The sequence below is a fragment of the Rothia nasimurium genome (assembly GCF_928381415.1).
GTDB lineage: Bacteria > Actinomycetota > Actinomycetes > Actinomycetales > Micrococcaceae > Rothia > Rothia nasimurium_H.
In genome coordinates this window covers 172,087-229,757 of record NZ_CAKMSF010000005.1, presented here as the reverse complement: position 1 = coordinate 229,757, position 57,671 = coordinate 172,087, and the positions used below count along the sequence as shown (strand labels likewise).

General features: G+C 61.7%; 47 protein-coding genes, 1 tRNA gene, 1 other RNA gene and 1 pseudogene (1 of these 50 running past the window's edge). 32 read left to right on the top strand and 18 right to left on the bottom strand.

What is annotated here, in order from left to right; all coding sequences use genetic code 11:
* Window positions 1–699, bottom strand: partial view of an MFS transporter gene (locus L7A20_RS07475; RefSeq protein WP_237222974.1) — the 5' portion only. The gene continues 573 nt to the left of window position 1, outside the view; only the first 699 of its 1,272 coding nucleotides appear in the window; the start codon lies at window positions 697–699; the stop codon falls past the left edge of the window.
* A 148-nt stretch (window positions 700–847) separates the two neighbouring features.
* On the opposite strand from L7A20_RS07475, the gene L7A20_RS07470 reads away from it, so the two are divergent.
* Window positions 848–1,390 (top strand): winged helix-turn-helix domain-containing protein, encoded by a 543-nt coding sequence (locus tag L7A20_RS07470; RefSeq protein WP_237222973.1) that lies wholly within the window; start codon window positions 848–850, stop codon window positions 1,388–1,390.
* 88 nt (window positions 1,391–1,478) lie between these two features.
* Here L7A20_RS07470 and L7A20_RS07465 read toward each other — a convergent pair whose 3' ends face one another.
* The gene (locus L7A20_RS07465; RefSeq protein WP_237222972.1) at window positions 1,479–2,798 is read right to left on the bottom strand and encodes an MFS transporter; all 1,320 of its coding nucleotides are present in this window, start codon (window positions 2,796–2,798) and stop codon (window positions 1,479–1,481) included.
* A gap of 183 nt (window positions 2,799–2,981) precedes the next feature.
* Here L7A20_RS07465 and L7A20_RS07460 point away from each other — a divergent pair, with 183 nt between their 5' ends.
* Complete coding sequence (locus L7A20_RS07460) at window positions 2,982–4,244, top strand: glycoside hydrolase family 76 protein (RefSeq protein WP_237222971.1); 1,263 nt, start codon at window positions 2,982–2,984, stop codon at window positions 4,242–4,244.
* Here L7A20_RS07460 and L7A20_RS07455 read toward each other — a convergent pair.
* Together L7A20_RS07455 and L7A20_RS07450 are read right to left on the bottom strand one after the other, a co-directional pair.
* Window positions 4,218–4,874, bottom strand: coding sequence for a hypothetical protein (locus tag L7A20_RS07455; protein WP_237222970.1), 657 nt, complete (start codon window positions 4,872–4,874; stop codon window positions 4,218–4,220). The genes L7A20_RS07460 and L7A20_RS07455 overlap by 27 nt on opposite strands.
* Window positions 4,875–4,883: 9 nt before the next feature.
* A complete protein-coding gene (locus L7A20_RS07450) occupies window positions 4,884–5,348 on the bottom strand; it encodes a MarR family winged helix-turn-helix transcriptional regulator (RefSeq protein WP_237222969.1) in 465 nt (154 codons plus the stop codon).
* 100 nt (window positions 5,349–5,448) lie between these two features.
* Between L7A20_RS07450 and L7A20_RS07445 the strand changes: the two genes are divergently transcribed.
* The 4 genes and pseudogenes from L7A20_RS07445 (at window position 5,449) to L7A20_RS07430 (ending at window position 8,636) form a co-directional block, all read left to right on the top strand.
* On the top strand, window positions 5,449–5,868 hold the full coding sequence (locus L7A20_RS07445; protein ID WP_237186960.1) for an organic hydroperoxide resistance protein: 420 nt from the start codon (window positions 5,449–5,451) through the stop codon (window positions 5,866–5,868).
* A gap of 66 nt (window positions 5,869–5,934) precedes the next feature.
* Window positions 5,935–7,302, top strand: a pseudogene (tgt, locus tag L7A20_RS07440) (tRNA guanosine(34) transglycosylase Tgt); the annotation flags it as partial.
* Between the two features lie 237 nt (window positions 7,303–7,539).
* Window positions 7,540–8,040 (top strand): SRPBCC family protein, encoded by a 501-nt coding sequence (locus tag L7A20_RS07435; RefSeq protein ID WP_237222968.1) that lies wholly within the window; start codon window positions 7,540–7,542, stop codon window positions 8,038–8,040.
* A 113-nt stretch (window positions 8,041–8,153) separates the two neighbouring features.
* Window positions 8,154–8,636, top strand: a complete 483-nt coding sequence (locus L7A20_RS07430; protein WP_237222967.1) for an SRPBCC family protein — start codon at window positions 8,154–8,156, stop codon at window positions 8,634–8,636.
* Window positions 8,637–8,716: 80 nt separating this feature from the next.
* Here the strand turns inward: L7A20_RS07430 and L7A20_RS07425 are convergent, their stop codons facing one another.
* From L7A20_RS07425 to L7A20_RS07410, 4 genes are all read right to left on the bottom strand, one after another.
* A complete protein-coding gene (locus L7A20_RS07425) occupies window positions 8,717–9,208 on the bottom strand; it encodes an acyl-CoA thioesterase (RefSeq protein ID WP_237222966.1) in 492 nt (163 codons plus the stop codon).
* Between the two features lie 2 nt (window positions 9,209–9,210).
* Window positions 9,211–10,656 carry an amino acid permease gene (locus L7A20_RS07420; protein WP_237222965.1) on the bottom strand — a complete coding sequence of 482 codons (1,446 nt, stop codon included), beginning with the start codon at window positions 10,654–10,656 and terminating at the stop codon, window positions 9,211–9,213.
* A 128-nt stretch (window positions 10,657–10,784) separates the two neighbouring features.
* On the bottom strand, window positions 10,785–12,242 hold the full coding sequence (locus tag L7A20_RS07415) for an amino acid permease (RefSeq protein WP_237222964.1): 1,458 nt from the start codon (window positions 12,240–12,242) through the stop codon (window positions 10,785–10,787).
* Window positions 12,243–12,510: 268 nt separating this feature from the next.
* Window positions 12,511–13,221 carry a queuosine precursor transporter gene (locus L7A20_RS07410; protein ID WP_237222963.1) on the bottom strand — a complete coding sequence of 237 codons (711 nt, stop codon included), beginning with the start codon at window positions 13,219–13,221 and terminating at the stop codon, window positions 12,511–12,513.
* A 219-nt stretch (window positions 13,222–13,440) separates the two neighbouring features.
* Here L7A20_RS07410 and L7A20_RS07405 point away from each other — a divergent pair, with 219 nt between their 5' ends.
* Window positions 13,441–14,109, top strand: a complete 669-nt coding sequence (locus L7A20_RS07405) for a TetR/AcrR family transcriptional regulator (RefSeq protein WP_237205834.1) — start codon at window positions 13,441–13,443, stop codon at window positions 14,107–14,109.
* On the opposite strand, the gene L7A20_RS07400 is transcribed toward L7A20_RS07405, so the two are convergent.
* The gene (locus tag L7A20_RS07400; protein ID WP_237222962.1) at window positions 14,106–14,432 is read right to left on the bottom strand and encodes a type II toxin-antitoxin system VapB family antitoxin; all 327 of its coding nucleotides are present in this window, start codon (window positions 14,430–14,432) and stop codon (window positions 14,106–14,108) included. The two genes, L7A20_RS07405 and L7A20_RS07400, sit on opposite strands and share 4 nt — an antisense overlap.
* Window positions 14,433–14,635: 203 nt before the next feature.
* Here L7A20_RS07400 and L7A20_RS07395 point away from each other — a divergent pair, with 203 nt between their 5' ends.
* Window positions 14,636–15,736, top strand: a complete 1,101-nt coding sequence (locus tag L7A20_RS07395; RefSeq protein ID WP_237222961.1) for an AAA family ATPase — start codon at window positions 14,636–14,638, stop codon at window positions 15,734–15,736.
* Window positions 15,737–15,766: 30 nt separating this feature from the next.
* Entirely contained in the window at window positions 15,767–16,627 is an 861-nt protein-coding gene (gene pnuC / locus L7A20_RS07390; RefSeq protein ID WP_237222960.1) for a nicotinamide riboside transporter PnuC, read from the top strand.
* Window positions 16,628–16,673: 46 nt separating this feature from the next.
* Here pnuC and L7A20_RS07385 read toward each other — a convergent pair.
* Window positions 16,674–16,758, bottom strand: a tRNA-Ser gene (locus L7A20_RS07385).
* Between the two features lie 200 nt (window positions 16,759–16,958).
* Here L7A20_RS07385 and ffs point away from each other — a divergent pair.
* From ffs to L7A20_RS07350, 7 genes are all read left to right on the top strand, one after another.
* An RNA gene (gene ffs, locus L7A20_RS07380) (signal recognition particle sRNA small type) lies at window positions 16,959–17,055 on the top strand.
* A 273-nt stretch (window positions 17,056–17,328) separates the two neighbouring features.
* A complete protein-coding gene (locus tag L7A20_RS07375; RefSeq protein ID WP_237222959.1) occupies window positions 17,329–20,424 on the top strand; it encodes a DNA polymerase III subunit gamma and tau in 3,096 nt (1,031 codons plus the stop codon).
* Between the two features lie 13 nt (window positions 20,425–20,437).
* On the top strand, window positions 20,438–21,547 hold the full coding sequence (recR, locus tag L7A20_RS07370; RefSeq protein ID WP_237222958.1) for a recombination mediator RecR: 1,110 nt from the start codon (window positions 20,438–20,440) through the stop codon (window positions 21,545–21,547).
* A 145-nt stretch (window positions 21,548–21,692) separates the two neighbouring features.
* A complete protein-coding gene (locus L7A20_RS07365) occupies window positions 21,693–22,982 on the top strand; it encodes an aspartate kinase (protein WP_237197563.1) in 1,290 nt (429 codons plus the stop codon).
* A gap of 420 nt (window positions 22,983–23,402) precedes the next feature.
* Window positions 23,403–23,756, top strand: coding sequence for a hypothetical protein (locus L7A20_RS07360; RefSeq protein ID WP_237222957.1), 354 nt, complete (start codon window positions 23,403–23,405; stop codon window positions 23,754–23,756).
* Window positions 23,757–24,258: 502 nt separating this feature from the next.
* Window positions 24,259–25,191, top strand: a complete 933-nt coding sequence (locus L7A20_RS07355; RefSeq protein WP_237222956.1) for a 3-methyladenine DNA glycosylase — start codon at window positions 24,259–24,261, stop codon at window positions 25,189–25,191.
* 16 nt (window positions 25,192–25,207) lie between these two features.
* Complete coding sequence (locus L7A20_RS07350; protein ID WP_237207038.1) at window positions 25,208–26,308, top strand: zinc-dependent metalloprotease family protein; 1,101 nt, start codon at window positions 25,208–25,210, stop codon at window positions 26,306–26,308.
* A 119-nt stretch (window positions 26,309–26,427) separates the two neighbouring features.
* Here the strand turns inward: L7A20_RS07350 and L7A20_RS07345 are convergent, their stop codons facing one another.
* Together L7A20_RS07345 and L7A20_RS07340 are read right to left on the bottom strand one after the other, a co-directional pair.
* Window positions 26,428–27,435 carry an NADP-dependent oxidoreductase gene (locus L7A20_RS07345; protein WP_237222955.1) on the bottom strand — a complete coding sequence of 336 codons (1,008 nt, stop codon included), beginning with the start codon at window positions 27,433–27,435 and terminating at the stop codon, window positions 26,428–26,430.
* A gap of 55 nt (window positions 27,436–27,490) precedes the next feature.
* On the bottom strand, window positions 27,491–27,874 hold the full coding sequence (locus tag L7A20_RS07340; RefSeq protein WP_237222954.1) for a DUF1304 domain-containing protein: 384 nt from the start codon (window positions 27,872–27,874) through the stop codon (window positions 27,491–27,493).
* Window positions 27,875–27,968: 94 nt separating this feature from the next.
* Here L7A20_RS07340 and L7A20_RS07335 point away from each other — a divergent pair, with 94 nt between their 5' ends.
* Window positions 27,969–28,544, top strand: coding sequence for a TetR/AcrR family transcriptional regulator (locus tag L7A20_RS07335; RefSeq protein WP_237222953.1), 576 nt, complete (start codon window positions 27,969–27,971; stop codon window positions 28,542–28,544).
* On the opposite strand, the gene L7A20_RS07330 is transcribed toward L7A20_RS07335, so the two are convergent.
* Window positions 28,541–29,527 (bottom strand): Fic family protein, encoded by a 987-nt coding sequence (locus tag L7A20_RS07330; RefSeq protein ID WP_237222952.1) that lies wholly within the window; start codon window positions 29,525–29,527, stop codon window positions 28,541–28,543. The two genes, L7A20_RS07335 and L7A20_RS07330, sit on opposite strands and share 4 nt — an antisense overlap.
* A gap of 482 nt (window positions 29,528–30,009) precedes the next feature.
* Here L7A20_RS07330 and purS point away from each other — a divergent pair, with 482 nt between their 5' ends.
* The 3 genes from purS to purL are packed head-to-tail and all read left to right on the top strand — an operon-like array spanning window position 30,010 to window position 33,420.
* Window positions 30,010–30,261, top strand: a complete 252-nt coding sequence (gene purS / locus L7A20_RS07325; protein ID WP_135013794.1) for a phosphoribosylformylglycinamidine synthase subunit PurS — start codon at window positions 30,010–30,012, stop codon at window positions 30,259–30,261.
* 5 nt (window positions 30,262–30,266) lie between these two features.
* Entirely contained in the window at window positions 30,267–31,076 is an 810-nt protein-coding gene (gene purQ / locus L7A20_RS07320) for a phosphoribosylformylglycinamidine synthase subunit PurQ (protein ID WP_237222951.1), read from the top strand.
* Between the two features lie 25 nt (window positions 31,077–31,101).
* Window positions 31,102–33,420, top strand: a complete 2,319-nt coding sequence (purL, locus tag L7A20_RS07315; protein WP_237222950.1) for a phosphoribosylformylglycinamidine synthase subunit PurL — start codon at window positions 31,102–31,104, stop codon at window positions 33,418–33,420.
* A 164-nt stretch (window positions 33,421–33,584) separates the two neighbouring features.
* Here purL and L7A20_RS07310 read toward each other — a convergent pair whose 3' ends face one another.
* On the bottom strand, window positions 33,585–34,481 hold the full coding sequence (locus L7A20_RS07310) for a hypothetical protein (protein ID WP_237222949.1): 897 nt from the start codon (window positions 34,479–34,481) through the stop codon (window positions 33,585–33,587).
* 248 nt (window positions 34,482–34,729) lie between these two features.
* A complete protein-coding gene (locus L7A20_RS07305; RefSeq protein ID WP_237205848.1) occupies window positions 34,730–35,386 on the bottom strand; it encodes a heme oxygenase (biliverdin-producing) in 657 nt (218 codons plus the stop codon).
* Between the two features lie 199 nt (window positions 35,387–35,585).
* Here L7A20_RS07305 and L7A20_RS07300 point away from each other — a divergent pair, with 199 nt between their 5' ends.
* The 10 genes from L7A20_RS07300 to L7A20_RS07255 all read left to right on the top strand — a co-directional run bounded on the left by L7A20_RS07300 (window position 35,586) and on the right by L7A20_RS07255 (window position 51,344).
* Window positions 35,586–37,763: an HtaA domain-containing protein gene (locus tag L7A20_RS07300; RefSeq protein WP_237222948.1), complete on the top strand. Its 2,178-nt coding sequence runs from the start codon at window positions 35,586–35,588 to the stop codon at window positions 37,761–37,763.
* A 71-nt stretch (window positions 37,764–37,834) separates the two neighbouring features.
* Window positions 37,835–39,049: a heme/hemin ABC transporter substrate-binding protein gene (locus L7A20_RS07295; protein ID WP_237198727.1), complete on the top strand. Its 1,215-nt coding sequence runs from the start codon at window positions 37,835–37,837 to the stop codon at window positions 39,047–39,049.
* A 48-nt stretch (window positions 39,050–39,097) separates the two neighbouring features.
* Window positions 39,098–40,090, top strand: a complete 993-nt coding sequence (locus tag L7A20_RS07290) for a FecCD family ABC transporter permease (protein WP_423817434.1) — start codon at window positions 39,098–39,100, stop codon at window positions 40,088–40,090.
* Window positions 40,087–40,863 carry a heme ABC transporter ATP-binding protein gene (locus L7A20_RS07285; protein WP_237198725.1) on the top strand — a complete coding sequence of 259 codons (777 nt, stop codon included), beginning with the start codon at window positions 40,087–40,089 and terminating at the stop codon, window positions 40,861–40,863. The genes L7A20_RS07290 and L7A20_RS07285 overlap by 4 nt, the downstream gene beginning before the upstream one ends.
* 92 nt (window positions 40,864–40,955) lie before the next feature.
* Window positions 40,956–43,475, top strand: a complete 2,520-nt coding sequence (locus tag L7A20_RS07280; protein WP_237222947.1) for an HAD-IC family P-type ATPase — start codon at window positions 40,956–40,958, stop codon at window positions 43,473–43,475.
* 250 nt (window positions 43,476–43,725) lie between these two features.
* The gene (locus L7A20_RS07275) at window positions 43,726–45,828 is read left to right on the top strand and encodes a glucose PTS transporter subunit IIA (RefSeq protein WP_237205854.1); all 2,103 of its coding nucleotides are present in this window, start codon (window positions 43,726–43,728) and stop codon (window positions 45,826–45,828) included.
* A gap of 134 nt (window positions 45,829–45,962) precedes the next feature.
* A complete protein-coding gene (locus tag L7A20_RS07270) occupies window positions 45,963–46,442 on the top strand; it encodes a GNAT family N-acetyltransferase (RefSeq protein ID WP_237222946.1) in 480 nt (159 codons plus the stop codon).
* Window positions 46,443–46,695: 253 nt separating this feature from the next.
* Window positions 46,696–48,450 (top strand): ABC transporter family substrate-binding protein, encoded by a 1,755-nt coding sequence (locus tag L7A20_RS07265; RefSeq protein ID WP_237222945.1) that lies wholly within the window; start codon window positions 46,696–46,698, stop codon window positions 48,448–48,450.
* A gap of 150 nt (window positions 48,451–48,600) precedes the next feature.
* Window positions 48,601–50,133, top strand: a complete 1,533-nt coding sequence (locus tag L7A20_RS07260; protein WP_237222944.1) for an ABC transporter permease — start codon at window positions 48,601–48,603, stop codon at window positions 50,131–50,133.
* A complete protein-coding gene (locus L7A20_RS07255; protein ID WP_237222943.1) occupies window positions 50,133–51,344 on the top strand; it encodes an ABC transporter permease in 1,212 nt (403 codons plus the stop codon). The genes L7A20_RS07260 and L7A20_RS07255 overlap by 1 nt, the downstream gene beginning before the upstream one ends.
* Window positions 51,345–51,435: 91 nt before the next feature.
* Here L7A20_RS07255 and L7A20_RS07250 read toward each other — a convergent pair whose 3' ends face one another.
* Window positions 51,436–52,014 (bottom strand): hypothetical protein, encoded by a 579-nt coding sequence (locus L7A20_RS07250; protein WP_237222942.1) that lies wholly within the window; start codon window positions 52,012–52,014, stop codon window positions 51,436–51,438.
* Between the two features lie 119 nt (window positions 52,015–52,133).
* Here L7A20_RS07250 and L7A20_RS07245 point away from each other — a divergent pair, with 119 nt between their 5' ends.
* Window positions 52,134–53,885 (top strand): ABC transporter ATP-binding protein, encoded by a 1,752-nt coding sequence (locus tag L7A20_RS07245; RefSeq protein WP_237222941.1) that lies wholly within the window; start codon window positions 52,134–52,136, stop codon window positions 53,883–53,885.
* Between the two features lie 332 nt (window positions 53,886–54,217).
* On the opposite strand, the gene L7A20_RS07240 is transcribed toward L7A20_RS07245, so the two are convergent.
* Both L7A20_RS07240 and L7A20_RS07235 read right to left on the bottom strand, forming a co-directional pair.
* Complete coding sequence (locus tag L7A20_RS07240; protein WP_237222940.1) at window positions 54,218–55,180, bottom strand: phosphoglycerate dehydrogenase; 963 nt, start codon at window positions 55,178–55,180, stop codon at window positions 54,218–54,220.
* Between the two features lie 111 nt (window positions 55,181–55,291).
* Window positions 55,292–55,948, bottom strand: coding sequence for a TetR/AcrR family transcriptional regulator (locus L7A20_RS07235; RefSeq protein ID WP_237186917.1), 657 nt, complete (start codon window positions 55,946–55,948; stop codon window positions 55,292–55,294).
* A 141-nt stretch (window positions 55,949–56,089) separates the two neighbouring features.
* Here L7A20_RS07235 and cls point away from each other — a divergent pair, with 141 nt between their 5' ends.
* On the top strand, window positions 56,090–57,589 hold the full coding sequence (gene cls / locus L7A20_RS07230; protein WP_237222939.1) for a cardiolipin synthase: 1,500 nt from the start codon (window positions 56,090–56,092) through the stop codon (window positions 57,587–57,589).
* Window positions 57,590–57,671: the final 82 nt, after the last annotated feature.

Here is a 57,671-nt window from a genome sequence, read left to right as displayed (position 1 = left end):
AATAGCGCAGGCCAAAACGACAAGTAAGCGACGTTGGAGTAGCCAGGCACCCCCTTCTAGGAAATCATTAAGGGCGCTACGGGCGGAGAATCGAGAAGGCTTAGCACCCTGCGGCGCGTAGCTACCTGTCATAGCCCAGGTGGTAGCTAGAGAGATGATCTGGCCTAGAAGCTGAGCTAAGGGCGGGTAGGCGAGACCGATGGCCAAGAGAGCGCCGCCGGCGGGACCACCGCCTAGACCGACAGCGGCATCCCTCCCCTGATTGATAGCGATTGCCCGAGGAAGGTCTGTTTCGGGCACCACCTCTTTAATCATGGCGTTAGAGGCTTCTGCCAGTAGAGATGAGCGGAGTCGATCTCCCAGAGCCAAGGCACTGAGGGTGCCGACGGTGGCGGTGCCGGTCAACAGGAGGGCAAGGAAAATGATCTGAGCCAAGATACCTAGGAAACAGGAAAGAAGTCTCAGCCTACGCCGGTCGTGTCGGTCTGCAAGGACACCACCGGGCAGGGTTCCCATAACCTGCCCCAGCCCCTGGAAAAGAGCAACCGTTCCGGCTGTCGTTGGTGAGCCGGTAACCGCCAGGGTAATCAGAGGAAAAGCGAAGGTGCCTATGCTGGTGCCCAGGTCAAGGAAGAGGTCGCCGCTGAACCAGAGGCGGTACTCGCGGTTGCGCCAGAGGGATGAGGTATGCGATGTCATAGCCACACCCTAACTTAAGCAAGAATTATTGCGCAATATATATTGCGCAATAATTTTTGAGGAAACACCCAATATTTCCTAGACTGACCCCATGACCACACCGGAGCAACCTCCCAAACCCACCACCGTCCGAACTCAAATGCGGACCTTGGCCCACCCCGTCCGCGTCCGCATCGTCACCACCCTAGCTAGGCTTACCTACGCCCGCGCCACAGACCTAGCCCGGGAATTAGACCTGCCCTCTAACGCCCTCAGCTACCACCTGCGAGCCCTTGCCAAAGGTGGCATTATCACCGAAGCCCCCGAGCAAGCCCGCGACAAGCGCGACAGAGTATGGCAGCTCACCACCCGCGAGGGCTTCACTCTCGACGCCCAAACAGCAACTACTGAGGACGCAGCCCTCTCCCTGGGGCTCATCAATGCCCAGCTTGACCACGCCAAAAGCACCTGGCAGCTGGCACTCAATTCCGCCAGCACAGACCAACCCCTACTGGTGCCGGCCAAAGGTTCAGCCCTACTCGTCTCCCAGCTACACCTCACCCCTGAGCAGGCCGAAGAACTCAGACAAAAAATCTCTAACCTCATCGACAGCTACGAGACCCAAGGGAAACAAACCGCCAACACTCAGAGCTACGACTTCTTACTCTCCCTGGCCTCAACCAGCGCTCCCCCACCAGCCTGGGAACAATGAGCTGCCGAATGTGACGCCTTTTCCCGAATGTCGGGAGTAAGCCCACCCGCTCGGGAATAAGAGGCACATTCGGCCCGGGACTTTGAAGCTACTCGACCACAGGCGCAGGGGCACCTTTTTCTACTGACTCAGCACTCCTGGCCGGCAGCAGCTGCAGGCCGCGCACCACCAGGTAGATAGCCACCAGTAGCCAAAGGCCAGCCAGCGCCCAGGCCACCTGATAAATCGTCACAAAGGCCAAAACCGCCGAGGTAGCCACCAGGCCAATCGGCGCGGCCACCTGGCTAATAGCCATAAAGATTGAGAACGACCGGCCGCGAATCTGCTCGGGTACACCCTCAGTCACCAGCAGGGTCTGCAGGGGGTTCATAATACCCCCGCCCAGGCCGGCAACACCCATACCCACGATGGCCAGCCAGGAAGTTTCGAGCAAGGCCATGCCAAAGAAGGCCAGGGTATTGAAGACCATACCCACCACCCAGGCCCGGCGCGGGAAGGGAATAATCTTCCCCGCCACCATACTGGTCACCATTATGCCCACGGCAAAGGCAGACATGGACGCCCCGTACAGCCCCGGCTGGTTAATTCCCTGAAAATGCGCGGGTAGAAGCACCATTAGATAGGGCATTACCAGGGCCATCGATAGCAAAGAATCCAGAGCCAGCAGACGAATCACCGGGTAGCCCAGGGCCTTCTTCCAGCCCGCCAGCCCCTTGAAAGGGTCTTCGGTAGGGGCTTCAGGGGAGGACGCTGGCACCTGCCCGTCCTCACCCAGCTGGGCAGCGGCGTCCTGCCCCTCAGCACGGACGTCCGCGCCCGCCTTCTGCAGGCGCAAGCAGGCGGTCAGGGCGGCGGCCACCAGGGAGCAACCGGCCGTAATCCAGAGAACCTGCTCGATGGGCAGGGCCGTCATCAGCACACCGGCTACAGCCGGGCCCACCAGGAAGCTGACCCCGCTCAAAGCCTGGTTCCAGCCAGAAATCTGGGCAACCTTCTTACGCGAGGTCGCAGCCACATCACCCACCAGGGCAGCGCGGGCACTCATACCCGGGATATCACCCACCGCACCCAAAATACCGATGATGATGAACCAGCTCAGCGTCAGCCCAAAAACCATATCAACCGCAATCACGGCCATCACCGACAGGCCCGAAATGATATCCGAAATCACCGACACCGGTTTCCGGCCCAGACTATCGACCAGATTGCCCCCAAAATAGGCAAAGACCAGCGACGGCACTGCAATCGCAGCCGCCACGATACCGGCAGCAGCCGGGTTACCGGTGCGCTCTAACACCAGCCAGGGCCAGACAATACCGGCAATAGAATTGCCCAGCATCGACAGGGCAGCAGACGATAAATAAACCCAGACGGCAGAAACCCGCCCAGCAGAAGAAGAGGTGTGCATTCACCATACTTTAGCAGAAGCACCCTGCCGCCGAATGTGACGCCTTTTCCCGAATGTCGGGAGTAAGCCCACCCGCTCGGGAATAAGAGGTACATTCGGCACAAGAGCACCGGCACCGCCCAGCCGGTAGACTAAAAACCGGCCCACACCACCGCCCACCGACGCGCCAAAGAAAGAAACGCCATGCACCCCAAGCACCTGCAGCACTCACCCGACCAGCTCGCAGCGCTCACCGCCGAGCACCGCCACACCCTGGGGCAGCGGGCAGGCACAGCAGCCCACTCCGTCACGCGGCTCTTCGGGCACCGGGTCGCAGGCGTCCCCGGTACCCTGCTAGGGCGCACCCTCCACCCCGACACCCGCCGCCGCAGCCAGCGGCGCGGTGAATGGCACTACTGGTGGCAGGCCCACCTGCTCGACAACCTCGTCGATGCAGGCTTCCGCCAGCTCACCACACCCGACGGGCAGGGCCAGGCACAAGCGTCCCTGCGCCAGGCCCGCGCGGTACTGCGCGGCATCCAGATGCGCAACCTCGGCTCCTACCCCAACTCCTTCTACGACGACATGGCCTGGCTGACCCTGGCCTGCGAGCGCCTCAACCGGCTGGCGCTCGCCGTGGAGGGCAACGGGGATTCTGCGGCCCAGGACGCCGCCACCCGGCTGTACCGGGAGCTGGCAGCTGCCTGCACCCCTGAGGTGGGTGGGGGTGCCTTCTGGTCGAAGGACCACGATTTTAAGAACACCCCGGCGACCGCCCCCATTGCCCTGGCTCTCGCGCGGGCCCACCGGTATGACGAGGCTGCTGCCCTCTTGAACTGGCTGCACGCCAACCTCTTTGATGCTGAGCGCGGCCTCTACCTGGACGGGGTCAAGGTGGCCGGGCGCGGGAGTCGCGCCGAGATTTCCTCGGTGGAGCGCGGTCTCTACACCTATAACCAGGGGCCGGTTCTCGCGGCCTATCTGGCGGTGCTTGATGCCGGCAAGTCTGAGATGCTGACGGTTGACCCGGCTAAGCATATCGCCGAGGTTCTAGCCGGTATTGACCGGGAGTTTGGCCGAGATTTTGAGGTGTCAGACGCAGAAACTCTGCGGGTTCTAGCGACCCAGGGCGGCGGGGACGGCGGACTCTTCACCGGTATTTTGGTACGCTACCTTGCCGAGGTTGCCGCACACACTGCCCTGCCGCAGGGCGTACGGGAGCAGGCGCGGGATTTCGTCCTTGCAACCGCCGAACTCTTCTGGGACGGACGCCGCGAGTTCGACCCCGACCTGCCCATGAACGAGCTCGGCATCGACCCCACCGAGATTCGCGGTGAGGCTGTTGCCCTCTTTTCACCCGATGTCACCCGGCATATTTCTGAGGTTCTCAAGCCCGCCCAGCCGGTTGATCTTTCGACCCAGCTCCAGGCCTGGATGGTGCTAGAAGCGGCGGCGCGGGTTTTCTAGGGTGGGGGCGGCCGCCTTATTCGCGCAGTAGACGGCCCAAAGTCCCAGCGCGCCTAGAAGCATCAGCAATAGGCCCACGGTATAGCTTGAGGCAATCTCAGACACCGGGAAACTGAACCCTGACGGATACCAGAACATGCCGGTGACGAGGGGCTCTGCTACAGCCCCCGCGGGAACCAGATAGCGCAGGAGCTTCCCTATGCGGTCGTCCTGCGCGGACCTAGCGCCCAACCAGCCCAGGGGCCCCGATATGATAACGGCTGCAATAAACCAGTGGTAGTTCTCAATCCAGATGCTGGCTTCCATGATGCCCAGCAGGTTCCCCAGGGCGTAGTGCCCGGCTAGGGCACCTAAGGACGCTGCTACCGCGGCTGCCACAGGCACCCAGAGCGGGGCGGGGCGCGCCTTACTACCAGACCACAGCCAGCCCGCGTAGAACCCCAGGGCTGCCCATAGGGTGCCCGAGTTGAGGAGCTTACTCACCACTTTACGCACATAGGTGATGGCCTCAGCTTGACCCGAGAGCTGGGCTTCTGTGGTGATATTGCTCAGCAGCGATGCAACCGCTATGCAGAGGACCAGAGCGACGCAGGTGAGCAAGGGTCGGGCTTTGAAACGCGCAAGAACCATACCCCTAACCTACTTGGTTCCATCTGCCCGTGGAGGTGTTTCGGCCAGGTGCTCGGCTAGGGCATCGAGTTCGGCCTTGAGGGCCAGGACGTCGAGGCCCTCAACCGCGCAGGTGGCGTAGATGGCCCCGGGGACGGACGCCGCGCGTCCTCTCAGCTCCTGCCCGGCAGGGGTGAGGCTGACGAGGGTGCGACGCTCGTCGCGGGCGTCGCGGGTCTTGGTCAGCAGGCCGTGGTCAATCAGGCGCTTGATGAGAGGGGTCAGGGTGCCGCTGTCGAGGTCGAGGCGGGCGGCAAGTTCTTTCATGCCCAGCCCGTTGGGGTTCTCCCACATGACCAGCATGACCAGGTACTGGGGGTAGGTCAGACCTAGCTCCCCCAGGTGCTGCTGGTAGGCGCGGGTGACGGCCCGGCTGGAGCGGTAGAGGGAGAAGCAGAGCTGGTTGTCGAGGGCGAGGCTGCTGTCTTGGTTCATTCCACCCAGTATAGGTTGTGGGCAAATTATCAGCCAACAATTTACTTGCACGCAATTAGATTGTGTACAATCTAATTAAAACCTCATGAAAGGAAACCCCATGGAACCCCTCTACACCACCGAAGCCCTAGCAACCGGCGAAGGCCGCAACGGCCACGTCCGCACCGTTGACGGCGCTTTTGATGCCGATCTCGCCATTCCCGTTGAGATGGGTGGCTCCGGCAAGGGCCTGAACCCCGAGCAGCTTTTTGCCTCCGGCTACGCTGCCTGCTTCCACTCTGCCCTGCAGATGGTTGCCCGCATGCAGAAGAAGAACATCGAGGGCTCCTCCGTAGGGGCTAAGGTCTCTATCGGCAAGCAGGGCGAGGGCTTTGGTCTGGCTGTTGAGCTTGAGGTCGTCATCCCTGAGCTGCCCCAGGACGAGGCCCAGGCGCTGGCCGACGCAGCCCACCAGGTCTGCCCCTACTCCAATGCCACCCGCGGCAACATCCCCGTGACCGTCACCGTCTCTGACGACTAAGATCGCACCCCACACTCGCACCGAATGTCGCCGAAAGCTTCATAGGTATGTGCTTCCTGCATACCTATGAAGCTTTCGTTTACCCTCAAGGAGCGGGGCCACAGCGTCCTTCCGCACTCACCCGGTAGACTTGTTCCCGTGCTCAATACCGAATTTTCTGATCCCACTTTTTCTTTTGAACTGGGCAACCGCCTGACCGATACTGCCCAGCCCACCGGCAAGCAGGTGGACGCCAACGGCGGCGCCTTCCAGGGGCGTACCGGCGTCATTCACACCCCGCACGGCGATATCGCCACCCCCGCCTTCACCCCGGTGGGTACCAAGGCAACCGTCAAGGCCGTGCTGCCCGAGGCTATGAAAGATCTGGGCGCCCAGGCCCTGCTGGCCAACGCCTACCACCTCTACCTGCAGCCGGGGCCGGACGTCCTCGACACCGCAGGCGGCCTGGGTAAGTTCATGAACTGGGACGGCCCCACCTTCACCGACTCCGGGGGCTTCCAGGTGATGAGCCTGGGTTCCGGCTTCAAGAAGGTTATCGACATGGGTACCGTGGCCGGGGCTACCGGCGCGGACGGCCGCCCCATCGGCGACGACGACGTGGCGGCGGGCAAGGAACGCATGGCCCATGTGGACGACGACGGGGTCAACTTTAAGTCCCACATCAACGGCGATATTCACCGTTTCACCCCCGAGGTATCTATGCAGGTGCAGCACCAGATTGGTGCTGACATCATGTTTGCCTTCGATGAGCTGACCACCCTTTACAACTCCCGGGCCTACCAGGAAGAAGCCCTGGAGCGCACCCGCCTGTGGGCCCTGCGCTGTATTGCTGAGCACCAGCGCCTGACCGCTGAGCGGGTGGGCAAACCCTACCAGGCCCTCTTCGGCGTGATTCAGGGGGCCCAGTACGAGGATTTGCGCCGCAAGGCCTGCCGCGATTTAGGAGCCATGCCCTTTGACGGCTTTGGCCTGGGCGGGGCGCTCGAAAAGGAAAACCTGGGCACTATCGTGCGCTGGTGCAACGAGGAACTACCCGAGAACAAGCCCCGCCACCTGCTGGGCATTTCGGAGCCCGATGACATCTTCACCGGCATTGAAAACGGCGTCGACACCTTCGACTGTGTCTCCCCCACCCGCGTGGCCCGCAACGCGGCCGTTTACACCCCCGATGGCCGCTTCAACCTGACCAACGCCCGCTACCGCACCGACTTCTCCCCCATCTTCGAGGGCTGCGACTGCTACACCTGCACCCACTACACCCGCGCCTACCTGCACCACCTCTTCAAGGCCGACGAGCGCCTCTCAGCGACCCTGGCCTCGATTCACAATGAGCGTTTTATTGTGAAGATGGTGGACGACGCCCGCGCGGCGATCGACTCCGGGGAATATTTCGACTACCGCGATGAGTTCTTGGGTAAGTACTACGCCAAGAAGGTTGCCCAGCAAAAGGCCCAGGAAGAAGCCGCCGCGCGTAAGGCCGCTAAGGACGCCGAGCGGGCAGCTGCCGCCCAGGCCCGCTGGGAGGCCAATATGAAGGCAAAGGCTGAGGCCGAGGCCCGCCGGGCAGCCGAGAAGGCGGCCCAGGGTCAGGACGCCGGGGCGGACGCGTCCGCGCAGCCTAAAACCGACCAGGCCGACACCACCAAGCCCACCAGCGATGAGAAGTAGAGCATGAACGACTTTAAGATTGACGACCTCAAGCCCGAGGAAACCATCACCTACCGCCACGAGTTCGCGGCGACCCCTCAGCAGGTCTTTGAGGCCTTTACCAACCCCACTCTCTTTATCAAGTGGTTTGGCCCTGCCGATTGGAAGATTATTCCCAACACCCTGACCCTGGAACCGGTGATTGGTGGACGCAAGCAGTTCGTCATGCGCCACAAGGATCAGGCTAAGTTCCAGGCCCCCATGTACATGCGCTTTGTGACTCTAGCCGAGCCCCACACCATCGAATACCGGGAGGCCCTGCCCACCCCGTCCGGCCAGCCCTCAGACACCCTGATTGGCCTGCGTCTTGAGTTCGAGGCAGGCACCGCGGTGACCGAGGACGGCGTCGGCGAAGGCACCATTCTGAAGCTCACCCAGGGCCCCCTGCCCTCCGGTGTGCACGAGCAGACCCTGGCCTCCTGGCAGGGCTCCTTCGGCAAGCTGGCCAAACTGCTCGCACGCTAAGCGCCCTCGCTCTCGTCCTCTACACCCCCGCAAAAGTGCACATGCCTGTCACTTTTCACAGGGCATATGCACTTTTTAAGCGGTATCTACTCAACAAGGAGAATCCATGAACTTTGATTTTGACACCATCGCCCCCCGAAGAAGTCCTGACCTTTACCCACGATTTTGAGGCAACCCCCGAGGCCCTCTACGAGGCTTTCACCTCAGCAGAACTGATACCCCAGTGGTTCGGCCCCGAGGGCTTCACCGTGCCCCTCAACACCGTTGAGATTGACGTGCGTGAGGGCGGCGCCCAGAAGTTCGTCATGGTCAGCGAAGAGAACCCCGAGTTCACCTCCCCCGTCAACGGTACCTTCCACAAGCTGGTGCCCGGTGAGCTGATTGAAGGCTACGAGGCTATTGGTGAGGAACTGGCTGAAGCCCATGGCATGGAGGCTGGTTCTTATTTCCTCAACCGCACCGCTTTCGAGAAGATTGACGAGTCTACCACCCGCGTCACCATCACCCAGGGTCCGCTCGACCCGGCTATGCACGAAATGTCGGTAGCTGGCTGGAAGTCCTCTTTCAACAAGCTCAACCGCGTCCTCGCAGCCTAAAGACTCAAGCGCCATATAAAAAGTGCACGTGTCCTGCCAAAAGTGGAGGGCACGTGCACTTTTTAAAGGGCATCTACAATCTAGGCTGCCAGCTGCTCCCGCTGTTCGGCGCTCAGGCGCACCAGGGAGCCGGTCTCAACATTGAAGAAGGCCAGGGTGGTGCTGGCTGAAACGCAGTGGACGCCGGTCACCGGGTCGTATAGTTCGTAGCCCACAACCAGCGAAGCTGCCGTCACTTTACTAACCTGCATCTGCACCCGCACCGGCACCCCGCGGTAGGCTAGGGGGCTGCGGTACTTAACGTGGTTTTCAGCGACCAGGGCCTGGGTGCCGGTAGGCAGGCTTTCAAAAAGGGGAAGCTGCGCGGACGCCCGCCCCGGCTGGCTCTCAGTCGGCTGGCTCCCGGCGCTCTCCCCCGCGACCGGCGCAGGTTCGCCGGACGAGGGAGGCGGCCCGAAGAGGGCAACGCGGGCTTCTTCGAGCACCTGCATCATGGTCACGTTGTTGACGTGGCCGTAGGCGTCCATGTCGCCCCAGCGCAGGGGAACCTCGACCTCATAGACTGCACCCATACCTAGCCCCTGCCACCGCTGTGGGCTGCCACGGCGGCGTCTGCCTCGGCGAAGGCGTCCTCGTGCCCGGTGTGCACGCGCTTGACCACGCCGAAGTAGATCATGGTCAGAATCAGGAAGTAGGCGATGCCCATGGTGGCCGGGGCAGCGTTGCCGGTGCGGGCGAAGAGAGCCGCCCAGATAGCCAGCAGCAGGAAGATACCCAGGCCAGCGGTAACCCGCCCGCCCCACATGCGGAAGGCCGAAGAGTTACCCTCAACCCCCTTGAAGGCGATGTAGGCCAGCAGAATCAGAACCCATACGGTGAGGGCGCAGACCATGGTCAGGGTCATCATCAGACCAAAGGCCTGGCCGGGCAGGAAGAGGGCCAGCAGAATCGCCAGCACCACGCCCGAGGTTGAAGCCCACATGGCCAGCACGGGAATGCCTCCACCGCTGACGCGGGCCAGGGGCGCAGGTGCCATCTTCTCACTCGCCAGGGAGTGCAGCAGGCGGGTGCCCGCGTAGAGATTGGCGTTGGCGGCGGACAGGGCGGCAACCAGAATAATGAAGTTGGTGATGGAGGCAATGGCCGGAACACCGACTTCTGAGAAGACCAGCACGAAGGGTGAGGCTTCAACGGAGCCGTCGAGCTGGGCGGCTGACTGCCAGGGAATAATCGATACCACGATGAAGAGGGCGACCACATAGATAGTAGCCAGGCGCCACATGTTCGCCTTGGTCGAGGCCCGTACCGAGCGCACCGGGTCCTTGGCCTCAGCCGCTGAAATGGAGAGCATTTCGATGCCGCCGAAGGAGAACATGACCACGGCCAGTGAGAGCCAGATGCCGTGGAAGCCGGTGGGCATGAAGCCGCCGTCGTTGGTCAGGTTGCCAGTGCCGGTGGCCTCGTGGCCGGGGAAGCCCACAAAGACCAGGGCCAGGCCCACCACCACGAAAAGCAGCAGGGCGATGACCTTGATGGAGGACAGGAAGAACTCCATGGTGCCAAAGTACTTGACCGAGCGAATGTTCAGCAGCACAATTACAGCACCAAAGAGCACGATGCCCACCCACAGGGGCAGGGAGGGCCACCAGTACTGCAGGTAGGTAGCAACCGCGACCAGCTCAATACCGGTGATAATGGCGGTGACGGTCCAGTAGGCCCAGCGGGTCAGGTAGCCGGCGTAGGGGCCCAGGTAGCGGCCAGCGATGGAGCCGAAGCCACCGCGCACCGGGTAGCGCACGGCCATTTCGCCGGTAGAGGCGGCAATAATGGCGGCGACCAGGGAGCCGATAGCGTAGGCCAGAATGACGGCCGGGCCCGCCAGGGCGATAGCGCCCGAGGAGCCCAAAAAGAGGCCGGTACCCAGGGCCGAGCCCAGCACAATCATGGTCATCTGCCCGTGCGTGAGTGAGCGTTTGAGGGTGGTCGCCTGGGCCTGCCCCTGCGGAGGTGTGTGTGCCACGGTAAGCCTTACTGTGAGAAAACGTCGTGTGCGGTAGCGGTGTTAATGCGCGGACGCCGGTGCGCTGCTCCCCTGCCGGGCGGCGGGGAGCGGGCTACCGGCGTCCTTGTGTAGACCTGCTACTGATTTTATCGCTGTTTTGTGCCGTCGACGACGGGCACCTGGGTGGTGACGGTGCGGACCTCTTCAAAGGCGTCGTCTGAGGTGCTGATGTTCTTGTTAACACCGGCGAAGTAGATGACGGTGATCAGGCCGAAGAAGCCCAGGCCCACGAAGATGGAGGGGAGCATGGAGCCGCCTGCGAAGAACATAGCGATGAAGGTGGCGATCACGCCGGTCAGGCCAACCGCTGCGGTGGCTGAGCCGCCGAAAACGCGGAAGGGGGAGGCGTCGCCTTCGACCTTCTTGTAGGCCATGTAGGACAGCAGAATCATGGACCAGACCACCAGCACGCTGACGGTGACCAGGGCCATCATGTAGCCGAAGATTCCGCCCACACCCGAGATGGCCATAATCATGGCGACCACAGCTCCCAGGGACGAAACGGTCAGGGCCAGGGCGGGGATGCCCGAGGAGCTAGTGCGGGAGAGAACCTTGGGTGCCATGCCCTCGTGTCCCAGGGCGTGCAGCAGGCGGGTGGCTGCATAGAGGGCGGCGTTTGCGCCGGAGAGGGCTGCGGTCAGCAGGATGAAGTTGGTGATACCGCCGATGTAGGGAATACCCAGTTCGGTGAAGACCATAACGAAGGGGGAACCTTCGATGTCCTTGCCCAGGGCGGCTGCGCTCGTCCAGGGGATGATGGCAACCACGATGAAGAGGGAGAGCACGTAGAAGGTTGCCAGGCGCCACATCATAGCCTTAGCTGAGGAGCGTACGGAGCGCACCGGGTCCTTAGCTTCTGCTGCGGAGATGGAGATCAGCTCGATACCGCCGAAGGAGAACATGACCACGGCCAGGGCGATCCAGATGGAGGACAGGCCGTTGGGCATAAAGCCGCCGTGGGCGGTGAGGTTGGAGACGCCGGTGGCGTCCTGGCCGGGCAGGCCGAAGAAGACCAGGGCCAGGCCAAAGATGATAAAGAGGACGACCGCGCTCACCTTAATGGAGGAGAGGAAGAATTCCACCACACCGAAGGACTTGACGCTGGTCAGGTTGAGCACGAAAATCGCACCGCCCGCGATGAGCACCCAGATCCAGAGAGGGACGTTGGGGTACCAGTAGGCCATGTAGGCGCCAACGGCTACGACCTCGGCACCGGCCAGGGTTACGGTGGTCATCCAGTAGGCCCAGCGGGTCAGGTAGCCCGCGTAGGGGCTGAGGAACTTACCGGCGATGGTGCCGAAGCCGCCGCGTACGGGGTAGCGCACGGCCATTTCACCGGCGCAAGCGCCGATAATAGCGGCAATCAGTGAGCCGATAGCGTAGGAGACGATGACGGCCGGGCCCGCGATAGAGATAGCTGCGCCGGAGCCCAAAAAGAGGCCGGTACCCACGGCGAGGCCGAGGGCAATCATGGTGAGCTGGCCGTGGGAGAGGGCGCGGCTGAGGTTGCCGCCCTCCTGCTGGCCGGTGGTGGTTGATGCCACGGGTGCCCTCCCTTTCAAGAGAGTGTGGTGTATGCAATGAACCGAAAGTTTACACAGGTTTTCTGAGGGAAAACCGGTCTTCAGTGCTCACCATTATGCAGTGAGAGACACATCACCCCCTTGGTGGCGGGTGCAGGGCACTTGGCAGGAGGTGCGCGACAGGCGGACGTCCGTGGCGGCGAGCGTCCGCCCCCACCTGAGTGCCCACGAGACTCTCGCAGCGCTTAGGCCGCGAGTGGACGCCGCGCGAGTCTGGTGGGCGCTCGCTTTAGCGGGCAGGGCTGTAGGTGGGTTCCTTGCGCTTGAACCAGCCGATGACGGGGTAGGTGATGGGCAGCAGGAGTAGCTCTACGGCGCACTTGTACACGTAGCCCACGATGACGTAGTTGAGGAAGTCGCCGAAACTTGTAATTCCAATAATGGGAGCGGCGATGGAGCAGAAGATGACGGTGTCGGCCAGTTCGCCGACCAGGGTTGAGCCCATGAGTCGGCCCCAGAGGTGGCGGCCGCCGGTTGCCGCTTTGAGCTTCACCAGCACCCAGGAGTTCAGTAGCTGGCCCGCCAGGAAGCCCAGCAGGGAGCCCGCAAGAATCTGGGGCACGGGGCCCAGTACGGTTTCAAGGGCGGCCTGCCCCTCGTAGAAGTCGGCGGCGGGTAGGGCGATGAGCACCCAGAAGCTAGCGGCGGCGGCAGCAGCGGCAACGAAGCTGGTGATAATGGCGCGGCGGGCGAGTTTAAAGCCGTAAATTTCGCTGATCACATCGCCCAGCACGTAGGCCAGGGGGAAGAGGAAGAAGCCGCCGTCGGTGATGATTGACCCGAAGGTGACGCCCTTGGTAGCCCCGATGTTAGAGAGAATAAAGACCACGCAGGTGGCTGCCAGAAGCAGGTCGTAGTAGGTGCGGGTGGGGCGGGCGAAGCCGGTATCAGCGCCCTGCTTGTGGGCGGACGCCGGTGAGCTGGTGGGAGGTGTAGACACAGTTATCCCCTGGGTTGAGTATCGGTTTGAAGAGTGCCCACCTGCCACCTGGGCGCCCACTAGCTTACCGATTTTTAGGCAACCCCGCACGATTTACCGGGTGTGGGGTGGGGCGCAGCGGCGTCCGCACCGGTGGACCAGCGGCAGGTTTTGCTGACAGTTTGCTGGGTTCTGTCGTGAAAAATAGGTTTTAGTGACAGATAGCGGTAAGGTGTCATTATGCCTCGAATTACCGCCGCCACCAACGCCGCCCAGCGCGAGAACACCAAGCGCGCTATTCTCGATTCCTTCGGCCGTCTGCTCTACGAGCGCGGCCTGCCCGGCCTCACCATGACCCACGTGGCCAAGACCGCCGGTATCGGCCGCACCGCGGTGTACAACTACTTTGCCGACATGGGCGAACTTCTCATTGCCTACGCCCTCGATGAGACCGAGCGCTTCCTCACCGAACTGCGTGAGGCCCTGGCCGGAGTGGAAAACCCCATCGACCAGCTGGCTGTCTACGTACGCCTACAGATTGAGGACCTTTCCCGCCGCCACATGCCCCCCGGCCCCGCCATGCGATCGGTCCTCTCCCCCGAGGCTTTTGCCAAGCTGGGTGACCATGTGCGCGAGCTCCAGATGGTCCTGGCAGGTATTCTGTCTGCTGCTATCGAGCGTGGCTACCTGCCCGAGAATGATATCCGCGAGCTGGCTCAGCTGGTGCATGGCTCCCTCTCATCGAGCGCCGACCGCACCGACGAGGCCAGCAGCATCGAAGCCCGCGAGCGCCACATTGAGAGCACCATTCGCTTTATTCAGATGGGCCTGGGAGCTCGTTTTGATGAGAGCGGACGCCCCGTACGCCTGGACGGCACCCCGGAGCTGCACCTGGTTGCAGCGTCCTAATGTCCCGGCTCCAGAAGTGAGGGGGCCAGGGCATCTAGGTCGAGCACGCGGGCGTACATGACGGCGCGGCGCTGTAGGGCGGTACGCAGGGCGCGGTGGACGCCGTCTTCAAGGTAGAGTTCGCCCCGGTAGCGGACGACATGAGGGAAGAGGTCCCCGTAGAAGGTGGAGTCTTCAGCCAGGAGGGTTTCGAGGTTGAGATTCTTCTGGGTGGTAATGAGGCGGTCTAGCCGGACTTGGGAGGGGGCGATGGAGCCCCAGGTGCGCTGGGTGAGCCCGTGGTCTGGGTAGGGGCGGGTGTCGCCGACTCCTTTGAAAATCATGCGCTCTATTGTACGCCGAGAAGCGGCTAGCGCCCGGCAGAGTCGCAGCGAGAAGCACCGCACCAGCACCCTAAAGTGCCGCCGGTCACATTCGTGACACTCTATTACTTAGAGTCATATTGACCTTATTTGCTTTGGTGGTGCTTCGGGTGTTTAATCATGGCTATGCGCGGGCCACCAGCCCGCCCCAGCCCAAGGACACCATGCTTTACAAAAAACAGCTCACCGGCTCCCACGTGGGACTCGTGGTGGGCAGCTTCGCTCCCCTGCACCGCGGCCATATCGACCAGATTCTGCGTGCCAAGAAAGAGAACCCCGGCGGCACCCTGGTAATTGTCGCCGGTTCCCAGCAGGACGCCGGTGAGCAGGCGGGCATGAAGCACACCAAGCGCTACCGCTATGTGTCTGAGCACTTTAAGAACGATCCCCTCGTCATTGTCGATTCCCTCGATGAAACCGATCTCACCAGCCCCGAAGCCTGGGATGACGCCCTGGACGGCTTCTGGGCTACCCACGTGGCGGCGGGCGCTGAGCGCCGCCTCTACCTGCTCGATGAAGAGCACATCTCCCGCTTTCGGGCAGGGTATCAGGACGCCGACGGGCAGCAGGCCGCGCGCCTGGCACCCTGCCAGCTACCGGCGTCCGAACCGGAAATCCGGGCCAACCCGCTGACCCACTGGGACCTCATCGCCCCGCCCTTCCGCCGTTTCTTTACCCGCAACGTCCTGGTGATGGGGGCTGCCTCGGGCGGCAAAACCACCCTGGTGGAGGACCTCGGCAAGCTCTACAACGCCCCCTACTCCTACGAGTACGCCCGGGTCTACCAGGTCGAGGCCAATATCCGCGATGAGGACTATGACCTGCTGGACTACCAGAACGTGCTCACCGGCCAGTTCAACCTCAACCGGGAGACCATCGACAACCCCGGCAACCGGGGCCTTACCCTCATGGACACCGACGCCATGGTCACCAAGGCCTATGCCGCCATGAGCGCCGCCGACCCCGCCAGCGAACTGAGCGAAAGCGACTACGCCAAGCTACTGCCCCTGGCTGACTCCCTGATTGCCAAGGCCCGCTGGGATTTAATTCTCTTTATCCCGCCGGTGGGGGCCTCCGGCTACACCCTCGACGGCTTCCGCTCCCAGACCAATAACTCCGATGACTACCTTGGCGAGATTTCCCGCATCATGCTGGCCGAGGTTGAGGCAGCCGGTCTACTCGACCGCCTGGTCCTGCTGGACGGCGCGGGCTACGCTGAGCGCTATGAGCAGGCCAAGGCCGCTATCGAACGTCTACTCCCCTAACTTCCTACCCCTGTCACCGAAAGAATCATCATGAGCGCACCCCTGACTAACCAGGCGCCGGCCAACCCCCTGGCCCGCCTTGCCAAGGCCACCTACACCGACCTCTTCACCGGCTACAGCCCCTTCGAGAAGGTCTTCTTCCCCGCCCTGATTCTGCTGCAGGTCGTGGTCAGCACCGTGGCCTTTGAGGGCTGGCTGAGCTTCATCACGGCTTTTGCAGGCATGGTCTGCGTGATTCTGGTGGGCAAGGGGCGCCTGTCGAACTACTTCTTCGGCATCGTGCAGAACGTGCCCTACCTGGTGCTGGCCTACCAGGCCTACTTCATCGGCGAAATTACTATCGCCGCCTTCTATGTGCTCACCCAGTTCTGGGGCCTCTACATGTGGCGCAAGAACATGCGAGCAGCCAAGACCCGGCCAGAGTTGGGCGGCGCCTCCTTTGACGGGGCAGGGCAGCTGGCCGGTAGCCGCGCGGCGAGCACGGGCGCGGACGCCGGTGGGCAGGGGGCGGCGTCCGCCCTGGCTAGTGCTGCCCAAGGCACCGCCCTGGATGTGCAGACCCGCCGCCTGACCCTGCCCGCTATCGCGGGCGTACTGGCACTACTGGCCGCAGCATCGTGGGGCTACGGGGTGCTACTGAACGGTTGGGGTTCTAACCAGCCCTACGTTGACGCCTTCACCACCGTCATCGCCCTGATTTCGCAGGTGCTGATGGTCTACCGCTTCCGCGAGCAGTGGGTCGGCTGGCTGGTACTGAACGCCGTGCAGATCTACCTGTGGTCAACCGTGGAGGGCGGCGGCAACATGGCCATCATGGCCATGTACCTGGGCTTTATCGCCAACTCGGTCTACGGCTGGTACAACTGGACCAAGCTGTCTCGCAAGAGCTAAAAAGAAAAAGCCGGTTTCATCAAGTGGGCGATGAAACCGGCTTCAGCGGAGGATGGGGGATTTGAACCCCCGAGGGCGTGAACCCAACACGCGTTCCAGGCGTGCGCCATAGGCCGCTAGGCGAATCCTCCAGGCTGTTGCTTAGCTATATGCATAGCTTCACGAAAGCGAACAGATACGAGCATACCCCATGCCCGGGCGTCCGCGCAAATTCATAGCTGCGGCGGGCGCGCCCGTCCTCCCCTCATCGCGCCAGGGAGCACCTCCGCGCTTACTTAAGAAGCTCTCTCTACCGCCCTTTGTTTTTCGTGGCGGCTTAGGGTACAGTTGTTGGAGCCCCTTACGTGGCGTCATCTTGGAAAACTCCCCCAGGGCCGGAAGGCAGCAAGGGTATCTGGGCTCTGACGGGTGCGTAGGGGGTCTTTATTTTGCCCAAATCTGCCAGCCTCCCCACTAGGGACCAGAAAAATCACAATAGTATGTGTGGGCGTTAGGGATTTCGGGAGGAATCTGGTCCCTACTGACGCACAGCGGGGCGGACGCCGGGAGCAGCTTAAGCCTTTCGCGCACGGTTCTTAAAACGTCAGCCACCCCCACTACACTGTTAACCAGCACACCCGGGGCGGCGAGCGCCTGATTCTTTCTCTTGCTTTTCTCCCTGGGCCGGGCTCAGTTTTTCTGCACTCAACCGAAGGTTTATTGTGAGCACTGCGCTGTATCGCCGTTATCGCCCTGAGTCGTTTGCCGACGTTATCGGGCAGGAGCATGTCACCGAACCTCTCATGACTGCCCTTGAGAAGAACAGGGTGAACCACGCCTACCTGTTCTCGGGGCCGCGTGGGTGTGGCAAGACCACTTCGGCGCGTATTTTGGCGCGCTGCCTCAACTGTGCCCAGGGACCCACTCCTACCCCGTGTGGTGTGTGTGAGTCCTGTAAGGAGCTTTCCCGCGACGGTGGCGGTTCCCTCGATGTGATTGAGATGGACGCCGCCAGCCACGGCGGTGTGGATCACGCCCGTGACCTGCGTGAACGCGCTACTTTTGCGCCGGTGCGTGACCGCTACAAGATTTTCATTATCGACGAGGCGCACATGGTCACCCGTGAGGGCTTCAACGCCCTGCTCAAGATCGTGGAAGAGCCCCCGGCGCACATTAAGTTTATTTTTGCGACCACCGAGCCTAACAAGGTGCTCGGCACTATTCGTTCGCGTACTCACCACTACCCCTTCCGCCTGGTGCCCCCGCAGATTCTGGGGGACTACCTGGCTAAGCTCTGCGCCGAAGAGGGTGTTAAGGTCGCCGATGGCGTGCTGCCGCTGGTTGTCCGCGCCGGTGGCGGTTCGGTGCGTGACTCGCTGTCGATCCTTGACCAGCTCATGGCGGGTGCCTCGGACGAGCAGGGCATCTCCTACGACCTGGCCGTTGCCCTGCTGGGCTTTACCCACGGCGAGTTGCTCGACGAGGTTGTCGATGCTTTTGCTTCTGGTTCTGCCGCCGAGGTGTTCGCCTCGGTCGATAGGGTGGTTCAGACCGGTCAGGATCCCCGCCGTTTTGTCGAGGACCTGCTCGAACGTTTCCGCGACTTGATTATTGTCAAAGCTGTACCCGATTCAGCGGGTTCAATTCTGCGAGGCCTGGCCGCTGACCAGCTTGATCGTATGCGGGCTCAGGCTGAGCAGCTGGGTTCGGCGGAGCTGTCGCGGGCTGCGGACGTCACCAATGAGGCTCTCAATGAGATGAGCGGGGCTATGAACCCCCAGCTTCACCTGGAACTTCTGTGCGCCCGTATTCTGCTGGCCGCCGGGGAGCAGGGGGTTGGCAACCTAGCGGCCCGCCTGGATCGGCTTGAGCGCAGGCTGGCCTCGGGTCAGTTCCCTGCACCCGCCGGTGGCGGTTCTGGGCAGGCGGGTTTCAGCAATACCGGTGCGGACGCCGCCAGCCCCCTGGCGCGCGCCCGGCAGCAGCTAGCCCAGCAGGGTGGCGTCGAAGGTCAAGCCCCTGCTCAGCAGGCTCAGTCTCAGCAGCAGGCCCAGTCTCAGCAGCAAGCTCAGCCCCAACCTCAAGACCAGCCCAGCCAGCAGGGCCAGCCCGTTCAGCAAACTCAGGCTCCTGCCCAGTCGGGCGGCGCGCCTCTAGCCGCTGCCCCCTTGGCTGGGGCTCCTTTAGCGGGCGCTCCCTTGAGCGGGGCCCCGTTAGCAGGCCGGGGTGTTCCGCCACTCGGTGGGCCCCAGCAGTCTGCCCAATCTCCTCAGAGCGCCCAGCCCGTCCAGGCCGGGCAGCAGGCGTCCGCGCCTCAGAGCCCAGCGCGTCCGGTGCCCGGTGAAAACACGGTCGACATGGTGGCGAACTCCTGGGCCGATGTAGTGGCCAAGGTGCCTGCCCCCTTTGCCCGGGCCCAGTTTGCCCTGTGTGAGCCGTCCAAGTTTGAAAACGGAGCCCTCTTCCTGCGGGCCGAGCTGCCCGTACTTAAGGCCGTCAAGGAGTACCTGCCCCAGCTTCAGCAGGCCCTCTTCCAGGTGCTGGGTCTGCAGGTACAGCTACGCGGTGAAATCAAGAAGCCCGGCGACGGCGGCGATAACCCCGGTGGTGGGCGCCCTGGCGGCGGACGTCCCGGCGGCCCCGGCGGGGCAGGCCCGTCAGGCGGAAGCCTGGCCCCCGCGCCCCAGGCTGTGAACAGGCAGCCCGCTGCCGATGTCGCTGAGGGCCCGCGCGGTGGCGACCAGGCCTGGGCAGCGCACGGCCAGCCCCGCTCACCGGAGCCTCCCTCGTGGAGCCCCGATGACTGGAACAACCCCGTCACCTCCTGGTCGGTAGCAGCTATCCCCAGCGGTGATGCGGCCGAGGCCCCCGAGGAACAGGCGCCATCAGCCCCGCGTCTGCGTGTGATTGAGGGTGAGGCCGACCCCGTCGAAATTGCCAAGGCCCAGCACCCCTCCCGCGGCCCCCAGGAACAGCAGAATATTGCCCTAGCGCGCGATACCGCCCAGGAGTCAGAGGACGCCGACCCCGCCTCCCAGGTGCCCCACGAGGATAGCCCGCACGCGGTTTCCCTTGAGCCCGTCCCCACCAGTGAGGGTCTGGCCGAGCAGGGGCACAAGGACGCCGATAATGCTGCCCTGCAAGAAGAGGCCAAGAGCGAAAATAGCCCTGCCCCCCAGGCATCAGGCCAGGCCCAGACCCCGCCCCAGGCACCAGCGCCAAGCCAAACACCAGCCCCGAACCAAGCCCCGGTAGCCTACGAGTACGCTGACTACGACGGCGGTTACTTTGACGATGCCCCCGAGGACGAACCCGAGTACGTCGCCGGGGTTGGCTACCTTAAGGCAGAGTCTTCGCAGGGAGCCCCGGCTCAACCAGCTGTTCAGTCAACCGCTCAGACACCGGCACCTGCTGCCGCTCGTGCCCCGCAGACAGCCCCCTCTTCGAGTGCTCCCCTGGCAGGCGCTTCTAGCGCCCCCGGTGCCCCCCTGGCGCAGGGCACGCAAGCCCCGGCGTCCGCACCGGACCAGAACGAGCGGCAGAAGGAACAGCAGAGCCAACAGGCACACCCCCAGCCCGCCCCCGAACAGCCCGGCGGTAAGAAGCTCTCCTTCCGAGAGCGCCACGCCGCCCAGATTGCGGCCGGCCAGCGGGCTGTTCAGCAGGCCCAGGCCCCGGAACCGGTGGACGCTCCCGAGGACTTCACCCCCAGCGATGACGATGCCGCCCTGGAGTCGTCCGTGCTGATTGGCCAGCGGGCCGTCGAAAAGATTTTGGGCGGCAAAGTAATTGACGAACAGCCCCTTCACCAGGGCTAACAAGGAGTTTTTTGTGTACGAGAGTGCCGTCCAGAACCTGATTGACGAGCTGGGCCGCCTACCCGGTGTGGGCCCCAAGTCAGCCCAGCGTATCGCCTTCTACATTTTGAATGCGGAAAGCTCTGAGATGGCCAAGCTCACCGACGCCATCGCGCGTGTGAAGAAGACCGTGAGCTTCTGCGAAATCTGCGGCAACGTCTCTGAAACCAAGCTCTGCGCTATCTGCCGCGATGAGCAGCGCGACCCGACTGTGCTGTGCGTGGTGGAGGAGTCCAAGGACGTGGTGGCCGTTGAGCGCACCCGCTCTTTTACCGGCCGCTACCATGTGCTGGGCGGGTCCATTAACCCTATGGCCGGTATCGGGCCGGAGCAGCTGCGCATCCGCGAGCTGGTGGCCCGTCTGTCGGACGAGCGCATCACCGAGCTGATTCTCGCCATGGACCCCAACCTTGAGGGTGAGGCTACCGCCACCTACCTCTCGCGCCTGCTGGTGCCCATCGGTATTCGCGTGTCGCGCCTGGCATCGGGTCTGCCGGTGGGCGGAGACCTAGAATACGCCGACGAAATCACCCTGGGTCGCGCCCTTGAGGGTCGCCGCATTATTAGCGAGGGCACCCGCGCTGAGGTCGCAAACCCCGCCGAAGATTTTGAGGCCGCCCTTGAGGCAGAAACCGAGGCCAAGGAGCAGCAGGCCGCAGCGGAGCAGGCAGCTAAGGGCCCGCGGGCCCGCTGGTCTGGTTCCATGTTCGATGATCTTGATAGCGAGGACGCCGCCACCCCATCCCCTGCCGAAGGGCAGGATGGCGGGGGGAAGCGTCCGGACGCTACCCCCGCAGCTCCCAGCGAACCGTCCCCGGCTGAGGGGCAGCAGGGGGACCTGAACGAAGAGCTGTTGGAACAGGAGCTGGCGGGCATTCCGGGTGAGCTATCTGCCGAAGAGAAGGCTGAACTCGCGGCGGCCGCCGCCTTTGAGGCTGAAGAAGCCGGTAAGGGCGTGCAGTCAGAAGAGCTACGCGATGCCTACGAAGCCAAGCTGGAAGAGCTCAAGAAGACCCCGCTACGCACGGTTGCCCCCGAAATCCCGCCGATTCCGGGTAAGACCTACGTGAACCCCTGGACCTAAACCCACGGGTCTGTAATTTAGCGTCACACACGTTATATTCCCGTCATTTGAGCAAAAATCGTTCAAGTGCGACACCCACCCCTACGATAGTTTTAGGCCGGAAAATGCCCGGCACCTTCAACACCTTTGCACTGGAGAAGTTTCAATGAGCCTGATTGTCCAAAAGTTCGGTGGGTCCTCGGTTTCTGACGCCGAGGGTATTAAGCGTGTAGCTCGCCGTATTGTGGACACGCAGAAGGCTGGCAACGAGGTCGTCGTGGTGGTCTCAGCAATGGGCGATACCACCGATGAACTGCTCGACCTTGCGGCTGAAGTAACCCCCAACGCCGGCCCCTCGCGTGAACTCGATATGCTGCTGAGCGCCGGCGAGCGAATTTCCATGGCCGTGCTGGCCCTGGCTATCAACAATATGGGCGGCCGCGCCCAGTCCTTCACCGGTTCCCAGGCCGGCATGATCACCGACGGCGTGCACGGTTCTGCCCGCCTGGTTGAGGTTAACCCCGAGCGTATTCGCACCGCCCTTGATGAAGGCTACGTCGCCGTTGTCGCAGGCTTCCAGGGCATGAACCGCCAGACCCGTGACATCACCACCCTGGGCCGTGGCGGCTCAGACACCACTGCGGTTGCCCTGGCGGCAGCCCTGAATGCTGACGTCTGTGAGATTTACTCAGACGTTGATGGTGTGTTCACCGCTGACCCGCGTATCGTGCCGTCCGCCCACAAGCTCGATACCGTCACGAGCGAAGAAATGCTTGAGATGGCTGCTAACGGCGCCAAGATTCTGCACCTGCGTTCGGTGGAGTACGCGCGCCGTTTCAACCTGAAGCTGCATGTTCGCTCTTCGTTCTCACAGCTTGAAGGCACTCTCGTTATCCCCGACAATGAGGGTATGGAAACTAATTTGAAGGAGATCCCCTTGGAACAGCCCCTCGTCTCGGGCGTCGCCCACGACCGTAGCCAGGCTAAGGTCACCGTTATTGGTGTGCCCGACGTGCCCGGTTCCGCGGCCAAGGTGTTCGGTATTCTCAATGAGACCAACGTGAACCTCGACATGATCGTTCAGAACGTCTCAACCGACCGCCCCGACGTCACCGATATCTCCTTCACTCTGCCCCAGGACCAGGGCGCTGCTGCTCTGGCTGCGCTTGAAGCTAAGAAGGCTGAGCTGGGCTTTGAAGAGGTCCAGTACAACGAGTCCATCGGTAAGCTGTCGCTGGTGGGTGCGGGTATGAAGTCTAACCCCGGCGTGTCCTTTAAGTTCTTTGATGCGCTGAGCACCGCCGGTGTGAATATCGAAATGATTTCTACCTCTGAGATTCGTATTTCGGTTATCACCGATATTGAGAAGCTTGATGAGGCTGTGCGCGCTGTGCACTCAGCTTTTGACCTTGATACCGAGGGTGAGGCTACCGTTTACGGTGGTACCGGCCGCTAGGTCGTGAACTAGATTTGTCCGCGAGGACGCTCGGGCCCCGGGCTGGCAGCACCACGCTGCTGGCCCGGGGCCCGGCTTTTGCCCATTTCAAGGGCTTATAAAAAATTTTCTATATTTTCCACCCAAAGACTTGTTGGGAATATATAGACCAATATAGTATTGCTGTACATCACATCTTCTTTACCCCCAAATTCAGCCAACCGGCTGGTCAAGCACTAAAGGAGTAGGCTATGAAAGCTACAACCACTCAGAAAACCCTGGCAACCACGCTGATCCTCGCGGGTCTACTATCCGGGGGGATTCACAAGCGCTAATGCGGTAGAATCCACCAGCACAATCGCAACAACGGCCGACACTCGCCTTACCGACATCTTAGACGAACAGATTAACCGCTACGACCGACATGTTACCACTGGGCTGATGGGAGATTTCTCAATCAGGAGCGATTCAAATCTTTCCCCCGCAGATAAGGCGATTTTGCAGCAGATTCTCACCAAATCCAATCAAGAACGCCGCGAAGCGCTATCCAATCTCCCCCAGCATGCGAAGGCTACTGGAAATGAAATTCAGTCAGCTGGCGGTGGCGTTATCTTCCACTGGTGGGGTCAGACGCTCTGGTTAAATAACATAAACTCATACAGGCTCTCAGCACTACTCGCTGGCGGTGCAGCAATTTCTACCGTAGCAGTATTCATTACCTCGGTAACTGGTGTAGGAGCAGTAGTGGCAGGTGGATTTGCAGCAGCTTTCGCGGTTGCTCGGCCGCATCTTTAATTTGCAACTGGAACCAGCTGAGGAATTAATATTCATCGGGCTCACAACTCAGCCATCTGGTGCACACCTCGGTAGATAAAATCTTACCAGTAGCCCATCAAGGAAAATATAAAATGAAAAATATACTACGCTGGATATCTTTATTATCTGCTCTTCCACTTTTGTTCTATGGGGTATGGTATTTTATTGATCCGACTGCCTTTAACAAGTACATCATCCTTATTCTCGTAACAATCACCGGAGTTTCTACAACTTTAGCAACAGTCCTTTCTGTGAAGCATGAAACTTAAAGATTATTATCTATAAGGTATGCCAGACCCACAGTCACTGTGGGTCTGGCATACCTACCCCTTATAAATAACCCTTCTTCTGAAGACTTGATGTTGCATATTGTTTTTGCTCCGTGCTCTCCCTTCTCTTTCGTCCTTGACTTATCTGAGGTGGCAGGGAAAGGAAGGGATGTTTTTCTAGCGCGGGATGAAGGGCCGTTAGAATAGACCCCATGCCCCTCACCCTCCTCGCCCCGGACGATTGGCGTGCACTCGCGCGCGCCCACGAAGAACGCTCCGGCCGCTACGCCCTCCCCTTCGCAGCCCGCCGCGAGCGCGGCCAAGCCCACCCCGTTGAAGACTTCCTCTTCACCTACTACACCCTAAAACCCGGGCAGTTTATGCGCTGGCACCCCGGTGCGGGGGTCATTCTGCAGGACGCCGGCGAGCGGGCAGACTGGAAGTTCTACCGGGCCGCTACCCAGCAGGAGCTAGAAGAGGCAGGCCTGCCACCTGCCGAAGCCGCCGCGGCGGCGCAGGCGGGCACCAGCGTCCTTGTCGATACCGAAAAGTTTGCTGAGGCCCGCGCCTCAGCCATTGATTTTGCGCGGATTATCCTGAGTAAAACCGCGGCCAAGCCCGGTTTCTTTGGCTGTTTTGGCCTGCACGAGTGGGCTATGGCCTATAAGTCGGTGGAGAATAACATCCGCCACGACTATCTAGAACTGCGCCTGGGGGCAGAGGGCACCGACCGGGTGGTTGAGAGCCATAAAATTAGGTGCTCCCATTTCGATGCCTTCCGGTTCTTCATGCCCCAGGCTGTGCCCATGAACGAGCTACAGCCCACGCGCGAGCAACAGCGCGACCTGGAGCAGCCAGCCTGCCTGCACGCCAACATGGATATCTACAAGTGGGCCTATAAGCTCCTACCCCTGGTGCCCTCGCACCTGGTTATGGACTGCTTCGAGCTGGCCTGGGACGTGCGCGAACTCGACATGAAAGCCGCCCCCTACGACCTAAAGGACTGGGGCTACGAGCCGGTTGCTATTGAAACCCCCGAGGGTAAGGCCGAGTACGTGCGCCAGCAAAGGCTCTTCGCTGAACGGTCAGTCGTCCTGCGGCAGAGGCTGCTCGATGCCCTAGAATCGTCCTTAAACCACACTTAGAGAACGGAAAACACACATGCGTTTCTCGCGCAAACTTGCCACCGCAGCAGTTGCGGCCATGGCTTTCACCGGGCTGAGCGCCCCGATTGCTTCAGCAGTCACCATCGATACCGACGGCGATAAGCTGCTCGATGTCTGGGAAACCGAGGGCTACGACTACAACAACGACGGCGTCATCGACATCGACTTCGCTGCCATGGGCGCAGACCCCTACCGCAAAGACCTCTTCGTTGAGATGGACTACATGCCCGGCCTACTCGCCAGCGAAGCTGAGCTGGGCACCATCGTCCAGACCTTCGCCGATATGCCTGTCTGGAACCCCAACGGCACCACCGGTATCACCATTCACTTGGACGCCGGTAGCATCTACCCCGCCTACGACCTGGGCGGCGGCAACGAGATCCCCCACCAGGGTTTTAATGGCCTGGGCGACGTGAATACTTTGCGGGGTACTAACTCCGACCCGGCACGTGCGGGCGTCTTCCACTACATGATTTGGGGCGACTACTACGGCACCGGCGGGTCTTCTGGATCAGGCTACTACCCTGGCCGCACCTTCATGGTGACCGTAGGCCCCACCCACTGGGGCAAGGCAAGTAGCGCTATCCGCGTGGGCACCTTCATTCACGAGCTCGGCCACAACCTGGGCCTGAACCACGGCGGCACCGACGGCACAAACTACAAGCCCAACTACACCAGCATCATGAACTACAAGTACCAGCTATCGGGTATTCGCCGTACCGACGGGTCGGTCTACTACGGTTACTCCACCCGCGCGGGTATGACCATTGATGAGACCGCAGTGGTTGAGTCTAAGGGCGCCGGTAACGCTGCCCGCGGCTTCTCAATTCACTACGGCACCCGCTACTGGAACGCCCACCAGGGTATCGACTTTGACCAGGACGGCGTCGTAGAGACTACCGCCCAGCAGATTGATGTGAACCGTGACGGCACTATCGGTAAGCTGACCGCACCGAACGATCTGATGACCATGAAGTTCCAGGCCCAGTCTTCTGCCCCCGGCATTTCGCCCTATGAGCAGCAGGAGCCCGAAATTGAGAACAACGAGATGACGGCCGACCTGGCCCGCCAGCTGGGCTACCTGCCTGCCGAGTAATCACGTTTTTTCTCCCCCACCACACCCAAGGGGACCGCAAAACTTAAAAGGGACCGCGTAGTATGCGGTCCCTTTTAGGTTTTCAGGTCCTCTTTCAGCTTATTCAGCTTGCCGGAGCGCTAGAGCTTGACCACCATCTTGCCGGTGTTAGCACCCTGCATCATGGCGATGAAGGCTTCGATCGTGGAGTCGAGCCCCTCGTAGACGGTCTCGTCATAGGCGATCTTGCCGTCGGCAAACCAGCGGCCCATCTTTTCGCGGAACTCGGGGACGACGTCCAGGTACTCCCCCAGGGTGAAGCCCTGCATGGTCAGACCCTGCTTGACCATGTTGGTCATGTTGTCGGGGCCGGGGGTGGTCTCACTGGTGTTGTAAGCAGAAATCGCGCCGCAGAGCGCCAGGCGGCCACCGCGGTTCATCACATCGAGAGCGGCTTCGAGGTGGTCGCCGCCGACGTTGTCGAAGTAGACGTCTACACCATCTGGAACCAGCTCGGGCAGGGCCTGCCGAACGAGGGCGTCCTTGTAATTGAGAGCGGCGTCGTAGCCGTATTTGCTGGTCAGCAGCTCAACCTTCTCAGCCGAGCCAGCGCTGCCGACAACACGGGAGGCGCCGAGCAGGCGAGCGATCTGCCCGACAGCGGTGCCCACGGCGCCCGCTGCGCCAGAGACGAACACGACGTCGCCTTCTTTCAGGTGGGCAATGCGGGTCAGCCCTGCGTAGGCGGTCATTGCCGTCATGCCCAGCATGCCCAGATAGAGCGAGGACGGCGCCCCGGCAGGTAGTTCCGGCAGGGCGGTAAACTCGCGAGCGGCGCCCTGGGCGTAGTCTGCCCAGCCCTGCTGGTGCGATACGAGGGTGCCTACGGGCAGGCTTTCATCGTGCGATTCAACAACGCGTCCGACGGCACCGCCGGTGATGCGTTCCCCCAGGCCGTAGGGGGCTACATAGCTCTTGGCGTCGTTCATGCGTCCGCGCATGTAGGGGTCAACCGAGATGAACTCGTTTTTAACGCGAACCTGGCCATCGGCGAGCTCAGGCAGGGTAACGGTGGCAAATTCAAAGTTGTCGGAGGTAGGCCAGCCGCTGGGGCGGGAAGCAAGGCGGATTTCACGTGCTTGTGTCATGATGTTTCCTTTCGAAAGCTGTTTAACCAGTTCTACGCCTGTCAAAGGGCGTTTGTTAAAGGGTTGCGCCCAGAGCGAGCAGAAGGACGGCGAGCAGCGGGAAGGCACCCTGCTTCATGGCGGCGGGGCGCTTGTCGGGTGAGGTGATGAAGAGGACGGCTGCGGCGGCCAGCATTGACCCGGTACCGGCGAGCATGAGGGCTAGGCCCACGGTGGGGGCACCGGCGAAGTGGGCCACGGCACCGGCGGCGGCGATGATTGCCAGGAAGAGGTTGTAGAAGCCCTGGTTGTAGGCCATTTCCTTGGTCTGTTCGGCTGATTCACGGCTCATGCCGAAGACGGGCAGGGCTCGGGTGGTCCAGGCGAAGGATTCGAGGTAGAAGATAAAAACGTGCAGGGCGACGGCGAGCAGTAGGGCGATGATACCGGCGATGGTCATGGGGATATCCTTTCATAGGTTTTTGTAACGCTTATTCCAATATATACTAGAATGGTCAGTACACAATTTTGTTAGCTATGAAACGAGGCACACCATGGGGCGCGCAGCAACCTTCGACCGAGCGGACGCCGTCAGGGCAGCCCGCGACGTCTTTTGGGATCGGGGCTACGAGGCAACCTCAATCCCCGACCTTGAACAGGCAACCGGCCTCAAGCGCTCCAGTCTCTACCACGCCTTCGAGTCGAAAAAGGGGCTTTTTGACGAAGCGGTAGAGAACTACCTGGCAGAAAGCGTCCGTCCGCTCCTTGCCCGCGTCACCAGCGAAGACGCGAAGCCCGATGCCCTCAACGACTACTTTGCAACCCTGACCAGCTCTATTAGCTCTGCCGATAGCCACCCCGGCTGCCTGCTCATAGCGGCAGCTAACGCCCCGGTGGGCACCGACCCAGTGGTCAGCGCAGCTATCAGCGGCTACTACAACGAACTCTTTGCCGCCTTCCGCGCGGGGCTGGGCAGGGCGCGTCCGCACCTCACCGAGGCCGAAGCGGACGGCCAAGCCCGCGCCCTGGTTGCCCTCACCATCTCAGCCCTGGCCCTTGCCCGAACCAACAAAACCCTCGCCCTAGCCAACCTGCAGGCGGCGCAGACGCTCCTGGCCGCTCAGGACTAAACAAAACGCCGATGGCCCGCCCGCTGGGCAAACGCGTCAAGCGCTTCCGTCAAGGCAGGGGCAGACCAGGCATTTTGCCCGCGCACTTTCTGCTCCCGCCGCAAGATACCGGTTTCAACCAGGGAGTCAATGATGCGATAGGTGGTAGATCTAGCCACTCCGGCATGTTCTTCTAGCATTCCAGCCGTGAAAGCTGGCTCTGAGCAACAGAACCTTGCCACCTTACGCACCGCTTCAGTCACCCTCGGACGCGAGGCAAGAATCTGCTCATAAAACTGTTCAATGTCCTGGGCAAGCAAACGAGTATTAGCCAGCGATGATTCAATGGCATCCACAAAACACAGGATGATGGGCTCTATATCCCCGCGCCTATACGCCTCCAGGGCAGACACATACCCCTCAAGGTCATAGAGCAAACCGCTCGACAGGGGAACCACCACATGCTGCGTCACTCCGCGCGCCTTTAACAGAGATGAGATGAGCGCTCTCCCCGTACGCCCATTCCCATCTATAAAAGGGTGAATAGTTTCAAACTGGGCATGAGCAAGAGCCGCTTGTACGGTAGGATCAAGGTCCCGGCGCTCCAAAAAGACAACGAGGTCTTCAAGCAACCCAGGTACATCCTCCCAGGCAGGTGCTACGTACCTGGCTGTGACAGGGGATTCTCCCCCAATCCATACCCATTCTTTTCTCAGCTCGCCGGCATCATCTTGAACACCCGCTGTAAGCTCCTCGTGCATGGTCAGCAAAGCATCGATGCTGAGTTCGTGGGCAACGTCGATTGCAGCTTTCATGGCGCGGACGTTGCGGGCGACAAGTTCGGCATTGCCTCCTACCGGCGCACCAAGTGCAGCAAGCGAGAGTTTTCGAGCATTTACCGTCAGATTTTCAATCTGCGAACTTGTGGCAGATTCTCCGCGCAAAAGCACCGTAGCGAATGGGAAATGAGCAAATGATGCCTGTTCGTGGTCGAACCTTGTCATAGCCACTGATGCCGCAGATGCGCTAGCCAGCACATCTGCACTGAGCCTCACAGGAGCCTCAGAAATATACGGAACGTGCGGCACCTGAAAAGTACCTCGATTTTTCCGCTGGCTCCGGCGAGAGGCCAAGGGGTCACGGTGCACCCACAAGCGCTCTGTATATGTAAGAGATGGCCAACTCTGCATGTTGCCTCCTGCGAGTCTCTCTTGAGAAAATGCACCTCAATTTTCCCATTAAGCTGTTTATATAGAAAATCATAGTTTGTTTTCCCAGTATCTTCTCGTCAGCACCGAGCGTGCGCCATATCGCCGAGCGTGCACCGGGCAGCCGCACGCTCAGCGATACAACGCACACTCGTCATGATCGGATGCCGCAGAAAAGCCCTGCGCCCCGCCGTCTCACTTTGGGGCACAAGCCCCCACAAACCGGTAAAATGAGACCCGGCTCTATATAGATTCCAGCACCCAAGGAGTGCCCATTCATGGCCCGTATTGTTGTTGACGTTATGCTCAAGCCCGAAATCCTCGACCCCCAGGGCAAGGCTATCGCTCACGAGCTTCCCCGTATCGGTCTGAACAACTTCACCGATGTTCGTCAGGGTAAGCGTTTTGAACTGACCGTTGATGGTGAAGTCACCGAAGAACTGCTCGCGCAGGCCCGCCAGGCAGCTGAAGAGTTGCTGTCTAACCCCGTGATTGAAGACGTCGTCAACGTCGAAGCTCTGGAGGACTAAAAGACGTGGCAGAATCCCTCGCAGCAACCGAAGTTCCCCTGGTGGGCGACTTCTCCCAGTCCACTCCCAACCCTGCCCTGGCTGATGTGCGCGTCGGCGTCATCACCTTCCCCGGCACCCTCGACGACCGTGATGCCTCCCGCGCCGTCCGCCTAGCCGGTGGCACCCCCGTACCGCTGTGGCACGATGAGGCAGCTCTACACGATGTAGATGCTGTGATTGTGCCCGGCGGTTTTTCGTATGGTGACTACCTGCGTGCAGGCGCTATCGCAGCGAAGGCCCCGGTCATGAGCAAGGTCGTTGAGGCAGCTAGCGCCGCTGGCACCTCGGGTTCCGCTCCCCTGCCGGTGCTCGGCATCTGCAACGGTTTCCAGATTCTGACCGAAACCCACCTGCTACCCGGCTCCATGATCAAGAACGATCACCGCAAGTTTATCTGCCGCGATCAGACCCTGCGCGTTGAGACCAACCAGACTGCCTGGACCGGCGACTTCGAAGCGGGCCAGAACATCGTGGTCCCCCTCAAGAACCAGGACGGCCAGTACGTCGCCGACACCAAGACCCTTGAGGCTCTTGAGGCTGAAGGACGCGTGGTGTTCCGCTACGTGGACGTTAACCCCAACGGCTCTCGCAACGACATTGCCGGCATCTCCAACGAGCGCGGCAACGTCGTGGGTCTCATGCCCCACCCCGAGCACGCCGTCGAGCCCGGCTTCGGCCCCTCGTCCTCCGGTTTTGGCACCGTGGGTCTGCGCGGTGGCGCGGACGGCCTGGGCGTCTTTACCTCCGTACTCAACCAGCTGGTTTCGGCCTAAACGCCTCGCATAAGGAATAAGAATTTTGAGCGAAAAGAAGTTTAACCTCGATACCGTTGAGCACGCCGCTGCCACCCCCGACACCGAGCTGCCCTGGGCTGAGCTGGGTCTGAAGGAAAACGAGTTCGAGGACATCAAGAAGATTCTCGGCCGCCGCCCCACCGCAGCCGAGCTGGCCATGTACTCGGTCATGTGGTCAGAGCACTGCTCCTACAAGTCTTCCAAGGTCCATCTCAAGCAGTTCGGTGCCAAGGTCACCGACGAGATGAAGAAGGACCTCATGGTTGGTATCGGCGAGAACGCCGGTGTGACCAACATTGGCAACGGCTGGGCTGTGACCTTCAAGATTGAGTCCCACAACCACCCCTCCTACGTTGAGCCCTACCAGGGTGCAGCAACCGGCGTGGGCGGTATCGTGCGTGACATCATCTCGATGGGTGCCCGCCCCGTGGCCGTCATGGACCCCCTGCGTTTCGGTGCCATCGACCACCCCGACACCGCCCGCGTCCTACCCGGCGTTGTGTCTGGTGTTGGCGGCTACGGCAACTCCCTGGGCCTGCCCAACATCGGCGGCGAGGTCGAGTTCGACGAGTGCTACCAGGCCAACCCCCTGGTCAACGCTCTGGCTGTGGGCATCATGCGCCACGAGGACATCCGCACCGCTAACGCCTCAGGTACCGGCAACAAGGTGATCCTCTTTGGCGCCCGCACCGGTGGTGACGGCATTGGTGGCGCTTCCGTTCTGGCGTCAGAGTCCTTCGACGACACCAAGCCCTCCAAGCGCCCCGCCGTGCAGGTGGGCGACCCCTTCGCTGAGAAGGTGCTGATTGAGTGCTGCCTGGAGCTCTTCAAGAACTCCATCGTTGAAGGTATTCAGGACCTGGGTGCTGCGGGTATCTCCTGCGCTACCTCCGAGCTGGCCTCTAACGGTGACGGCGGTATGCACGTTGACCTGACCAAGGTTCTGCTGCGCGACCCCACCCTGACCCCGGGCGAGATTCTCATGTCTGAGTCCCAGGAGCGCATGATGGCGGTTGTGACCCCCGAGAACCTGAGCCGCTTCGAAGACATCATGAAGAAGTGGGACGTCGAGTACTCCATTCTGGGTGAGGTCACCGGCTCCGGCCGCCTGACCATCGAATGGCAGGGCGAGATTATCGTCGATGTGGACCCCAAGACCGTCGCTCACGACGGCCCCACCTACGAGCGTCCTTACGCCCGCCCCGAGTGGCAGGACTCCCTGCAGGCCGACAAGTTCACCGGCTCGGAGGCGGACGACGCCCGCCCCACCGGCGCTGAGCTGGGCGAGGCCATCAAGGCCTTCATGGCCGCCCCCAACATGTGCTCCAAGTCCTGGATCACTAACCAGTACGACCGCTACGTCCAGGGCAACACCGCCCTGTCCATGCCCGATGATTCTGGCGTGATTCGCGTGGACGAAGAGACCGGTCTGGGCGTTGCCCTGGCCACCGACTCTAACCCCCGCTTCACCAAGCTCGACCCCTACGAGGGTGCGAAGGCGTCCCTGGCTGAGGCCTACCGCAACGTGGCTACCGTGGGCGCCCGTCCCGTGGCTGTCTCTGACTGCCTGAACTTCGGTTCCCCCGAGGACCCGGACATCATGTGGCAGTTCGCTGAGGCCGTACGCGGTATCGCCGATGGCTGTATGGAACTGGGCGTGCCTGTGACCGGCGGCAATGTCTCCCTCTACAACCAGACCGGCGGCAAGGCTATTAACCCCACCCCCGTGGTTGCCATGATGGGCGTGATGGACGACGTCACCCGCCGCACCCCCTCCGGTTGGGCTCCTGAGCACGATGGCCAGGCCCTCTACCTGCTGGGCACCACCCGCGATGAGCTAGACGGCTCCGAGTGGGCCCGCTTTAAGGGTCACCTGGGCGGCCTGCCCCCCAAGGTTGATCTGGCTGCCGAGAAGCTGCTGGGCGACATGCTGGTGAACATGAGCCGTGACGGCATGATTGATGCTGCCCACGACGTCTCTGCCGGCGGCCTGGCTGCTGCCCTGGTTGAGGGCTGCCTACGCTTTGGCGTCGGTGCCCGCGTTGGCCTGGGTGAGGTTGCTGAGCGTGACGGCGTTGACCTCTTCACCCTGCTCTTCTCAGAGTCCCTGGGTCGCGTGGTTGTGTCTGTGCCCCGCTCTGAGGAAGTTCGCTTCAAGGACATGTGCACCGCCCGCGATTACCCCTTCGCCCGTATCGGCGTGGTCGATGCAGCCTCTAAGGCCCTGGATATTCAGGGTGAGGTCGCTATCGACCTGGACGAGTTGCGTGAAGCCCACGAGGGCACCCTGGCCCGCCACTTCGGTGAGGTTGCCCCCAGCTAGTCGCTAGCTACTGTGCGTAAGGACGCCGCCGCGCCCCTACCCTGCCCCACGGCAGGTAAGGTGCGTGGTGGCGTCCTTCTGTCTTAGCCTGTGCAGGTTTCTTGGGCTGTGTGCAGAGAAAACCCTGCACACAGCCCAAGAAACCTGCACACCTCCAGCCTGGCTCACCGGACGCCTGCCCCCCACAGCCGTTGCCGGAGAGTAGCAGGGTGCGACATCAGCTCCTTCCAGCGCGTACGCACCACCTTCCAGCCAGCCATCTCTAATTCGCGATGCCGCCGATGTTCCGCCTGAACCACATCGTCAGCGCGGCCATAGACTCCCGAATACTTCACCTCACCGTCGACCTCAAGCATGACCCCCAACTCAGGCCAAGCGAAGTCAGCACGGTAGACACGGCCATAGTGGGTGAATACCTCGAACTGCTCCTGAGGTAGAGGCAGATTCCACTCATAGATAAGGTCACGCGTGATCGTCTCAGCCGGAGAGTCTGCTAAAGCACTCAGTCTCTGTCCCACGGCAAGCGCAATTCCACCCGCCTCAGCCAAAACAGTTCGTGCCGATGCTGCGGATATAACGCCCTGCCGCAGAAAATAATCACCAACCACCAGCGCCTCAACACGAGGTAAAGACAGAGCAACATCGCACAGAGTTTGCTCTGGTGCAGTGATACGGGCCCCTGCCACCAGCCGAGACTCGGGAACTACGTCCGTGCGTCCTCGATGTGCCGTTACTGAAGGGCGGTGCTGCACAGAAGCTGACGCAAAACTCATATGCACCTTATTAGGTAGGGTCAGGAGTGGAGCCCCTAACCAAAGCGCAGCCGACTGGTGGCTCAGCACCCCGCTCGGCACCGTTTTGATATGCGCAGCGTGGTGGGCCAAACACCTCTGACGAGTGCCCCACTGGTTCCATATAGAGGTCTCGACATAGATCCCCTGCTTAATTTTGGTGTAGTAACCAGACCTAAAACGGGTCGAAGCTAGGGAGGGGCTTACACCGATATCTTGTAAATCTTTAAGGCAGCGCACCTGCTGGTAAATCTCTGCAACATCATTCATAAGGGCAGTGTCACCGACCCCGTTCACCTCTTGCAAGGGGTGTGAACATCGCAGGCTCTTTTGGTTCACAAACAGGTCATATAGCAGCCAGGCCTGTGGATAAGTCGGGTGCGTTAGCGTGGCAGTTACCGACCCGGGGAGCATCCTTCTTTCTTAACCCTGTGCAGGGTTCTTGGGCTGTGTGCAGAGAAAACCCTGCACACAGCCCAAGAAACCTGCACACAGCATGGAGGCCCCTAGCTACACATCTATGGGGCTAGGCTCTCACCCAGCTGTGCAAACACACGGGTGTTGTAGTCGAACCCGACCAGGGCCTCATCAACCAGGGCGTCACGCTGGGCGTCCGTCAGCGGGGCATCGTCCAGAAGACCCCGGTAGGAGTCCTTGAATACCTTGGGCTTCGGGAGTGCCTCAAATCGGTACATGCTCAGAGCCTCAGCGGGCACGCCGTAGTGCCGGGCAACCAGGGCAGCTACGGCCTGCCCGCCCGACAGGTCGCCCAGGTAGCGCAGGTAGTGGTGGGCCAAGAAGCGTTCGGGGGCGGACGCCGTCGCCCGGATAGCTGCCGCATAGTCAGCGGTTGCCGGTAAGGGCTGGTCACTGGTGGGGCCGCCCAGTTCAGCTAGGTCAGCCTTGATAGAAGCAAGCCGGTCAAGGCCCTCGAGCACGAAGGGTTCGGTGATGGGGTTGGGGTGGGCGCGGAAGCCGGCTGCTACTTCTTCGAGGGCCTCATACATATAGACGTACTGGGTCAGCAGCATGCGGTAGGCCTTACGGTCGAGCTTGCCGCCCATCAGGTCGGCCATGAAGCTGGAGTGTTCTGCCTGCTCGTGGCGGGCAGCGGTTTCTGCCTTAAGGCGGGCTGAGAAGGTAGGACGCTCGGTGTCGGCGAGAGCGGTAGTCATGGAGTCCTCCTTGGTTGAGGGCTAGATTAACACTATTTATTGACAGACTGTCACCAAGAAAGAATTAAGTCAAGTACTTGTAACCTATTTTTATTAGGCTTGCCTTAATGCTAGTTTAGGCATGCCCTTAAATTTAATAAGGCGGGGCATGTTACGAAATGTGCCCACCCTACACCACATAGTTTTCACGAGGATGCCCATGTCTCCCCAGCACAGCGCCCGGCGCTCCTGCGCCCTCCTAGCCACCGCCGCACTCACCCTGTCAGGCATGACCCTAGCCACCGCGTCCGTAGCCGACGCAGCGGACGCCACCAGCAGCACCGTCGCTGCCGCGTCCGCAACTCACGTCGCCAGCAATGCCCAGCTGACCTGGTCGCTCAAGGACTCCTTCATCCGCTACGTCACCGGCGCTTTTGCCGGTGGTAGCGTCGAGGTAACCGGTGGCCCCAGCTTCAACGGCTCCGCCTTCTCCTGGCAGGGGGCCGAGGGTGAGTTCACCGGTGCAAACGGCACTATCTCTTACCCCGGCACCATCCACTTCACTGCCCATAAGGGTGAGCTTGATATCACCTACGCCAACCTCAAGCTGGTCATCAACGGCAACCAGGGCACCCTGGTAGCTGATGTGAAGTCCAAGGGCTACAACGGATCCCCCGATATCGATGCCACCAACGTCCACTTCGCTACCGTAGACCTTTCTGGCGTCACTTTCAGCAACGGCACCGTATCAGCCACTGCTGCTCCCGTTACTCTCACCGCCGACGGCGCAGCAGCCTTCGCCGGTTTCTACAAGGCAGGCGAGGTTTTGTCTCCGCTCACTTTCTCGGCTGACCTGGCTGAAAAGCCCGCAGAGACCCCGGCCCCCACGCCCACACCCGAGCCCACCGCTGACGGCGTCACCAACGCAGCGGGCACCGTCACCTGGGGTATCAAGGATTCCTTCCTCAACTACCTGATCGCCCAGAACGCCGTTACTCCTGGCGAACACACCAGCCTAGAAGGCAATAACTTTGTCTTTGCCGGTGCAACCGCCCAGAAGGCCGAGACCGGCTACTCCATTACCGTGCCAGGTAGCTTCTCTCTGGTCGCCCACGGTGGGGTACTGAATATCAACCTGCATAGCTTCCGCGTTGTTACCGACGGTGCAAACGGCTACATCTACGCCACTGGCACCTCGGCTAACACCGGCGAAATTACCGATCAGCCCATCGCCAGATTCGATGCGAGCGCCCTGACCACTGATGCCGAGGGTAATCTGCTCCTGAGCGGTGTGACCACCTACGCCACCGGGCACGCGGCGACCATTTTTGGGTCCCGGTACGCTGAAGGCCTGGAGTTTGACCCCCTCTACCTGCGTGTGGCTGCCCCCGTGGTTGAGGACGCACCGGCCCCGGCTCCCAGCGAAACCCCGGCTCCTGCCCCGAGTGAGTCCCCTGCGCCGAGCCCGTCCGCCGAGCCTACCACCCAGCCGACCGTGGCCCCCTCAGCTCAGCCTTCTGCGGAACCGACGGTAGCCCCCTCTACCCAGCCGACCGCTGAGCCGACCGTCGTGCCCTCAGCCCAGCCCTCTACCGACCCGGCTAAGGCCCCCCAGTGTGTTCCGGTGACCGTCACTGAGACTGTTGCCGGTGCAACCACTACTCAGGCTGACGGGACCGTCTCAGCTGCTACTTTCGACTGGGGCGTGCGCTCCTCCTTCCGTAACTACATTGGTGGCGGTATCGCTAAGGGTAGTTGGGAACTGAACGGCGTTACCTACGCTAACCAGGCCTTTGGCTGGTCCAAAGGTACAGGCACCTACGCTAACGGCAAGGGCTCTATGGCTTTCGAGGGCTCTGTCCGTTTCACCGGCCACGGCGGCACCTTGAACACTCTGATGGCTAACCCCCGCCTTGAGATCAACGGTTCTACCGGCACCCTCTACCTGACCGTAAGTTCTAATGACATGAAGGGGCAGACAACCCACCACGGTGAGGTGCCCTTCGCCAATGTCGATTTGGCTGGCCTGACTGTTAACGGATCCAGCATTAGCGTCAGCAGTGCTTCTGCCACCCTAACTGCTGAGGGCAAAGCTGCCTTCGCTGGCTTCTACCAGGCAGGTGAAGCCCTTGACCCCATTAGCTTCACCGGTACCCTGGGTTCAAAGACCGTCACCGGTGCTTCTCAGACCATTGAGAAGACCCAGTATGTCTCAGAGAACGGTGCTAACTGCGATGCCCTGAACGCTGAGGCAGAGCGGAAGGCTGAGGCTGCCCGCGCTGCCGCCCAGGGTGGCAAGCTGGCGAACACCGGCGCTTCGGTCGGTGCCCTGCTGGCTGTGGGTGCAGCCCTGCTGGCTGCCGGTGCTGTGGTGGTAGCCCGCCGTCGCGCGTCCTAATTCTCATCCGTCTCACGGTGGGAGCCGGGCTGTAACCGGCTCCCACCCTCTTGTTTCTCTCGGAGGTTCTGGTGCTCACACACTCCTTTTCTTCTCTGCCCCTGCGCCGGGGTTTTTCTGTTCTGAGTGCTGCCCTGGTTCTGGCGGTGACGGCCTGTACCGGGTCGGCGGAGAGCGGTGCGGACGCCGCCGCTACAGGCCCGCAGGCGGGGGCGGCTTCTACATCGGTTGAGGACGGGGCTCAGTCGTCGGCAACGGCCGGGGGCATTGAGGCTCCCGCCAGTGAAGAGGTGCACCGCACCGCCCTGCAGCAGGCCGAGGACTACCTCAAAGCCAATGCTGTAGAGAACCCCAAGAGCCTGACGGGTCTGGCGACGGCGGCGTCCGTCCCGGATGTGCTGCCGCTTGAGAACCCGCAGGCCCCGCAGCTGCCGGTGACCGTCACTGATTTTCAGGGCACCGAGGTGACCGTGACCAGTGCCGACCGCATTCTGGCCCTGGATATGTACGGCACCCTAGCCCAGACCGTCGTCGCTTTGGGGCTGGGGGACAACCTAGTAGGTCGGGTCACGTCTTCGACCGAAACGACCCTGGCAGACCTGCCCCTGGTAACCCAGAACGGCCACGACATTTCGGCTGAGGCGGTTCTTTCTCTCGCCCCGACCGTGGTGCTCATGGACACCACCAACGGCCCCCTCGAAATTACCGAGCAGCTGCGTTCGGCCGGGGTGACCGTGGTGCATTTTGACCCCTCGCGTTCCTTGAGCCAGGTAGTGCCGCAGATTGAGGCGGTTGCGCAGGCTTTGGGAGTTCCGGACGCCGGCGCCCAGCTGGGTGCCCGGGTGAAGGCTGAGATTGATTCGGCGCTAGCCACCATTGCCGAGGTTGCCCCGCGGGATTCGGCGCAGAAGGTGGGTATGGCTTTCCTCTACGTTCGGGGTACTGCCGGTGTCTTCTTTATCCTGGGTGACGGTTCAGGGGCCGATGAGCTGATTACCGCGCTGGGCGGTCGCGATGTGGCCAGTGAGGGCGGGGCTTCGGGTACCGTGCCCGCTAACGCTGAAGCGCTCTCGCGGGCTAACCCCGACCTGATCCTCACCATGACCGGCGGGGTGGAGTCCACCGGTGGTATCGAGGCCTTCTTCGCCCGCCCCGGTGTAGCTGAAACAACCGCCGGTGCTAACCAGCGCGTGGTCGACATGGCAGACGGCCAGGTTCTCTCGTTCGGGCCCAACAGTGCGGCGGTACTGCTGTCCTTAGCCACCGCTATCTACACCCAGCAGTAGGTTCTTGTGCAGGTACGTTCTTCTACCCTCACGGCGGTCTTTACCGCCCTGCCCCTCCTGTTGCTCGGCACGGTACTCATATCAGCCAGCCTGGGCCAGTTCGAGATTCCCCTCCCCCAGGTTGCCGGGGGTATCCTGCGCAACCTGGGGCTGGCGTCCGCCGACCCTGCCATGCAGCTGGCAGACGCCACCCTCTGGAATATCCGCCTACCCCGCATTCTGCTGGGGCTGCTGGTGGGTGCCGCCTTGGGGGCGTCCGGCGCCCTGATGCAGGCGGTCTTCGGCAACCCGCTGGCTGAGCCGGGCGTCATCGGCATTTCAGCCGGTGCTGCGGTGGGGGCCTGCGGGGCTATTGTGCTGGGGCTGAATGCCCTGGGTATGTTCACCGTGCCCCTCTGCGCTTTCGCCTGTGCGCTAGCCACCACCGCCCTGGTGTATCTCTTCTCCCGCTCCGGCGGGCGGGCAGAGGTGCTGTCGATGATTCTGACCGGCATTGCCGTAACCGCCGTGGCTAACGCCCTGATTGCCCTGATGGTCTTTATCGCCGACGACGCCAGCCGCGACCAGATTATCTTCTGGCAGATGGGCTCCCTGAACGGGGCGACCTGGGCGGCGGTAGCCACCAGTGCCCCGATTGTGGCTGCCGGTATTATCGGTAGCTTTCTCTTGGCCCGGCAGCTCAACCTGCTCGCCCTGGGCGAGCGGGCCGCTGCCCACTCGGGCGTTCATGTAGAGCGCCTACGCCTGGCAGCTATCGTCTGCACCGCCCTGCTCACCGGGGCCGCGGTCGCCTACGCGGGCATCATCGCTTTTGTAGGTCTGATCGTGCCGCATCTGCTCCGAATGGTAGTGGGGCCCTCCAACCGGGTACTGCTACCAGCCTCGGCCCTGGGCGGTGCCCTGCTCATTGCAGCCTCCGACCTCGCCGCCCGCACCCTGGTGAGCTTCGCCGACCTGCCCATCGGCATCTTCACCGCCCTGGTGGGCGGCCCCACCTTCTTTATCCTGCTCCGCCGAACCCTAACCAAGGGGGCCCTGTGACCGCACCTTTACTCGTCGCCGATTCGGTCAGCTACCGGGTGAACGGGCGGCAGATTCTGCACGACGTCTCGCTTGAGGTTGCCCCCGGTGAGGTTCTAGCTCTTATCGGCCCCAACGGGGCAGGTAAATCGACCCTGCTGTCCCTGCTGGCAGGGGATGCTGCCCCCAGCTCGGGGCAGGTTACCCTGGGCGGACGTCCGCTGGCAGACTACCGGCCGGTAGAGTTAGCCCGCACCCGAGCCATGCTGCTACAGCAGACCTCCGTAGCTTTTTCCTACACCGTACGGCAGGTGGTGCAAATGGGTAGGGCACCCTGGCGGGGCACTGCCCAGGCGGAACAGGATCATGAGATTGTTGCTGCTGCTCTTGCCGATACCGATACCGCCCACCTGGCTGACCGCGACGTGCGCACCCTCTCGGGTGGTGAAGCCGGGCGAGCTCATCTGGCCCGGGTCTTTGCCCAGCGCACTCCCCTGCTCCTGCTCGACGAGCCCACCGCTGCCCTCGATATTCTGCACCAGGAGCAGACCCTCACCCGCGCCCGCGCCTACGCCCGGCAGGGGGCTGCTGTGGTGGTAGTCCTTCACGACCTCGATGTTGCAGCCTCTTACTCTGACCGGCTGGTGCTTCTTGCTCAGGGGCAGGTGGTGGCGCAAGGACGCCCGCAGCAGGTCTGCACCGCCGAGCGGCTCAGCGCGGTCTACGGCCACCCCATTGAGGTGCTCACCCACCCGGTGACCGGGCGCCTGCTGGTACTTCCGGCCCGCGACTGAGGCTGTTTTCATCCTTGAGACGGACGTGCGCCCTCAGCTTCTCCCACTAGACTGGTTACTACCCTGACCAGCCCAATGCCCAAGGAGCCCCTATGTCTCACACCGCGCCTGCCCACCGCGTGAATGTGAGTACCCCTCCAGACAGCGTCCTTGAGGCCGGTGGGCTCACCAGCGAGCAGGTCGCTGAACGCACCTCTGCCGGGTTAGTGAATACGCAGAATAATGCGACCTCCCGCTCTACCGCCACCATTATCCGCACCCACCTGTTCACCATGTTTAACCTGGTGTTGGGGCTCTGCGGGCTGGCCGTGATTCTGGTGGGTTCCTGGCTCGATACCCTTTTCCTTTTGGCTGCTATTGCCAACGTGGTCATCGGCTTCACCCAGGAGTTCTCGGCGAAGCGCCAGCTCGACCGCATAGCCCTGCTACGCCGCGACCCGGCTACCGCCCTGCGCGATGGCAAGCTAGTGCCGGTTGCCCTCGATGAGCTGGTCCTCGATGATGTGGTTCTGCTCAAGCGCGGGGACCAGGTTCCTGCCGACGCCGTGGTGCTCACCAGCGACGGCCTGGACCTTGATGAATCCCTGCTCACCGGCGAAAACGACCCCGTTGGCAAGGTGCCGGGGGACGGCGTCCTATCGGCTTCATCCGTGATTGGTGGGTCGGGCAAGGTGCGGCTGACGGCGGTGGGGGCTACCTCCCGTGCCGCGAAAATTACGGCCGAGGCCCGCCAGTTCACCACCATCCATTCGGAGCTCCGGGCGGGTATGGAACGGGTGGTCACCTGGATCACCTGGGCCCTGGTTCCCATCATCGCGATTGTGCTCAACGGGCAGATGCAGGCCGCCGGCGGCTGGCAGCTGGCCCTTGATTCAGGGGCCTGGCGTGATGCCCTGATTACCTCTGTCTCGTCGGTGGCCTCCATGATTCCCCAGGGCCTGGCCCTGATGACCACGATTTCCTTTGCCGTGGCATCGGTTAAGCTGGCCCGCACCGAGGTGCTGATTCAGGAGCAGCCCGCCGTTGAGGTGCTGGCCCGCGTTGATACCGTCTGCTTCGATAAGACCGGCACCCTGACCGAGGGCGGGGTGCGCTTTGATTCGGTTCGCTCCCTGACCGGGCAGGTGCTCTGGGCAGAGGCCGGGTATCAGGACGCCGCCGCTTCCCGGGTTAAGGACGGCTGGGCTGCCGCCCTGGGTTGGTTGGGAGCCGACCAGAACGCTAACCCCACCGCGGCTGCCCTGAAAGAGCCCTTTGCTGAGGCAGCGGGCGCCGCAGCCCCTGCCGGTGCTAGCGTCCCGGCTGCCACCGGCGTCCTGCCCTTCTCATCTGCCCTGCGCTTTAGCGGTGTAGAGTTCACGGGCACCGGTGCCTGGCTACTCGGTGCCCCCGAGGCACTTTTGCCCGAAGGCTCTGCTACCCGCGACCTGGCCGGTGAGCTAGCCGAGAGCGGGCTGCGTGTGCTGGTGCTGGCCCACGCCCCCACCCTTCTGCGCGAGCCTTCCGGCAAGGTAGCCACCCGGGTTCCTACCGGCCTTGAGCCCCAGGTGCTCGTGATTTTCCGTGAGCAGGTACGCTCCGAGGCCCCCGAAACCCTGGCCTACTTCAGAAGCCAGGGCATCGACCTGAAGGTCTTCTCTGGCGATAACCCCCGCACGGTAGCGGCCGCAGCGGCAGCCGCCGGTATGGACGTCTCAGCCGGTGCAGTCGATGCCTCAACCCTGCCCGAATCTGGCCCTGAGCTGGTAGAGGCTGCCCGAACCCACGCCGTCTTTGGCCGGGTCTCTCCCGAACAGAAGAAGAACATGGTGCTGGGTCTGCGCGAGGCCGGGCACGTAGTAGCGATGACCGGCGACGGTATCAACGACGCCCTGGCCCTCAAGCACGCCGACCTGGGCATCGCCATGGGCAACGCAGCGCCCGCCACCAAGGCAGTATCGCGCCTAGTGCTTCTCGACGGACGCTTTGACCGCCTACCCGGTGTACTCGCCGAGGGGCGCAAGATTATCGCCAATATCGAGCGGGTCACCAACCTCTTCCTCACCAAGACTGCCTTCGCTATCCTGCTGGGTCTCACCCTGGGCGTGCTCTGCTGGCAGTTCCCCTTCCTGCCGCGTCAGTACTCCACCGCCGACCTGCTCATTGTAGGTGGCCCCGCCTTCTTCCTGACCATGCTGCCTAACACCCGCCGCTACGTCAGCGGCTTCTTGGGCAGGGCCCTGCACTATGCCCTACCGGCAGCCGTTATCATCACAGCGGTACTGGTCTTCGTCAACGGCTACGGGCACGCTCTCGCCGGGGTCGCTACAGCGGAAATTCAGACCGCCACCTTCATCGCCCTTGTACTCATGGGTATCTACAACATCACCACCGTAGTGCGGCCCGTGCGCGGCGTCCGCCTGGCTATCGTGGCGGCCATGTACGCCGGGCTGGCCCTGGTTCTCCTACTCCCGCCCTCGCTCTGGTACCACCAGTTCACCATTCCTACCGGGGCATACTTACTAGCCACCCTAGGCTCAGCCGCTCTGGGCTGCCTAGCTATCGAAATCAACCTGCGCCTGCACACCGCCTGGCTGCGAGCCAAACACCCCCAGGTACTTGCACAGGGCTAACCTCAGGGAGTACGCTTGACCACGAACGGGGTTCACACCCCACACTCTATGTAGTCAATCATCAGGATTGTTACTGGTTCAGCAGGCAAGACCTGAGTTGCTATCAGCTCATACGGCACCGGTGCACCCGCGCCCACGCCGCTTCCATGAGCACCCGTCTACCCGCATCAGGGCACACGGTCCGATAGGCAACTCGGGTCTTTTTCGTCTTAACAGCTAGCAATCCGCACACACCAGTAAGGTTCCACCCGTGAATAACTCACAGATGGGCGAGAAGATCCTCGAAGGCCTGGGCGGCCCCGAGAACATCTCGCACTTTACCCACTGCGCCACCCGCCTGCGCGTGACCCCCAAGTCCAACAGCGCCATCGACCGCACCAAGATCGAAAACATCCCCGGCGTGCTCTCCATCATCGAGCAGTCCGGCCAGACCCAGGTCGTCCTCGGCGACAAGGTCGAATCGGTCTACAACGAAATGGTCAAGCTGCCCGGCATGAGCTCCGTCGGCGAAAGCTCCTCCAAGGGCGCAGTAGCCACCGACGAGAAGAAGGCCGGCGCCCTGACCCGCGTCTTCGACGTGCTCTCAGACTCCTTCCGCCCCATCCTCTGGGCGCTGCTGGGCACCTCCATGATTCTGACCCTGATCGTCTTCCTGCAGCAGCTGGGCTACTTCGGTCAGTACACCGACCTCACCGGTCAGGTCGTTAACATCGACATCGTCAACGGCCCCCGCCTGGCCGACGCCGATGCCGCAGCCGCCATGCTCAACGAATGGCGCGCAGCCTTCCCCTTCTGGTTCATCATGCTGGCAGCCTCCCTGTCAGTCCTGCAGTTCATGCCCATCATGCTGGGCGCAACCGCAGCTAAGCGCCTGGGCGCCAACATGTGGGTCGGTGCGGCTATCCCCGCAGCCCTCATGACCGGCACCTTCCAGGGCTTTGCAGACATCGCAGTGGACGGCGTCGTCCGCGTCCCCTTCCTGGGTCTTGACCTGCCCCTGTACGTCATGAACTACACCGGCCAGATCTTCCCGCCCCTCTTCGCAGCAGCTCTGCTGGCTCCCCTGGAGCGCTTCCTGAAGAAGGTCATCCCCACCATGCTGCACATGGTCTTCGTGCCCATGCTCTCCGTCATGATTCTGGTGCCCCTGACCGCCTTCCTCATCGGCCCCATCGGCATCAAGTTCGCTCTGGCTATCTCTGACTTCATCGGCGGCGTCAACGAAATCGCCCCCTGGCTGGTCGGTGGCCTCATCGCCGGTCTCTACCTCTTCATGGTTCCCCTGGGTCTGCACTGGCCCCTGAACGCCGTCATGATTAACAACCTGCAGACCGACGGCGTGGACTTCATCCAGTCCCCCATGGGCGCCTACAACTTCGCCGTCTTCGGCGTTGTCACCGGTGTTGCTATTGTGGCTCGCCGCAACAAGGAACTGCGCCAGACCGCTGTCGGCGCGGCCGCCTCGGGTCTGCTCGGTGGTATCTCCGAGCCCTCCCTCTACGGCATCGTCCTGCGCTACAAGCGCGTCTTCCCCCTGATTCTGGTTCCCGCCATCATCGGTGGTGCCACCATCTCAGCCCTGGGTGTTAAGTCCTACGCCTTCGCCTTCACCTCCCTGATTTCTATCCCCGCAATGCAGCCCTGGTACCTCTACATGATTGGTCTGGCCATCGCCTTCTTCGGCGCTATGGCAGGTGTACTGATCTTCGGCTACGAGTCCAAGGACCAGAAGGCTGAAGCCGCCGCCAAGGCCGCAGCCGTTGCAGAAACCGGCATCGGCGAATCCGCTGCCGAGGCAGCTACCCCCGCAGCCACCGAGGTTCGCAACGAAGCGGACGCCGCCACCACCTCAGCTACCCCCTGGGCCGCTGAAGAGGCAGCAGCACCCGCAGCAGGCACCGTCCTGACCATGGCATCCCCCCTCGAAGGCCAGGCAGTTCCCCTGTCTGAGACCCCCGACCCCATCTTTGCCGCCGAAAAGCTCGGCAAGGGTGCAGCCATCGTCCCCACCGGCAACACCGTGGTAGCTCCCGCCGCCGGTAAGGTCTCCGTCACCATGCCTTCCGGCCACGCTATCGGCCTGAAGCTCGACAACGGTGTAGAACTGCTCATTCACGTAGGTATCGACACCGTCAACCTGAACGGCGAAGGCTTCGACGTGAAGGTTGAAAAGGGCCAGCGCGTCAATCCCGGCGACATCCTGCTGACCTTCGACCCCGAGATTATCAAGAACGCCGGCTACTCCCTGGTAACCCCCGTTCTGGTCACCAATACCAACCGCTTCGCTGAGGTTGAGGGCGCTACCGGCGCCGTCCAGCCCGGCTCTGAGCTGCTGAAGGTTACCACCAAGTAATCCTGTCACGCTCTTTGATGCGCCGCCCCGCATCGTCCTTCCGGACGGTGCGGGGCGGCTTTCTATGCCTTTAAGCAAATCTCATAGTTACTGCCCGGTAATAAGTGCAGTTCAACGGGTTTTAGAATGACTGTATGTTTACCCTGAAATCCTTTTATGACCTGACTCTTGATGAACTCAACGAGATTTACCTGCTGCGCGGGCTGGTCTTTGTGGTGGGCCAGAAGATTACCGAAGAGAACGAGGTCGACCGGGCAGACCGGCAGGCCCTGCACTTCTTCCACGCCAATGAGCGCGGTGAGGTTTTGGCCTATCTGCGGCTTTTTGATTTGGCGACGTTCTCGGACGAGTCCCACCCGGCTGATCCCGGTGCCTGGACGCTGGGTCGGGTGGCAGTACATCCGGACGCCCGCGGCACCGGCTTGGGCCGCCGCCTACTCAATGAGGCACTGACCTGGATTGAAGAAAACACTGAGGCCGAACGCATCTCTATTAGCGCCCAGGCCTACCTAGCAGAGAGCTACTACGGGGCGGCAGGCTTTGAAGTTGTGGGGGAGCCCTACCTGGAAGCGGGTATCGAGCACGTGCACATGGTGCGCCCCATCGAGCGATAGCAAAAGAAGAAAAGCTACGCCAAATTCATGAGCTAAAAAGACGCTGTAACGTATTTTTTACATTTTTTTGAAGAGTTTTACATATAAACAGGGGTTTTTGTGGCGCAGTTCCCCAAAAGTGACCTAGTATATACATTACACATCGTGTGATTCACCACACCCAAGAGTTGGGAAGGCTTGCGCCGCCCCGCACACACAGGGTGAAGATCGCGGACCACAACATACATTTCCCCTTTTCAGCAAGGAGACACTAATGCGCAAGACCCGCATTTCCTCAGCTCTCGGCCTCTCAGCTGTAGCTGCCCTGGCTCTCTCAGCCTGCGCCAGCTCCGACACCGGCGCCTCCAGCACCTCAGGCTCCGACGCAGCTGCATCAGACAAGTCAGTTTCAATTGCTATCACCAACGTTTTCTCCTCACTGAACGTAGGCACCGCTGAAGGTAACTCAGACACCAACGGCATCATCGCTCAGATGACCAACCGTGGCTTCTACACCATCACCAACACCTTCGACATCCGCCACAACGAGTGGTTCGGCACCTACTCCATGACTGAAGAGGGCGAAGGCATCAAGGTTGACTACAAGGTCAACGACGACCAGAAGTGGTCAGATGGCAACGACATCGACAAGGGCGACCTGCTCCTGGCATGGGCTGCTCAGTCAGGCCACTTCGACAGCGAAGACGGCGAACTCACCTACTTCGACTTCGCAGGTGAAACCGCTGGCCTCGGCGGCGCAGAGGTCCCCGTTGTGAGCGAAGACGGCCGCTCCATCTCCTTCACCTACCCCAAGGCTTTTGCTGACTGGGAAATCGCCTACGACATCGACAAGCCCGCCCACGTTGTTGCTGAGCTGGCCGGTATGACCGAAGACGAGCTCATCGAGGCCATCGAGACCGCTACCCCCGGTGAAGAGAACGAGAACCTGCGCAAGATCGCAGACGCTTGGAACACCGGCTACAACACCACCACCATGCCTGCCAACGAAGCTCTGACCGTGGGCAACGGCCCCTACCTGGTCACCGCTGTTGAAGAGAACCAGTCAGTTACCCTGACCGCCAACCCCAACTACCAGGGTGACAAGAAGCCCGCCATCAACGAGGTTGTGCTCAAGGTTCAGGGCGACGTTGCAACCCAGATTCAGGCTCTGCAGAACGGCGAAGTCAACGCCGTTGCCCCCCAGGCCTCCATCGACACCGTCTCCCAGCTTGAAGCTCTGAGCGGCGTTGTCACCGAAACCCAGCCCGACCAGGCTTACGACCACCTCGACCTGAACGTCAAGGAAGGCTCACCCTTCGCTGACGAGAACGTCCGTAAGGCCTTCCTGCTGACCGTTCCCCGCCAGGACATCGTCGACAAGCTCATCAAGCCCATGGACGCCGATGCTCAGGTTCTGAACTCCCAGCTCTACGTAGCTTCCGACGCTGAGAACTACGCCAAGACCGTTGAGTCCAACAACTCCTCTGATTACCCCTCAGACGACATGGACGCCAACATCGAGAAGGCTAAGGAACTGCTGGGCGGCCAGACCCCCACCATCCGCATCCTCTACAACAACAAGAACCCCAACCGCATCAACTCCTTCCAGATGATCAAGGAATCCGCTGAGAAGGCAGGCTTCGTGGTTGTTGATGCCGGTAGCGAGCAGTGGTCATCTCTGCTGGCCGGTGGCGACTACGAGGCATCCATCTTCGGCTGGGTTTCCTCAGGTGTAGGTAACTCCTCACTGGGCCAGATCTTCAAGACCGGTTCATCCTCCAACTTCACCGGCTACTCCAACGCAACCGTTGACGCAGCAGCCGATGAAATCATGACCACCACCGACACCGCCCGCATCGAAGAACTGAAGATGCAGGCAGACGGCGAACTGTTCAAGGACGGCTACGGTCTGCCCCTCTTCCAGTCCATCGCTGTTACCTCGGTTTCCGACACCATCACCGGTGTACAGCCCAAGCCCGGTCAGCAGCCCCTGACCTGGAACATCGAAGAGTGGGACATCGCAGAGTAAGTACAGTTACGCTCTAGTCACGCTACAGATGGCAACTAACAATCTGTAACTGCCCTACGGCGCGGACGCTCACGAGCGTCCGCGCCTCTGGCTGTTTTGAGAGCACCCTCCTATTCCCAGGGTGTGCTCCCCTACCCATCAGGATTCATCATGCTCATGTACTCCGTGAGGCGCCTGATCACCGCAGTGTTCATTCTCTTCGGTGCATCGTTCCTCATCTACAACCTCGTGGCTATCGCGGGCGATCCCCTCGAAGAACTACGCACCTCGACTTCCCCCAACAAAGAAGCACTGATTGCCCAGCGCATCGATGCCCTCGATCTCGATGTCCCTGCCCCCCTGCGCTACTTCAAGTGGCTTGGCGGCGTGCTTGGCTGCTTTGCAGGTAAGTGCGACTTTGGTCAGAACCTGGCAGGCACACCCGTCACCCAGCTTCTCTCTAACGCTGTCTACCAGACCCTTACCCTGGTCGTAGCAGCCACCGTGCTCTCCATCCTGATCGGTGTCAGCCTGGGTATCATCTCAGCCCTGCGCCAGTACTCAGGCCTGGACTACACCGTGACCTTCGCCAGCTTCCTCTTCTTCTCCCTGCCCTCCTTCTGGATCGCAGTTCTGCTCAAGGAATTCGTCGCCATCGGCTTCAACGACTTCCTCCGCAACCCGGTGGTCACCATACCCACGACCCTGCTCATATCGGTGCTGGCAGGCCTCTTCTGGTACTCCGCCTCCTTCGGCAAGCAGAAGACCCGCTACCTGATGGGCCTGCTGGGCTTCGTCATCACCGCGGGCGCTATCGTCTTCGTTTCCACCACCAAGTGGTTCCTCACCCCCTTCCTGGGCATCCCCTTCATGCTGCCCCTGGGCCTGGGCGCCGCCGTCATTTTCACCATCCTGGTCTCCGGCCTGCGTAACCGCCGTGCCCTGGGTGCAGGTCTAACCATGGTCGTCGTTGGCCTAGCTGCCTACTTCCCCCTGCAGAACCTGCTCGACCTGGCCACCATGCTTATGGTCGTCCTCATCACCCTGGCATTCATGGCTCTGGGCTGGATTGTCGGTCTCGGTTGGGGTGGCTACGACAAGGGCCAGGGTGCCCGCGTCGGTATGCTCACCGGCCTGGCCATGGCTCTGCTAATTATCGCCGACCGCTTCATGCAGGCCTGGCCCGCCTACATCAGCAACAGCCGTATCAAGGGCCGTCCTATCCCCACTGCCAACGCTTCTACCCCCAACCTGCAGGGTGACTTCTGGATTCTGAACACAGATACCCTCACCCACATCCTGCTCCCCACCATCGCCCTAACCCTGATTTCACTGGCGTCCTACTCACGCTACTCACGTGCGTCCATGCTCGAAATCATGAACCAGGACTACATCCGCACCGCCCGCGCCAAGGGTGTCTCAGAGCGCTCCGTCGTCATGAAGCACGCCTTCCGCAACGCCCTGATCCCCCTGGCAACCATCATCGCCATGGACATCGGCGGCATCATCGGTGGCGCAGCGATCACCGAGCGTATCTTCGCCTTCAAGGGCATGGGTACCCTCTTCCTCGACTCGCTGGCCCACACCGACCCCAACCCCGTTATGGGCGTCTTCCTGCTGACCGGCATCCTGGCGCTCGTCTTCAACCTTGTGGCTGACCTTCTCTACTCAGCCCTCGACCCGCGTGTGAGGGTGAAAGCATAATGAGCACCAACGACAAGAACCTCAGCTCAGGGCCCGCTAAGGAGCCCACCACCGAGACCACCGCCCTGCGCTCCGTCGAAACCAACGTCGATATCCGCGCTCAAGAGTCCGTGGGTAAGACCCAGGGCCAGATTGTGCGCAAGCGCTTCCGCCAGAACACCGGTGCGGTTATCTCCCTGGCGATTCTTATCGCCGTGCTCCTGCTGGCGATTACCTCCATCGGCGTGGGCCCCATCCCCGGCTGGTGGAAGTACAACTACACCGAGATGAACCCCATCGTCAACGGTGCAGCCCCCAACGCCCAGCACTGGTTTGGCCAGGACGCCACCGGTCGTGACCTCTTCGCCATGACCATGCGCGGCGTGCAGAACACCTTCCTGGTGGTCATCCTGATTACCAGCATCGCCGGCTTCCTCGGCGTGCTCTTCGGTGGTCTGGCAGGCTACTACCGCGGCTGGATTGAAGCCGTCATCATGCGCTTTACCGACATGGTTATCATCATCCCCCTGATGCTGCTGACCGCCGTGCTCGGTAAGCTGGCCGGTAGCTACTTCCACGGCATCTGGAACACCATCATGTTCGGTGTGGTCGTGGGTCTACTCTTCTGGTCATCCCTGGCCCGTCTGGTCCGCGCAGAGTTCCTCTCCCTGCGCGAACGCGAGTTCGTGGACGCCGCCCGCCTGGCAGGTGCCTCGGACCTGCGCATCATCTTCAAGCACATCCTTCCCAACGCCATCGGCGTGGTCACCGTGAACGTGTCACTGATGATGAGCTCCGCAATTCTGACCGAAACCGCGCTCTCCTACCTGGGCTTCGGCATCAAGGCCCCCGACTGGTCACTGGGTTCACTGATTTCAGCGAACCAGTCAGCCTTCTCTACCCGCCCCTGGCTCTTCTGGTTCCCCGGCCTCTTCATTCTGGTGATTTCACTGGCCGTCAACTTCGTTGGCGACGGCCTGCGTGACGCCTTTGACCCCCGCCAGAAGAAGTTCAACCCCAAGAAGGCAACCAAGCGTACCGCCCACTCAGCCGAAAACGGCGTGGGTATCGACGGCTCAGCAACCACCCCCGCAGCAGCTACTGCCGCGGCAGGCACCGCCACGGTACACACCTCCCTTGCCTCAGAGGTAGAGACCCCCGCCAGCAGCCGAACCTCAGACTCCCTTGACCAGGACCTGGACGGCCCGGCAGGCTCACCTCAGAACAAGTAGCTCTCATCGCACGAGGCGGTGAGCGCACCAGCACTCACCGCCTCGTTGATAACCGAATAGAGAAGGCAGAACCTCCCGGCCTACCGAAAGCTTAGAAGGCTAAGCCAGCCACAGCGGCCAGAAGCAAAAGGATGAAAATAGCCAGCCCACGGGCGTCCACCCGGCTTTCCTGCCGGGGCGGAACCGCCTCAAGGGCAGCGTCCTCAACCAGCTCCTGCCAGTAGCCGCGCAGCACCAGGGCAACCGCCCCCGCCGCCGAATTCGGAAGATCCGAAGCGCGCACTGACCGCTCTGCACCGTAGGTGATAGCGGGCAAACGCTCAAGATCCTGACGATGGGCAGAAAGGGACGCCACCATACCGCTTGACGGCAAACCAAAAGCCTGAAAACGCTTGGTGGGAGTCACCAGGGTCAGATGGTACTTGGTTGAAATATCAATCAGGGCAGCGTAATTGACCCGGTGGGTTACAAAGGGGTTATAGATGGTGATGTCGTCGGCACCAGCAACCAGGCGGGATCGGCCCAGCACGTACCAGACGGTATAGGCCATCCACAGCACGCCCCAGCCACCGGTCAGCAGGGCTGATAAGCCACCGCTAACTGCCAAGGCCACCAGCACGCTCGCTGCAACCAGCACAGCGCACCAGGTGTAAAAAGGGGCGGTCTTCACGCGAAAGGTAACCGGAGGGTTCTGCAAATACTGAGACTTCATAGTCTCTCGATTCTCTCAGATGAGACAGCTCCACCACACCAATCTTCTACAGAAACAACCAAGAGTTGGGAAAACCAGTGAATACACCAACCACTCAGCCAACCGGCGCCCAGCCGGTCCTCGAAGTCCGCGACCTCAGCGTTGACTTCGGCGTCGAACGTACCTGGGTTCCCGCCGCCATGAACCTCAACTACGAGGTGCATGCCGGTGAGGTCCTCGCCATTGTGGGTGAATCCGGCTCAGGTAAGTCCGTTTCGTCCATGGGTATGATCGGGCTGCTGCCCAAGAACGCCCGCGTCACCGGCTCCGTCAAGCTCAACGGCCGCGAACTCATCGGCCTGACCAACACCGAGCTTCTCAGCGTGCGCGGTGAAGAAGTCGCCGTGATCTTCCAGGAACCCATGACCGCCATGAACCCGGTCATGACCGTGGGCGACCAGATCGTTGAAACCCTGCGCCTGCACAAGAACATCTCACCGGCAGAGGCTAAAGAAGAAGCCATCAAGATGCTTGAGATGGTCGAAATGCCCGACCCCATCAAGGCCTTCAACTCCTACCCCCACCAGATGTCCGGTGGCCAGCGCCAGCGCGCCATGATCGCCCAGTCGCTCTCCACCAACCCCAAACTGCTCATTGCAGATGAGCCCACCACGGCACTCGACGTGACCGTGCAGGCAGAAATTCTTGAGCTCATGCGCAACCTGCAGAAGAAGCTCAACTCAGCCATCATCCTGATCACCCACGATATGGGCGTGGTCGCCGACCTGGCCGACCGTGTTGCCGTCATGCGCCGCGGCCAGATCGTTGAGACCGGCGAGATTCACGAGGTCTTCAACAACCCCCAGCACGAGTACACCCAGGCCCTACTCGGTGCCGTGCTCCACCTGGGTGGCGACGAAATCGACGTGAACGCCGCCATCGACGACGCCGCCGAAAACCAGCGTCCGGCCACCGCCCTGCTAGAGCAGGTAGCCCCCCAGCGCACCGGCGACGTCATCCTCTCCCTCAAGGACGTCGCCCTCGAGTACCCCAAGCAGGGGCGGGTTGGCCCCTTCCGCGCCGTCACCGGCGCCAACCTCGAAATCCGTGCCGGTGAGGTACTGGGGCTCGTGGGTGAATCGGGCTCCGGTAAGTCCACCATCGGCCGCGCAACCGTCGGCTTCCTGCAGGTTGCCGAAGGTGAGCTAAACGTCTGTGGCGTCGACATGCGCAAGCCCAGCCGCAAGGACCTGGCCGAGGTACGCAAGCACGTGGGTATGGTCTTCCAGGACCCCTCATCCTCCCTCAACCCCCGCCTGCCCATCGGCGAATCCATCGGTGAGCCCATGATGCTTGCTGGCGTAGCTAAGGGAGCCGAGCTGCAGAAGCGTATCGAGGAGCTCCTGGACCGTGTAGAGCTGCCCCGCTCCTACCGCAACCGCTACCCGCACGAGCTCTCCGGCGGCCAGAAGCAGCGCGTCGGCATCGCCCGCGCCCTCTCCCTCAAGCCCAAGCTCCTCATTGCGGACGAGCCCACCTCAGCCCTCGACGTATCGGTCCAGGCCCGTGTGCTCGAGCTTTTCCAGGAGCTCCAGGAAGAAATGGGCTTCGCCTGCCTCTTCGTCACCCACGACCTGGCCGTCATCGACGCCCTGGCAGACCGCATCGCGGTGATGCGCCGCGGTGAAATCGTGGAGCAGGGCCCGCGTGAGCAGATCCTGCGCCACCCCCGTGAGGTCTACACCCAGCGTCTGCTGGCCGCTGTGCCGCTGCCCGACCCGGACGCCCAGGCTGAGCGCCGCGAACTGCGCGCCAAGCTGCTGGACGAGACCGGCCACGTCGTCAGCTAACCACAAGACAAAAGGAGCTCCACCAGATTCTGGTGGAGCTCCTTTTGTGTACCTATACGTGTATTTCGGTGGCAGAGAATGCAAAGGACGTGCTAGCGCCAGCTGACCCTCTCGGGCTCGCGCTGGGGCGCTCGCCCGATTCACGCCAGACCCAGCCAGCTGGCTTCTAGCACGTCCTTTGCATTCCCCACGCTTAGCCGGTTCAGGTCAGGGGTGGGGTAGGGCGCTACGTCCGCTGGCTCGGGGCTGGCGTGAATCACGACGAGCCGCCAGGCGAGGAGTGAGAGGGTCGGCGGACGTTGCGCCCTAACCTACCCCTTAACTCCACTCCCCTAATTCATCTTGTTGCGCCAGTCGGCGTCCTTACCCGCGCGGGCATCGCGCAGGGCCTGCAGGTTCTGCTTGATGAGGGCTTCGGGCTCGACGGGGCGGCCGCCCGCTGAGTGGGGGGTGATGATGATGTTCTTGGCATCCCACAGGGGGTCGCTGGAGGGCAGGGGTTCTTCGACCACCACGTCGATGGCGGCACCGGCGATGCTCCCTGAGTTGAGGGCTTCAATCAGGTCAGCTTCGTTGACGGTGGGGCCGCGGCCGACGTTAATGACGTAAGCCCGCTGAGGCAGCTTGGCCAGACGGGCTGCGTCAAGGGAGTTCTTGGTTTCCTCGGAGTTGGGCAGAATCATGACCAGGATGTCGGTGGTTTCTAGGACCGAGTCGATGTCGTCGGTGGCGACCACGGGGAAGCCCGCGCGCTCGCCTGCTGAGCGGGCGATACCGGTGACGTCGGCGCCGAAGGCGTCGAAGAGGCGGGCGGTTGCCTGGCCGATAGAGCCAAAGCCCCAGATGGTGACCTTGGCGCCGAGCAGGGTGGTGACCTGGTCGGCGGGGTGGAGTTCCTGGGGGCCGCCGAGTTCGGTGGCCCAGTTCTTCTGTGCCTGGTGCTCGGCCAGGGTGGGCAGGAAGCGTACAAAGTTCAGGGCCAGGGCCAGGGTGTGTTCGGCAACGGTCTTTGAGTGCAGGCCGCTGCCGGAGGCGATGACGGCCTCGGGGCGGAAGCCCGCGGCGCGGGCCTGGTCGGGGCCTGCCAGCAGCGCCTGGACCAGCTCTACCTGCTGAAGGTGGGCGGCGGCGTCCTTGAGCTGGTCGTTGGTGTTGCCCCATGCCACCAGCACATCGGCGTCGTGATGTTCGGGGTCGATGTTGACGGTGGGGTCGTAGCTGACCAGCTCATCGCCGGCTTCAGCGCCCAGGGCGCTCTGGTCAAGGGTGATTGATGTGGGCAGAAGAATCTTCATGGTGTACTCCTTTGTTCCAAGTGTCAGGCGCGGGGGCACCCACTAGCCACTTTACCCCCGCAGGGCCCTGCCAGGCCTACCCGTGACGCAGCATGACGGACGGGGTCGCGGCTAGTCCTCGCGCAGCAGGTGGCGGAAGGTCTGCACGGCCTCGCGGATTATCTCATCACGTTCAGTGCTCTCGGGCACACCGCGAGTGTAGTCCATATAGCGGAGCAGGGCCGAAGTGATACAGAGGGCTGCACGCAGGCGGGGTTCTGAGGCCCCTTCTCCGGCTTCACTTTCAGGCAGGTAGGGCCAGGGGCCGCGGCGTCCGCTCGCGCTGAACTCCACCCAGTTGACGGTGCGCAGCAGGTCAGCCAGGGTCTTTTCACACTCGATATGGTGAGTTTTCAGGCGGTAGCGCAGCTCCGGGTATTCCTGCACCAGGGGGCGCACCTGCGGGTAGGTGGGGCTGTCGACCGATGCGACCATGATGTCGAGCATCAGGTGGGCGACGCGCTCAAAAATATAGAGGTCCTGGCGGGCAGCATCGCGCTGCAGAATGTCATCGGTAATGACGGGGGCGCGCAGGCCCAGCACAGCGTCCTCTTTACTGGCGAAATAGTTGAAGAGGGTGCGGGGGCTCACCCCGGCAGCTTCAGCGATTTCGTCGGTAGTGGTGGCTTTGAGGCCCTTCTCAAGCACAAGCTTGAGTGCGGCCTCGTGAATCGCGGTGTGGGTTCGCTCCCGGCGCTGCTGGCGCACGGACTTCTCGGGTTTCTTCACACCACCAGTCTATTGCAGAGGTGCGGAGAACCTAAGCTAGGTGAGATATTACGGGCAGGGTACGAGCATCGCGCGTAGAGAGCTTTCTGACTATGTGGACAAGCCCCACCCCGCACTCGGACCCCGGGTAGACTTAGAAAGGTGAACTTCAGCCTACCTTTTCTCGATATCACGAACCTGCCGGATTGGCTCTCGATAACCCTGGTCGTTATCGATATCCTCATCCGCATCACCGTTATTTTCTGGCTGCCCTACAACCGCAAACCCGTGGTTGCGCTGGGCTGGCTGATGGCGATTTTCTTTATTCCCTTCGTGGGCCTGTTTGCTTTCTTAATTTTTGGTTCAAACCTGGTGCCCCGGCACCGCCGCAGCCGCCAGCGCAGCATGAACCAGATTATTAAAGACTCCATCGAGGGGGACGACGCCGTGCTGGGCGACCCGGAGCTCTCTGAGCCTGCACGGGTGGCAGCTAACCTCAACTACAAGCTCGGCGCTCTGCCCCTGATTGGCGGCAACGACTTCGAGCTGCGCCACGACAACAACGCAGCCCTGCAGGAAATCGCCAAAAAGATCGACCAGGCTAAGAAGTACGTTCACTTCGAGTTCTACATCACCGCCCTCGATAGCACCACCGAGCCCCTCTGGGACGCCCTGGTGCGCGCCCACCAGCGCGGTGTAGCGGTCCACGTGCTCATCGACCATATCGGGTCCCGCAAGTACCCCCGCTGGAAGGAACTCCAGCGCAAGCTCAACGATGCAGGGGTGCCCTGGCGGCTCATGCTCCCCCTCAAGCCCTGGAAGGGCCAGTGGCAGCGCCCCGACCTGCGTAACCACCGCAAGATTGTGGTCATCGATGGAGAGCTGGCTTTCTCCGGCTCCCAGAATGCCATCGATAGCACCTACAACCTCAAGGGCAACATCAAAAAGGGCCTAGAGTGGAAGGACCTCTCCTTCTTCTGCACCGGCCCCGTGGTGCACGAGCTCAACGCGGTTTTCGTCTCTGACTGGTACGCCGAAACCAAGGAACTCCTGCTCGATGAAATCGACGCCGACATCGAAGCCAACGAAGAGGCAGGGCAGGAGGGCCAGCGTCCGCTCGCCCAAATCGTGCCTTCTGGCCCCGGTTTCGAAACCGAAAACAACCTGCGCCTGATCAACCACCTGATTTACAACGCAGAAGAACGCATCATCATCTGCTCCCCCTACTTCGTACCCGAAGAAACCCTGCTGCAGGCCCTAACCAACATGGCACTCTCGGGTATCGACGTGACCCTGATCGTCTGCGAGAAGGGCGACCAGTTCCTGCCGATTATGGGGCAGCGCTCCTACTACGAGCAGCTGCTCCGCTCGGGTGTGAACATTCAGCAGTACCCCGGCCCCACCGTTCTGCACTCCAAGTTCATGATTGTGGACGACGAAATCACCTTCATCGGCTCCTCCAACATGGACCCCCGCTCCTTCGCCCTCAACTTTGAGGTCTCCACTTTTATCGTGGGCAAGGCTATGGTGCAGGAACTCGAAGGCGTAGCCCGGGACTACATCTCCCGCTGCAAGCACCTGCGCTACGACGAGTGGGTCAACCGCCCCAACCACCAGAAGGTTGCCGAAAACCTATGCCGCCTGTGGAGCGCCCTGCTCTAACCGTCGGCACGGCATAAAGAAGATAAGGACGCCGCCCCGCACTCCCCTGCCCGTTGGCAGGAAGGTGCGGGGCGGCGTCCTT

Coding starts and splice junctions, on each gene's coding strand:
- L7A20_RS07360 (WP_237222957.1), top strand. CDS start 23,403: ATGGGAGATTTCTCAATCAGGAGCGATTCAAATCTTTCCCCCGCAGAT.
- L7A20_RS07265 (WP_237222945.1), top strand. CDS start 46,696: ATGCGCAAGACCCGCATTTCCTCAGCTCTCGGCCTCTCAGCTGTAGCT.
- L7A20_RS07240 (WP_237222940.1), bottom strand. CDS start 55,180: ATGAAGATTCTTCTGCCCACATCAATCACCCTTGACCAGAGCGCCCTG.
- L7A20_RS07310 (WP_237222949.1), bottom strand. CDS start 34,481: ATGAATGATGTTGCAGAGATTTACCAGCAGGTGCGCTGCCTTAAAGAT.
- L7A20_RS07340 (WP_237222954.1), bottom strand. CDS start 27,874: ATGACCATCGCCGGTATCATCGCCCTACTGCTCGCCGTCGCCCTGCAC.
- L7A20_RS07425 (WP_237222966.1), bottom strand. CDS start 9,208: ATGGGTGCAGTCTATGAGGTCGAGGTTCCCCTGCGCTGGGGCGACATG.
- pnuC (WP_237222960.1), top strand. CDS start 15,767: ATGAGCGCACCCCTGACTAACCAGGCGCCGGCCAACCCCCTGGCCCGC.
- L7A20_RS07355 (WP_237222956.1), top strand. CDS start 24,259: ATGCCCCTCACCCTCCTCGCCCCGGACGATTGGCGTGCACTCGCGCGC.
- L7A20_RS07335 (WP_237222953.1), top strand. CDS start 27,969: ATGGGGCGCGCAGCAACCTTCGACCGAGCGGACGCCGTCAGGGCAGCC.
- L7A20_RS07255 (WP_237222943.1), top strand. CDS start 50,133: ATGAGCACCAACGACAAGAACCTCAGCTCAGGGCCCGCTAAGGAGCCC.
- L7A20_RS07305 (WP_237205848.1), bottom strand. CDS start 35,386: ATGACTACCGCTCTCGCCGACACCGAGCGTCCTACCTTCTCAGCCCGC.
- L7A20_RS07445 (WP_237186960.1), top strand. CDS start 5,449: ATGGAACCCCTCTACACCACCGAAGCCCTAGCAACCGGCGAAGGCCGC.
- L7A20_RS07365 (WP_237197563.1), top strand. CDS start 21,693: ATGAGCCTGATTGTCCAAAAGTTCGGTGGGTCCTCGGTTTCTGACGCC.
- L7A20_RS07280 (WP_237222947.1), top strand. CDS start 40,956: ATGTCTCACACCGCGCCTGCCCACCGCGTGAATGTGAGTACCCCTCCA.
- L7A20_RS07395 (WP_237222961.1), top strand. CDS start 14,636: ATGCTTTACAAAAAACAGCTCACCGGCTCCCACGTGGGACTCGTGGTG.
- L7A20_RS07400 (WP_237222962.1), bottom strand. CDS start 14,432: ATGATTTTCAAAGGAGTCGGCGACACCCGCCCCTACCCAGACCACGGG.
- L7A20_RS07465 (WP_237222972.1), bottom strand. CDS start 2,798: ATGCACACCTCTTCTTCTGCTGGGCGGGTTTCTGCCGTCTGGGTTTAT.
- L7A20_RS07450 (WP_237222969.1), bottom strand. CDS start 5,348: ATGAACCAAGACAGCAGCCTCGCCCTCGACAACCAGCTCTGCTTCTCC.
- L7A20_RS07455 (WP_237222970.1), bottom strand. CDS start 4,874: ATGGTTCTTGCGCGTTTCAAAGCCCGACCCTTGCTCACCTGCGTCGCT.
- L7A20_RS07435 (WP_237222968.1), top strand. CDS start 7,540: ATGAACGACTTTAAGATTGACGACCTCAAGCCCGAGGAAACCATCACC.
- L7A20_RS07270 (WP_237222946.1), top strand. CDS start 45,963: ATGTTTACCCTGAAATCCTTTTATGACCTGACTCTTGATGAACTCAAC.
- L7A20_RS07330 (WP_237222952.1), bottom strand. CDS start 29,527: ATGACAAGGTTCGACCACGAACAGGCATCATTTGCTCATTTCCCATTC.
- L7A20_RS07405 (WP_237205834.1), top strand. CDS start 13,441: ATGCCTCGAATTACCGCCGCCACCAACGCCGCCCAGCGCGAGAACACC.
- L7A20_RS07460 (WP_237222971.1), top strand. CDS start 2,982: ATGCACCCCAAGCACCTGCAGCACTCACCCGACCAGCTCGCAGCGCTC.
- L7A20_RS07350 (WP_237207038.1), top strand. CDS start 25,208: ATGCGTTTCTCGCGCAAACTTGCCACCGCAGCAGTTGCGGCCATGGCT.
- L7A20_RS07260 (WP_237222944.1), top strand. CDS start 48,601: ATGCTCATGTACTCCGTGAGGCGCCTGATCACCGCAGTGTTCATTCTC.
- purS (WP_135013794.1), top strand. CDS start 30,010: ATGGCCCGTATTGTTGTTGACGTTATGCTCAAGCCCGAAATCCTCGAC.
- L7A20_RS07300 (WP_237222948.1), top strand. CDS start 35,586: ATGTCTCCCCAGCACAGCGCCCGGCGCTCCTGCGCCCTCCTAGCCACC.
- L7A20_RS07345 (WP_237222955.1), bottom strand. CDS start 27,435: ATGACACAAGCACGTGAAATCCGCCTTGCTTCCCGCCCCAGCGGCTGG.